Annotated in this window: 60 protein-coding genes and 1 tRNA gene (2 of these 61 cut by a window edge); 35 read left to right on the top strand and 26 right to left on the bottom strand. The window is 61.5% G+C overall.

Going from position 1 to position 54,539, the window contains the following annotated elements:
- The 4 genes in view from ACX80B_RS12430 to ACX80B_RS12415 are tightly spaced (at most 5 nt apart) and all read right to left on the bottom strand, a layout consistent with a single transcriptional unit that may run on beyond the window.
- A protein-coding gene (locus ACX80B_RS12430) for a dipeptide ABC transporter ATP-binding protein (RefSeq protein ID WP_459296542.1) crosses the window boundary here: on the bottom strand, positions 1-786 show its start. It extends 969 nt beyond the left edge of the window; only the first 786 of its 1,755 coding nucleotides appear in the window; it begins with the start codon at positions 784-786; its stop codon lies off the left edge, out of view.
- Entirely contained in the window at positions 786-1,631 is an 846-nt protein-coding gene (locus tag ACX80B_RS12425) for an ABC transporter permease (RefSeq protein WP_459296747.1), read from the bottom strand. The genes ACX80B_RS12430 and ACX80B_RS12425 overlap by 1 nt, the downstream gene beginning before the upstream one ends.
- Positions 1,632-1,636: 5 nt before the next feature.
- Entirely contained in the window at positions 1,637-2,602 is a 966-nt protein-coding gene (locus ACX80B_RS12420; RefSeq protein WP_459296540.1) for an ABC transporter permease, read from the bottom strand.
- Positions 2,599-4,263 (bottom strand): ABC transporter substrate-binding protein, encoded by a 1,665-nt coding sequence (locus tag ACX80B_RS12415; protein WP_459296538.1) that lies wholly within the window; start codon positions 4,261-4,263, stop codon positions 2,599-2,601. Before ACX80B_RS12415 ends, ACX80B_RS12420 begins: the two co-directional genes overlap by 4 nt.
- Before the next feature lie 193 nt (positions 4,264-4,456).
- On the opposite strand from ACX80B_RS12415, the gene ACX80B_RS12410 reads away from it, so the two are divergent.
- The 4 genes from ACX80B_RS12410 to ACX80B_RS12395 all read left to right on the top strand — a co-directional run bounded on the left by ACX80B_RS12410 (position 4,457) and on the right by ACX80B_RS12395 (position 7,162).
- Complete coding sequence (locus tag ACX80B_RS12410; RefSeq protein ID WP_459296536.1) at positions 4,457-5,779, top strand: phosphotransferase family protein; 1,323 nt, start codon at positions 4,457-4,459, stop codon at positions 5,777-5,779.
- Between the two features lie 38 nt (positions 5,780-5,817).
- A complete protein-coding gene (locus ACX80B_RS12405) occupies positions 5,818-6,315 on the top strand; it encodes a hypothetical protein (protein ID WP_459296534.1) in 498 nt (165 codons plus the stop codon).
- A gap of 218 nt (positions 6,316-6,533) precedes the next feature.
- Entirely contained in the window at positions 6,534-6,950 is a 417-nt protein-coding gene (locus ACX80B_RS12400; RefSeq protein WP_459296533.1) for a hypothetical protein, read from the top strand.
- Positions 6,950-7,162 carry a helix-turn-helix transcriptional regulator gene (locus tag ACX80B_RS12395; protein WP_459296531.1) on the top strand — a complete coding sequence of 71 codons (213 nt, stop codon included), beginning with the start codon at positions 6,950-6,952 and terminating at the stop codon, positions 7,160-7,162. The genes ACX80B_RS12400 and ACX80B_RS12395 overlap by 1 nt, the downstream gene beginning before the upstream one ends.
- Here ACX80B_RS12395 and ACX80B_RS12390 read toward each other — a convergent pair.
- The 4 genes from ACX80B_RS12390 to ACX80B_RS12375 are packed head-to-tail and all read right to left on the bottom strand — an operon-like array spanning position 7,159 to position 10,843.
- A complete protein-coding gene (locus ACX80B_RS12390) occupies positions 7,159-7,896 on the bottom strand; it encodes a GNAT family N-acetyltransferase (protein ID WP_459296529.1) in 738 nt (245 codons plus the stop codon). The two genes, ACX80B_RS12395 and ACX80B_RS12390, sit on opposite strands and share 4 nt — an antisense overlap.
- Positions 7,897-7,935: 39 nt before the next feature.
- Complete coding sequence (locus ACX80B_RS12385; RefSeq protein WP_459296527.1) at positions 7,936-8,604, bottom strand: response regulator transcription factor; 669 nt, start codon at positions 8,602-8,604, stop codon at positions 7,936-7,938.
- Positions 8,601-10,226 (bottom strand): sensor histidine kinase, encoded by a 1,626-nt coding sequence (locus ACX80B_RS12380; protein WP_459296525.1) that lies wholly within the window; start codon positions 10,224-10,226, stop codon positions 8,601-8,603. Before ACX80B_RS12380 ends, ACX80B_RS12385 begins: the two co-directional genes overlap by 4 nt.
- On the bottom strand, positions 10,226-10,843 hold the full coding sequence (locus ACX80B_RS12375; protein ID WP_459296523.1) for a hypothetical protein: 618 nt from the start codon (positions 10,841-10,843) through the stop codon (positions 10,226-10,228). Before ACX80B_RS12375 ends, ACX80B_RS12380 begins: the two co-directional genes overlap by 1 nt.
- Before the next feature lie 145 nt (positions 10,844-10,988).
- Here ACX80B_RS12375 and ACX80B_RS12370 point away from each other — a divergent pair.
- Positions 10,989-11,064, top strand: a tRNA-Ala gene (locus ACX80B_RS12370).
- A 335-nt stretch (positions 11,065-11,399) separates the two neighbouring features.
- Here the strand turns inward: ACX80B_RS12370 and ACX80B_RS12365 are convergent.
- From ACX80B_RS12365 to ACX80B_RS12350, 4 genes are all read right to left on the bottom strand, one after another.
- Entirely contained in the window at positions 11,400-12,095 is a 696-nt protein-coding gene (locus tag ACX80B_RS12365) for a hypothetical protein (protein WP_459296521.1), read from the bottom strand.
- A gap of 217 nt (positions 12,096-12,312) precedes the next feature.
- Complete coding sequence (locus ACX80B_RS12360) at positions 12,313-12,606, bottom strand: hypothetical protein (protein WP_459296519.1); 294 nt, start codon at positions 12,604-12,606, stop codon at positions 12,313-12,315.
- Positions 12,607-12,677: 71 nt separating this feature from the next.
- A complete protein-coding gene (locus ACX80B_RS12355; RefSeq protein WP_459296517.1) occupies positions 12,678-13,469 on the bottom strand; it encodes a nitroreductase family protein in 792 nt (263 codons plus the stop codon).
- 2 nt (positions 13,470-13,471) lie between these two features.
- Positions 13,472-13,795 (bottom strand): hypothetical protein, encoded by a 324-nt coding sequence (locus tag ACX80B_RS12350; protein WP_459296515.1) that lies wholly within the window; start codon positions 13,793-13,795, stop codon positions 13,472-13,474.
- Positions 13,796-13,871: 76 nt separating this feature from the next.
- On the opposite strand from ACX80B_RS12350, the gene ACX80B_RS12345 reads away from it, so the two are divergent.
- From ACX80B_RS12345 to ACX80B_RS12330, 4 genes are all read left to right on the top strand, one after another.
- The gene (locus ACX80B_RS12345) at positions 13,872-14,999 is read left to right on the top strand and encodes a class I SAM-dependent methyltransferase (protein ID WP_459296513.1); all 1,128 of its coding nucleotides are present in this window, start codon (positions 13,872-13,874) and stop codon (positions 14,997-14,999) included.
- An 83-nt stretch (positions 15,000-15,082) separates the two neighbouring features.
- Positions 15,083-15,880 (top strand): alpha/beta fold hydrolase, encoded by a 798-nt coding sequence (locus ACX80B_RS12340; protein ID WP_459296511.1) that lies wholly within the window; start codon positions 15,083-15,085, stop codon positions 15,878-15,880.
- Positions 15,881-15,986: 106 nt separating this feature from the next.
- Positions 15,987-16,409 (top strand): YciI family protein, encoded by a 423-nt coding sequence (locus tag ACX80B_RS12335; protein ID WP_459296509.1) that lies wholly within the window; start codon positions 15,987-15,989, stop codon positions 16,407-16,409.
- A 24-nt stretch (positions 16,410-16,433) separates the two neighbouring features.
- A complete protein-coding gene (locus ACX80B_RS12330; protein WP_459296507.1) occupies positions 16,434-17,669 on the top strand; it encodes an RNA polymerase sigma factor in 1,236 nt (411 codons plus the stop codon).
- Between the two features lie 2 nt (positions 17,670-17,671).
- Here ACX80B_RS12330 and ACX80B_RS12325 read toward each other — a convergent pair whose 3' ends face one another.
- Entirely contained in the window at positions 17,672-18,550 is an 879-nt protein-coding gene (locus ACX80B_RS12325; protein WP_459296505.1) for an alanyl-tRNA editing protein, read from the bottom strand.
- 188 nt (positions 18,551-18,738) lie between these two features.
- On the opposite strand from ACX80B_RS12325, the gene ACX80B_RS12320 reads away from it, so the two are divergent.
- Positions 18,739-19,191, top strand: coding sequence for a DUF1801 domain-containing protein (locus tag ACX80B_RS12320; protein WP_459296503.1), 453 nt, complete (start codon positions 18,739-18,741; stop codon positions 19,189-19,191).
- Between the two features lie 5 nt (positions 19,192-19,196).
- Here the strand turns inward: ACX80B_RS12320 and ACX80B_RS12315 are convergent, their stop codons facing one another.
- Entirely contained in the window at positions 19,197-19,673 is a 477-nt protein-coding gene (locus ACX80B_RS12315) for an Lrp/AsnC family transcriptional regulator (protein WP_459296501.1), read from the bottom strand.
- Between the two features lie 128 nt (positions 19,674-19,801).
- Here ACX80B_RS12315 and ACX80B_RS12310 point away from each other — a divergent pair, with 128 nt between their 5' ends.
- Together ACX80B_RS12310 and ACX80B_RS12305 are read left to right on the top strand one after the other, a co-directional pair.
- Positions 19,802-21,049: an MFS transporter gene (locus ACX80B_RS12310; RefSeq protein ID WP_459296499.1), complete on the top strand. Its 1,248-nt coding sequence runs from the start codon at positions 19,802-19,804 to the stop codon at positions 21,047-21,049.
- A 43-nt stretch (positions 21,050-21,092) separates the two neighbouring features.
- A complete protein-coding gene (locus ACX80B_RS12305) occupies positions 21,093-22,010 on the top strand; it encodes an N-acetylglucosamine kinase (protein WP_459296497.1) in 918 nt (305 codons plus the stop codon).
- Here ACX80B_RS12305 and ACX80B_RS12300 read toward each other — a convergent pair.
- Positions 21,991-22,713, bottom strand: a complete 723-nt coding sequence (locus ACX80B_RS12300; RefSeq protein ID WP_459296495.1) for a class I SAM-dependent methyltransferase — start codon at positions 22,711-22,713, stop codon at positions 21,991-21,993. The two genes, ACX80B_RS12305 and ACX80B_RS12300, sit on opposite strands and share 20 nt — an antisense overlap.
- Before the next feature lie 244 nt (positions 22,714-22,957).
- Here ACX80B_RS12300 and rsgA point away from each other — a divergent pair, with 244 nt between their 5' ends.
- The 6 genes from rsgA (at position 22,958) to ACX80B_RS12270 (ending at position 29,103) form a co-directional block, all read left to right on the top strand.
- A complete protein-coding gene (gene rsgA / locus ACX80B_RS12295; RefSeq protein ID WP_459296493.1) occupies positions 22,958-24,013 on the top strand; it encodes a ribosome small subunit-dependent GTPase A in 1,056 nt (351 codons plus the stop codon).
- Positions 24,014-24,228: 215 nt separating this feature from the next.
- Entirely contained in the window at positions 24,229-25,332 is a 1,104-nt protein-coding gene (locus tag ACX80B_RS12290) for an ABC transporter ATP-binding protein (protein WP_459296745.1), read from the top strand.
- Entirely contained in the window at positions 25,332-26,063 is a 732-nt protein-coding gene (locus ACX80B_RS12285; protein ID WP_459296491.1) for an ABC transporter permease, read from the top strand. Before ACX80B_RS12290 ends, ACX80B_RS12285 begins: the two co-directional genes overlap by 1 nt.
- Positions 26,060-26,839: an ABC transporter permease gene (locus tag ACX80B_RS12280; protein ID WP_459296489.1), complete on the top strand. Its 780-nt coding sequence runs from the start codon at positions 26,060-26,062 to the stop codon at positions 26,837-26,839. Before ACX80B_RS12285 ends, ACX80B_RS12280 begins: the two co-directional genes overlap by 4 nt.
- Positions 26,836-27,792, top strand: a complete 957-nt coding sequence (locus ACX80B_RS12275) for an ABC transporter substrate-binding protein (protein ID WP_459296487.1) — start codon at positions 26,836-26,838, stop codon at positions 27,790-27,792. Before ACX80B_RS12280 ends, ACX80B_RS12275 begins: the two co-directional genes overlap by 4 nt.
- Positions 27,793-27,888: 96 nt before the next feature.
- Positions 27,889-29,103 (top strand): pyridoxal phosphate-dependent aminotransferase, encoded by a 1,215-nt coding sequence (locus ACX80B_RS12270; RefSeq protein WP_459296485.1) that lies wholly within the window; start codon positions 27,889-27,891, stop codon positions 29,101-29,103.
- Positions 29,104-29,124: 21 nt separating this feature from the next.
- Here ACX80B_RS12270 and ACX80B_RS12265 read toward each other — a convergent pair whose 3' ends face one another.
- Complete coding sequence (locus ACX80B_RS12265; protein WP_459296483.1) at positions 29,125-29,373, bottom strand: exodeoxyribonuclease VII small subunit; 249 nt, start codon at positions 29,371-29,373, stop codon at positions 29,125-29,127.
- Positions 29,370-30,671 carry an exodeoxyribonuclease VII large subunit gene (gene xseA, locus ACX80B_RS12260; RefSeq protein WP_459296481.1) on the bottom strand — a complete coding sequence of 434 codons (1,302 nt, stop codon included), beginning with the start codon at positions 30,669-30,671 and terminating at the stop codon, positions 29,370-29,372. The genes ACX80B_RS12265 and xseA overlap by 4 nt, the downstream gene beginning before the upstream one ends.
- A gap of 96 nt (positions 30,672-30,767) precedes the next feature.
- Here xseA and ACX80B_RS12255 point away from each other — a divergent pair, with 96 nt between their 5' ends.
- Both ACX80B_RS12255 and ACX80B_RS12250 read left to right on the top strand, forming a co-directional pair.
- Positions 30,768-31,607 carry a hypothetical protein gene (locus ACX80B_RS12255; RefSeq protein WP_459296479.1) on the top strand — a complete coding sequence of 280 codons (840 nt, stop codon included), beginning with the start codon at positions 30,768-30,770 and terminating at the stop codon, positions 31,605-31,607.
- Positions 31,608-31,641: 34 nt separating this feature from the next.
- Positions 31,642-32,727: a 4-hydroxy-3-methylbut-2-enyl diphosphate reductase gene (locus tag ACX80B_RS12250; protein ID WP_459296477.1), complete on the top strand. Its 1,086-nt coding sequence runs from the start codon at positions 31,642-31,644 to the stop codon at positions 32,725-32,727.
- Between the two features lie 56 nt (positions 32,728-32,783).
- On the opposite strand, the gene ACX80B_RS12245 is transcribed toward ACX80B_RS12250, so the two are convergent.
- A complete protein-coding gene (locus ACX80B_RS12245) occupies positions 32,784-34,037 on the bottom strand; it encodes a DNA recombination protein RmuC (protein WP_459296475.1) in 1,254 nt (417 codons plus the stop codon).
- A gap of 87 nt (positions 34,038-34,124) precedes the next feature.
- On the opposite strand from ACX80B_RS12245, the gene ychF reads away from it, so the two are divergent.
- The 3 genes from ychF (at position 34,125) to ACX80B_RS12230 (ending at position 35,963) form a co-directional block, all read left to right on the top strand.
- Positions 34,125-35,210, top strand: a complete 1,086-nt coding sequence (gene ychF, locus ACX80B_RS12240; protein WP_459296473.1) for a redox-regulated ATPase YchF — start codon at positions 34,125-34,127, stop codon at positions 35,208-35,210.
- Between the two features lie 246 nt (positions 35,211-35,456).
- Entirely contained in the window at positions 35,457-35,708 is a 252-nt protein-coding gene (locus ACX80B_RS12235) for a type II toxin-antitoxin system Phd/YefM family antitoxin (RefSeq protein ID WP_459296471.1), read from the top strand.
- Positions 35,709-35,963 (top strand): Txe/YoeB family addiction module toxin, encoded by a 255-nt coding sequence (locus tag ACX80B_RS12230; protein WP_459296469.1) that lies wholly within the window; start codon positions 35,709-35,711, stop codon positions 35,961-35,963. It abuts the gene before it with no gap.
- Between the two features lie 244 nt (positions 35,964-36,207).
- On the opposite strand, the gene ACX80B_RS12225 is transcribed toward ACX80B_RS12230, so the two are convergent.
- From ACX80B_RS12225 to ACX80B_RS12210, 4 genes are all read right to left on the bottom strand, one after another.
- On the bottom strand, positions 36,208-36,975 hold the full coding sequence (locus tag ACX80B_RS12225) for an SCO1664 family protein (RefSeq protein WP_459296467.1): 768 nt from the start codon (positions 36,973-36,975) through the stop codon (positions 36,208-36,210).
- Positions 36,975-37,529 carry a DUF3090 domain-containing protein gene (locus ACX80B_RS12220; protein ID WP_459296465.1) on the bottom strand — a complete coding sequence of 185 codons (555 nt, stop codon included), beginning with the start codon at positions 37,527-37,529 and terminating at the stop codon, positions 36,975-36,977. The genes ACX80B_RS12225 and ACX80B_RS12220 overlap by 1 nt, the downstream gene beginning before the upstream one ends.
- 9 nt (positions 37,530-37,538) lie before the next feature.
- Entirely contained in the window at positions 37,539-38,246 is a 708-nt protein-coding gene (locus ACX80B_RS12215) for an MSMEG_4193 family putative phosphomutase (RefSeq protein ID WP_459296463.1), read from the bottom strand.
- A 148-nt stretch (positions 38,247-38,394) separates the two neighbouring features.
- The gene (locus tag ACX80B_RS12210; RefSeq protein ID WP_459296461.1) at positions 38,395-38,988 is read right to left on the bottom strand and encodes a VOC family protein; all 594 of its coding nucleotides are present in this window, start codon (positions 38,986-38,988) and stop codon (positions 38,395-38,397) included.
- A 158-nt stretch (positions 38,989-39,146) separates the two neighbouring features.
- Here ACX80B_RS12210 and vapB point away from each other — a divergent pair, with 158 nt between their 5' ends.
- A complete protein-coding gene (gene vapB, locus ACX80B_RS12205) occupies positions 39,147-39,371 on the top strand; it encodes a type II toxin-antitoxin system VapB family antitoxin (RefSeq protein ID WP_459296459.1) in 225 nt (74 codons plus the stop codon).
- A complete protein-coding gene (locus ACX80B_RS12200) occupies positions 39,362-39,781 on the top strand; it encodes a PIN domain-containing protein (protein WP_459296457.1) in 420 nt (139 codons plus the stop codon). Before vapB ends, ACX80B_RS12200 begins: the two co-directional genes overlap by 10 nt.
- A gap of 153 nt (positions 39,782-39,934) precedes the next feature.
- Here ACX80B_RS12200 and ACX80B_RS12195 read toward each other — a convergent pair whose 3' ends face one another.
- A complete protein-coding gene (locus ACX80B_RS12195) occupies positions 39,935-40,180 on the bottom strand; it encodes a hypothetical protein (RefSeq protein ID WP_459296455.1) in 246 nt (81 codons plus the stop codon).
- 518 nt (positions 40,181-40,698) lie between these two features.
- Entirely contained in the window at positions 40,699-42,138 is a 1,440-nt protein-coding gene (locus tag ACX80B_RS12190; protein WP_459296453.1) for a hypothetical protein, read from the bottom strand.
- Between the two features lie 70 nt (positions 42,139-42,208).
- On the opposite strand from ACX80B_RS12190, the gene ACX80B_RS12185 reads away from it, so the two are divergent.
- The 5 genes from ACX80B_RS12185 to ACX80B_RS12165 all read left to right on the top strand — a co-directional run bounded on the left by ACX80B_RS12185 (position 42,209) and on the right by ACX80B_RS12165 (position 45,966).
- Positions 42,209-43,426, top strand: coding sequence for a hypothetical protein (locus ACX80B_RS12185; RefSeq protein ID WP_459296451.1), 1,218 nt, complete (start codon positions 42,209-42,211; stop codon positions 43,424-43,426).
- A gap of 171 nt (positions 43,427-43,597) precedes the next feature.
- Positions 43,598-44,215 carry a hypothetical protein gene (locus ACX80B_RS12180; RefSeq protein WP_459296449.1) on the top strand — a complete coding sequence of 206 codons (618 nt, stop codon included), beginning with the start codon at positions 43,598-43,600 and terminating at the stop codon, positions 44,213-44,215.
- A 70-nt stretch (positions 44,216-44,285) separates the two neighbouring features.
- Positions 44,286-45,086 (top strand): alpha/beta fold hydrolase, encoded by an 801-nt coding sequence (locus ACX80B_RS12175; RefSeq protein ID WP_459296447.1) that lies wholly within the window; start codon positions 44,286-44,288, stop codon positions 45,084-45,086.
- A gap of 2 nt (positions 45,087-45,088) precedes the next feature.
- Complete coding sequence (locus ACX80B_RS12170) at positions 45,089-45,544, top strand: YchJ family protein (RefSeq protein WP_459296445.1); 456 nt, start codon at positions 45,089-45,091, stop codon at positions 45,542-45,544.
- 53 nt (positions 45,545-45,597) lie between these two features.
- The gene (locus tag ACX80B_RS12165; RefSeq protein ID WP_459296443.1) at positions 45,598-45,966 is read left to right on the top strand and encodes an iron chaperone; all 369 of its coding nucleotides are present in this window, start codon (positions 45,598-45,600) and stop codon (positions 45,964-45,966) included.
- Between the two features lie 9 nt (positions 45,967-45,975).
- Here the strand turns inward: ACX80B_RS12165 and ACX80B_RS12160 are convergent, their stop codons facing one another.
- Positions 45,976-46,560, bottom strand: a complete 585-nt coding sequence (locus tag ACX80B_RS12160) for an HhH-GPD-type base excision DNA repair protein (RefSeq protein WP_459296441.1) — start codon at positions 46,558-46,560, stop codon at positions 45,976-45,978.
- A gap of 56 nt (positions 46,561-46,616) precedes the next feature.
- Between ACX80B_RS12160 and ACX80B_RS12155 the strand changes: the two genes are divergently transcribed.
- From ACX80B_RS12155 to ACX80B_RS12140, 4 genes are all read left to right on the top strand, one after another.
- Positions 46,617-47,216, top strand: a complete 600-nt coding sequence (locus tag ACX80B_RS12155) for a mismatch-specific DNA-glycosylase (RefSeq protein ID WP_459296439.1) — start codon at positions 46,617-46,619, stop codon at positions 47,214-47,216.
- A gap of 198 nt (positions 47,217-47,414) precedes the next feature.
- On the top strand, positions 47,415-49,199 hold the full coding sequence (locus tag ACX80B_RS12150; RefSeq protein WP_459296437.1) for an ABC transporter family substrate-binding protein: 1,785 nt from the start codon (positions 47,415-47,417) through the stop codon (positions 49,197-49,199).
- Between the two features lie 227 nt (positions 49,200-49,426).
- A complete protein-coding gene (locus ACX80B_RS12145) occupies positions 49,427-50,968 on the top strand; it encodes an ABC transporter permease (RefSeq protein WP_459296435.1) in 1,542 nt (513 codons plus the stop codon).
- Complete coding sequence (locus tag ACX80B_RS12140) at positions 50,965-52,011, top strand: ABC transporter permease (RefSeq protein ID WP_459296433.1); 1,047 nt, start codon at positions 50,965-50,967, stop codon at positions 52,009-52,011. The genes ACX80B_RS12145 and ACX80B_RS12140 overlap by 4 nt, the downstream gene beginning before the upstream one ends.
- 10 nt (positions 52,012-52,021) lie before the next feature.
- Here ACX80B_RS12140 and ACX80B_RS12135 read toward each other — a convergent pair whose 3' ends face one another.
- The gene (locus ACX80B_RS12135; RefSeq protein WP_459296431.1) at positions 52,022-52,651 is read right to left on the bottom strand and encodes a PH domain-containing protein; all 630 of its coding nucleotides are present in this window, start codon (positions 52,649-52,651) and stop codon (positions 52,022-52,024) included.
- Between the two features lie 77 nt (positions 52,652-52,728).
- On the opposite strand from ACX80B_RS12135, the gene ACX80B_RS12130 reads away from it, so the two are divergent.
- On the top strand, positions 52,729-54,539 hold the 5' portion of the coding sequence (locus ACX80B_RS12130; RefSeq protein WP_459296429.1) for an ABC transporter ATP-binding protein. 16 nt of this gene lie beyond the right edge of the window; only the first 1,811 of its 1,827 coding nucleotides appear in the window; it begins with the start codon at positions 52,729-52,731; its stop codon lies off the right edge, out of view.

Below are 54,539 nucleotides of genomic sequence, written 5' to 3'. Positions count from 1 at the left end.
CGGGTCGCCGAGTACGGAGGCTGTTGGTCCCTGCTCGACGATGCGCCCGCCGTTCATGACCGCCACATGCTGGGCAACCCGGCTGACGACGGCGAGATCGTGACTGATCAGCAGGAGACCGGTACCGGCGTCCCGGAGCGATTCCAGCAGCTCGAGAACCTGCGCCTGGATGGTGGCGTCCAACGCTGTTGTGGGCTCGTCGGCGATGAGCAGGGGCGGGTTGAGCGCAATCGCCGAGGCGATCAACGCGCGTTGCCGCAATCCACCGGAAAGTTCGCCGGAACGCTGGCCAGCGCGGAGCGCAGGATCGTCCATGCCGACGTCGTGCAGCAGTTCGAGGACGCGTGCCTGTCGGTCGTTCCGGCTCAAGTTGGTCCGCAACCGTAAAGCGTCGTCAATTTCGCGGCCGACGGTGCGCAACGGGTCGAGGGAGACCAGCGCATCCTGCAGGACGAAGCCGATATCCTTGCCGCGGACGGTGCGCCACTGACGCGGGTTCAGGTCCTTCAGGTTCCGGTCACCCAGTGCCATGGCGCCGGCGCTGACGTGAGCAGAGCCGCCCGCCAAGCCCATCAGGGCCCGCGCGGTGACGCTCTTGCCGGAGCCGGATTCGCCGACCAGGGCCAGGCATTCCCCGGCGGCGATGGAGAAGGAGACGTCGCTGACCACCGGACCGGCACCGAATCCCACCGTCAGGTCTTCGACCTGCAAGAGGACATCATCGCCGGTGCGCGGATTGACCCCCGGCTGCCCGTCGTCGTCGTTGTTCCGCCAAAAACCGCCCATTAGCGCACCGTCCTGCGCTGCAGCCCGCGGCCGAGAACGGTGCTGGCGGCGGCGGTGAAAACGATGAACAGGCCCGGGAAGAACGTCATCCACCACGCGGTGGTCAGATACGTCCGCCCGGCGGCGAGCATCGCGCCCCACTCAGCGGCAGGCGGCGGCTCACCCAGTCCCAAAAAGCTCAGCGAAGCGGCCCACACCACTGCCTGCCCCAGTCCCAGAGTGGCGATCACGAACACCGGCGACAATGCATTGGGTAGCAAATGGCGGCGAACTACCTGCCAGCGGGTCCGGCCGAGGACGACGGCGGCTTCGACCATGCCGGAGCCGCGGACCTGGATGATTTGGCCGCGGATAATCCGCGCGTAACCGGGCGCCGTCGAGAGGCCGACCGCGACCGTGGAGGTGACGACGCCGGGTCCGGCGATGGCGATGAAGACCAGCGCGAGCAGCAGACCGGGCAGGGCAAACAGGACTTCCAGCAGCCGCCCGACACCGAAGTCCAGTACGCGCCCGCCGAGTCCCGCCAGCGAGCCCAACGCCAGGGCCAGTCCGACGCCGATCGCCGTCGCCGCCGCCCCAATCAGCAGCGAGGGCCGGGCCCCGAAGATCACCCTGGAGTAGATGTCGCGGCCGGATTCGTCAGTGCCGAACCAGTGCTCCAGTGATGGTCCCTGGAACGCGTCCGGAGGATTGATCGCGAGCGGATTGTACGGAGCCAGCAAGGCGGGAAACGCCACGGCAGCCAGCAGGAAAAGTACGACGGCGCCGGCCAGCATCTCCGGGACCGTCACCTTCAGGCGTGTGTGGGCAGCGGGGCCGGGGACCCGGCGTCGAAAATTGGCCATGATGGTCACGACGCACGCACCCTGGGGTCTGCAATCCGTTCGGCAAGGTCGCTGAGGGTCATCACCAGCACGTACGCCAGGGCCGAAACGAGGGCAACGCCGGTCACCAGCGGGATGTCGCGCAGGGTGACCGCATTGAGCAGCGTCCGGCCAAGTCCGGGGCGGGCGAAGATGGTTTCAACGACGACGGCGCCACTGATCAGCGAGCCGAAGGCCCAGCCGGAGAGGGCGATACCGGGGATGGCGGCATGGCGCAGTGAATGCCGGAAGAGCACCCCGCCTTCGGTCTCGCTCCGGGCCCGGGCCGAGAGCGCGAACGGCGAGGTAGTCGCCGTGAGCATGGACTCGCGCATCACCTGTCCGAGGAAACCAGCCAGTGGCAGCGCCAGCGTCACCACCGGAAGGATGAGCCCTTCGGCGGAACCTGTGTTCACCGGCGGAAGCCAGCCCAGGTTGATGCTGAAGAGCAGGATCAACACACTGGCGAGCCAGAAGTGCGGCACGGCGGCGCCGACAATCTCCAGACCTGAAGACACCAGGGACGCGCTGCGGCCGGACAGCGTGGACCAAGTGGCAAGGCCGAGGGCGATAATCCATGCCAGCACCAGTGAGAGCAAGGCCAGGGTCAGCGTTGCGGGCAGCTGTTCGCCAAGCAGGGAAGAGACCGGCATCCGGAGCGAGTAGGAGTTCCCGAGGTCGCCCTGGACCAGGCGGCCCAGCTGGGCAAAATACTGCACTACCAACGGCTGGTCGAGTCCGTACTCCGCCCGGACCTGCGCCAGTGCCTCGGCCGAAGCCTGTGATCCCGGTCCGCCAAGAATCGCCTCAGCGGGGTCTCCCGGAATCATCCTGATACCGAAGAAGATCAGCGTAATGACGGCCCACAGCACAAATACGGCGCCCAGCGTTTTGGCAAGCAGCCAGCGGGCAGCTTCTAACAGCCGCCCGCCAATGCCGGCCGGACGCGTCACCGATTGAGCCACACATCATAGAACGTCGGGGTGGACACGGTTGGCAGTGCACGGAGGCCCTCGACGCTGGAGCGGTAGAGGAAATGGTTCTGCTGGTCGTAGAGCGGCAGGATGTAGTAGCCCTCCAGGATCAGCTTCTGCGCTTCCTCATACAGGGCGGCGCGCCGTTCCGGCTCCGTTTCCCTGCTGGCCTCGGTCAGCAGCTTGTCGAGTTTGGCACTGTCGACCTGCGCCAGGTTGGCGAAGTACCCGCTGGGAGCTGGTTCAATTCCATCCGAGTGGTAGAGAATCCGCAGCACGTCCGGTCCGACCTTGGTGTACGGAGCGCTGACCAGGTCATAGTTGTTCTGCGCCAGTGCGCCGTACCAGCTGGACAAATCCAGCAGGTTGAGGTTGATCTCGAAGCCGACGTCCTTGGCCGTGGCCTGGATCTGCTCGAACAGGGACACCTCGGCGGGAATCGACTGATTGGTGCTGACCGGGAATTCAAGGCTCAGGCGCTTGCCGTCCTTGACCCGGTAGCCCTGGGCGTCGCGCTGGTCCCAGCCGGCCTTGTCCAGGAGCCGGTTGGCTTCCTCCGGATCGTAGGTGAACAGCTCCGGATCCTCGTAGCCGAGCTCTTCGACGCTGGACAGCGGGGAGTAAGAACGTTCGGCCGTATCGAAGAACAGGCTGGAAATGCCGGCGTCCACGTTGGCGGAGTGGATGAACGCCTCACGGACCAGCGGATCGTTGAACGGTGGCTTGCTGGAATTGAGCTCGATCCGGTTCGAAGCACCGGGACGCGGAGCGTCGAGGTGCTCAATGGAATCGATCTTTCCGGCGGCGGAAATGGTATCGGGCTGGGCATTGTCGATGACGTCGACCTCACCCGCCTGCAACGCGGCGTAGCGCGACGCGGAGTCAGGAATGAACCGCCAGGTGATTGATTCCAGGTAGGCAGGACTCTTGTGGCCGGCGTCGGCCGGCGGGGAGTTGTAATCCTCATTGCGAACCAGGGTGATCGAGTTCTGTTTGACCCACTCGTCCACGATGAATGGACCGGTGCCAACCGGCGATTCACAGTTCTCTGCCTTTGACCGTTCGAGGGCGGTGGGGGACTGGATCGCGAGCCATGGCTGCGAGAGCGACTCCATCAACGCACTGTCCGGTTCACTCAGGTTGAGCCGGATGGTGTGCTCGTCGACGATTTCGGTGCCGGTGACCTTCTCCAGGGCCAGGAATCCGGTGGAGGACGCCGTCTCCGGATCCTTCAGATGTTCAATGTTGGCGCGGACGGCCTCCGCGTTCAACGGCGTGCCGTCGGTGAACTTCACGTCGTCGCGCACAGTGATTGTCCAGCTCAGCCCGTTTTCGGCTTCTTCCCAGCCGGTGGCGAGCCAGGGGATGATCTCGCCGTCGTCGTTCAGCGATACCAGCGGTTCGAGGTACTGCGTGGAGACAAGCGCCTGCGGGTAGTTTCCGCCGACATGAGGATCGAGGCAGGTAGGTTCGGCGTCGCCCGTTGCGTACACGAGATTGCCGCCGGAGACCGGTGTCTGGCTGGTCTGGTTCGATTCGGGCTCTGCCGTGCTGCAGCCGGTCAGCAGCAGTGCAGCCACGGAAATGGCGCCCACCGCCGTCGAAAACCGCGCGCGGGCAGGCCTGGGTGGAGTGGACATAGCTCATCATCCTGAAAATACTGGGGGAACAGCGGGCCACGGTCATCGGGGCTGCTGCGGGCCGAACGGCTCTTCCTTACCTCCAAACTCTAGAAGTGTTCGACCGCTGGTCCAAGTTGTATGACTTATTCAGATGAGAAAGCTCTCATGTGTCGCTCATACGGCCATCATGCTGCCCTGTTCAAATGGTGCTATGGAAAACTCGCGCCTGAAGGCATTTCCGGGGGAAGAAGCAGACATCGCCCTGCTCGAGAGCGCCGCGATGCACACGCCACTGCAGCTCGCGCTGGAAACAGCTGGCTTGCGGCTGACTGAGTGGAAACTTGTCCAGACCCATCACCGGCCGCACGCCGGCGTCACCGCCATCTACGAAACAGTGCACATCAATGCGGCGGGGGAGTCGGGAACAGATTTTGTCTGCGCGACGACGGCTAAGGTCCCAGCGACGACGACGAAGCCGGTGGTCCGGCTGAGCGCTCCGGCAACAGTTGATCGGACCGAGAGCGGGGAGCAACCTGAATTAACCCTGTGGCGCCACCCGCTCGACCCGCTGCTGCCCGGACTGGCCTGGGCCTGCGATTCCGCCGCCGTGGCCGAGGCGGTTTTCGGAAAGCCCGGAGCAGATATCCAATTGCGCACCATCAGCTATCGTCCACTGCGACGGGCGGTCATCGCCGCCACGTTCGAGGGCGAGGAAGCCTTCCTGAAGGTCGTCCGGTCCGGGCGTGCCGACGTGATGTACCGGCGGCACAGGATGCTCACCGAAGCTGGAATTCCGGCCCCGGAACCTTACGCACCGCCACAGCACGACGTCTTGGCTCTCCGCAAGGTCACCGGCACACCGCTGGCGCAGGATCTGCTGGACAACGGCGCAATGGCCATGGCCCCGGAGACGCTGATTGACCTGCTCCGGCGTATCCCCGCCGAAGCCATGGAGCTGCCCGCCCGTCCATCGTGGGCCAGCCGGGCGGGCGACTACGCGATGGCAGCGGCCGCGGCCCTGCCTGCCGAACGCAGCCGGATTATGGATGTCGCCGCGCGGATCATGGGCCTGCTGCCCTCGACCGATCCGGGGCCCGTGGTGCCCAGCCACGGGGATTTCTATGAGGCGAACCTGCTGGTCGACGGCGGCAAGATCACCGGAGTACTCGATGTCGACGCCGTCGGGCCCGGGTTGCTTGTGGATGACCTTGCCTGCTTCATCGGCCATCTGGCGGTGCTGCCAGCCGTGGATGCCCGCTATGTTCGCGTGCCGTCTGCCATGCAGAGATTCCTGGCAGGCTTCGATACCGCCGTGGATCCCGCGGGACTGCGGATCCGGGCTGCCGGCGTCGCTTTGTCCCTGATCGCCGGGGCGAAGCGCAGCGGTACCGACGACTGGTATGACGATGCACTCGGACGACTGGAGGCAACGGAAAAATTGGCCGATGCCGCCGTCGGAATTGCCCGCTATGTCGATTCTGAGAACTCTCTCATCCCCGGCTCAAAGACCTCTCACATTGAACCGGCAGTCTAGACATATCAGCAACCCGCTGTTACTCGAAAGGAAAGATCATGAATAAGCGAAACGTCTGGATTGTCACCGGATCACTCGGCGTCGTCGCACTTGGCGCATCCGCAGCGGCGGCTGACTACGGCCAGATGCAGACCAACCTGGGACCGGCGATCATCCAGACGGGAACTCAGGCAGCGGAACGAGGCTCGGACGACAGCACTAAGGTTGTATCGGCCGAGAACTTCAATTCCGATGACTGGATGGTGAAGGCGTCCTCCGGGAACACTGCCAACACACCGAATACGGCGAATACACCGAACACTGCTCCCTCCCCGGTCAGTGCGCAATCGGCGAACACGCCCAATACGCCGAACACCCCCAACACGGCGAACACGCCCAACACTCCGAACACTCCCAACACCCCGAACACCCCGAACACGCCAAATACGCCGGCCTCAGCTCCGACCGCCGTCTCAGCCGTATCTCCGTTGACCCCGCCTTCGGCGCCGTCACCGGTGTCGGCCCAAAGTGCACAGTCAGCTCCCAGCGCTGACTAGGCGACTAACCCCCAAAGTCGCCGCCAAAAGGGCGGGCGGGCCGTTTCCCCAGCGGCCCGTCCGCCTTCTTTATGCGCCGCTCAGATTCGGCATTTTGCTGTCAAATCCTTCTGTCTGAGTGCCGGGGCGTTCCTTGTCAAAATGTAAAATGCGCTTTACATGGCACTCTCGGCGAATGTAAAGTTCATCATACATTTTGGTTTCCAAGGAGAGGTGTCATGGCGAAGAGGAAACAGTACGTCCCTGTAGGTGCAAGCGCGTTGGCTGGTGGAGCCATCATTGGCGTGAGCGCCGGCCTTTTCGAACCGGTCAACGATTTTGCCTGGCTCGCAGGGTTGGCGTTCGGAACTCTAGGTTTCCTTGCGGCGGGACTTGTCGCCTGGGTGGTACTCGTCGCCGGCAAGGATCCAAAAATCGTTCGGACCGAGAACGCGAACTCCATTGAACAATCATGGATCAGGCGCGCGGCATCTTCGGCCTTTTTTGACCTCATCGTTCTTCTGTCATTGGTCGTGCTTTTCTTCTCAATCACCCGTTTCGAAGCGCCGTTGCAGTTTGTGCTTGCTCCTGTCGTCTTTATGGCCTTGGCCGACATGGGAATACGGCGGGCGATTCTCGCCAAACGGGAGAGCTGATGCGCAATTTGGTGAAAGAGCGACGCAGGGAGGCAGGCTTGTCCCAGGAACAGCTTGCCTCGCGGCTAGGCGTGAGCCGCCAGACCATCATTTCCATCGAACGCGAGCGGTTTGATCCAAGCCTGGACCTGGCATTCCGCCTGGCCGGTATTTTCGATGCTCAGATTGAGGAGCTTTTCCTACCACCCAGCCAGGAGCTTTCCGGGACTTAAGCGGTGAAACCAGGTGAAATGACTTCCCACTTGCCGAACAAGGTCAGGTCCGCCGCCACGGCCACGGACCGGGAGGCGTGATTGTCCAACTGGCAGCGGTACTGAGGTTCGTATCCATGCTCATAGGCGTGCCTGCTGATAGAACGCACGACTCTGCGGGCATGGCCCTTTTTCCTGAATTGCGGCAGCGTCAGTATGCCGATATCCGCTATCTCAGAATCCCTCCACGGATACATGCTGGCAGCGCTGACCAGTCGATTGTTTTCGAAGGAACCGAAGACTGCCCAATGGCCGAGCTCCACATAGGCATCATCCAGATCCTGTTCGGACGCGGCTGCTTGAAACTCCTCGAATGCTGTCCGGTCCTGCTCCGTCAGTTGACGCAATGCATTCACGGGACTCTCTTGCAACAGGTCAGGTCGTGCAGCTTGAGAAAAATAAAAAAGACAATCCGCATCGTGCAGAACGACTCCCGCGTTCTTCAAAGATTGCCGGAAGCTCGGCTCGGACAATTCCTGCCGCTGATGAAGGCCGAGATGATTGGCCACTTCAGGAGTCAGAGCGGCCATCACTTTGCCGTCCAGGGTGTCTAAGACCATGAGCCGGCGGTCATCGCTGAGGTCGGGATTGGTGACGACGACGAACGACTCGTCTTCATATACGACCTCGCCATTCGCAAATGGCGCACGCCAGAAATCACGTATTGAATGGGCAAAGGATGACAACTTGTTCACTCCAGGATCGTGGGTCGGCCGTCGGGTCACCGGATGCGGCTATTCGCCGTCGACCAGCCGGTATCCCATGCCGCGTACGGTGACGAAATGGGCGGCACCGAGTTTGTTGCGGAGGTAGCGGACGTAGACGTCGACGACGTTGGATCCCGGATCGAAGTCGTAACCCCAGACGCGGGACAGTAGCTGCTCACGGCTCAGCACCTGGCCTGGGTTGCGCAGGAATGCCTCGGCCAAGGCGAATTCACGGGCTGAGAGGTCAATTTCCCGACCGTCGACGGCGGCCCGCCGCGTGCGGAGGTCAAGCTTGAGCTTGCCGTGGGTCAGCGTGGTGGTTTCACCGCTGTTGCTGTCGACCCGAAGCCGGAGCCGGATCCGGGCGAGAAGCTCTTCGAACCGGAACGGCTTGGCCATGTAGTCATCGGCGCCGCCCTCCAGCCCTGCGACGGTGTCGTCGACAGAGCTGCGCGCCGTCAGGATGATGACCGGACTGTTGTTCCGGTTTTCCCTCAGCCGCCGCAGCACGGTAAACCCGTCCTGATCCGGCAATCCGAGGTCGAGCACGATCAGTTCGAAGTCACCTGTTTGGGCCAGGTCGTATCCCTCACGGCCGGTGCTGGCCACCGTTGGCACATATCCAGCTGAGCGCAATCCCTTGGCGACGAAGGAGCTAATCCGGTCTTCGTCTTCAATAAGGAGGATCTGGCTCATCGGGCTCTCTCTCGATCTGAAACGGCGGAATCTGGTTGGCGGTCGGGCTTAATCGGAACAGACACCCGTTCTGTTGCCTGCGTGGAACGTTCCAGTTTGGCCGGCTGTCCTTTGGCAGCGCTGCCCGGCGCTTGGACGGGAATCTGTTGGGTAATCGGTCCCGCGAACAGCCCGGACCTGGAGCCCTCCGCCGCGTGGCGGAAGACCGGCAGGTCCAGAGTGAAAATGGAACCGACACCCGACGCGGATTCCAGCCCGACGCTACCACCGTGCGCCCGCGCAATGGCGCTGACGATGGTCAGGCCCAGTCCGGATCCTTCGCTGCGGCTCGTCCGGCTGCCACGGTTGAAGCGCTCGAAGATCCGGGATTGGTCCGCAGGGGCGACACCGATTCCTTCGTCGCGGACCCACAGTTTCAATCGGTCGTCAACAACCTGAGAACCCAGGGCGATCGTGGAACCAGGTTCCGAGAATTTCACCGCATTCGCGGCCAGCTGCAGCCAGGCCTGGGTGATTCTGCGAGGGTCCACCGAACAGGTCCGGGAGGTGCGGGCGTCAATAATCCAGCGACGCTTGCCAAGTGGCCGTGCCTTGTCGAGGACGTCGTCGGTGAGTTTGCCGACGTCGAGCTCCTGCTCCCGTACAAAGTCCGGCCGGTCGACATTGGCCAGGGTCACCAGATCGTCGACCAGCAGGTGCATCCGGTCGAGTTCGTCGAGCGCGATGGTCTGTGCCGAGCCGACATCCTCCGGATCGTTCACATCCAGCAACTCCATATGGCCACGGACAATGGTGATTGGCGTACGCAACTCATGGCCGACGTCGTCAAGCAGCTGCCGTTGTGAGCCGAAGGCGTTCTGCAGCCGGTCCAGCATGGCATTGACCGTACGCGTCAGCTCCGACAGATCGTCATTTCCAGTCACAGGGATGCGCTGGGAGAGGTCGGATTCGCCAATATGTTGGGCGGTTTCGCGGACCAGGCGGATGGGTCGAAGCAGCCGCCCGGCAACCAGCCAGCTGACGACGGAGATCAGCAACAGGGAGCCCAGGCCCACGAGAGAGTACGTAAAGAACGTCTCATTGATCCGGCTGAGTTCGGCACTGCGGTCGAAGGCAAGGACGAACAGTCCAGGTGTGGGGTCGGAGGAGAGCTGGACCGGAACGACCACCATTCGATAGTCGGTGGTGGATGTTTCCACGGTTTGGATCCGGATGGTGTCCTGGGGGTCGTACGCCTCGATCCAGTTGACGAGTTCGGTGTCGTCTTCAAGCCGCACGGGAACGGGGGCGGGGGCGACAAACCGGAGTTCACCGGCGCTGAACCCGAGCATGCCTTCATTCCGGGCCGGAACCGTCCGCTGCATGGCGACCGAAACCAGTCCGTCGGCGGTGGTGAATCTTTCCAGCGTGGACGGGTCAATGCCGTCCTCCGCCAGCGCGCGGAACTCGGTCACCGAGCGGCCGAGGGAGTCGTTGATGATCTCATCAACTTGATTGCGCTGCAGCAAATACGCGGTACCACCCGCAACAATCAGTCCGACCGTTACCAGTGACATGACGGCGGCGAGCACACGGGCTCGGACTGTCAGGGGCCTGCGCCAACGCTGCCTAATCGCTTCCATTAGCCGTCATCACCTTCTTCGCGGTCCTCATCCTCGTCGCGATCGCCGCCGCTGTCATCCCTTTCCTGCCTATCAGCGCGGTCGTCGACTCGATCCTCTTTAGCGTCTGCCAGGTCGTCCCTGCGGTCCTCCCTTGCGTCCCTGGCATCCTCGGCGGAATCACGGTCTTGGGCCCTGTCATTGCTGTCGTCGCCGGTGCCGCTCTCGTTTGAGTCGTCCTCGCTTGAGTCGTCCGGGCCGTCATCACTGAGACCCTCGTCGCGGTCCCCGCCATGATCATCGCCGTCGTCGTCATCATCATCGTCCAGCGACTCCGGCTCTGCGGGCTGGACGGGAACGGGCGTCTGTGCCGTCGGTTTTGGCTTAGGCTCCGGTTTCGGATCGGGAGTCGGGCTCGACGTCGGGGAGGGAGGGGACTGGCCGGAATCTTTATCTTCGGCGGTGGGCTTCGGTGTGGCGCTCGCCTGCGGCGATGGAGATGTCGAGACGGTGATGGATTCACCGAGATCGACGGGCCCGGGCCCTTGAAACGTTCCTGCAACCAGCAGGGCAGCGACGAGCGCGCCGGCCGTTGAGACGCCGGCGAAGGCTGCCTTGCCCCAGCGCGAGTGCTCCATACAACTATTATGCTGCCCGATAATGAGACGTTTGTGAGAAAACTACAACGATCTGTGCAGTCCTGGCTACCGGAGGCCCAAAGGGGCCTGTGACCGGCGCCATATGGCATCGACCCCGCCTGCCGATGTAGCCTAGAGATTCCAAGGGGCTATGGCGCAGTTGGTAGCGCGTCTCGTTCGCAATGAGAAGGTCCGGGGTTCGAATCCCCGTAGCTCCACCATGATTCGTTCATGCAGTTTAGCCCGGAGGGTCTGGACCAGTGGCGCTCCCGGGTCCCGTTACCGGGTTGCGAGCCCGAGATGGCCCCGCGTGATAGTGGCACGCCCACTATGGTGAGCAGGATACCACCGGACCTGCACTTTGAACGCTAGTGTCCGACGCCGGAGTACCCGCAGTCCCTCCGCCCCGTCAGTTATCCAAGTGATAGCGACTGTGGGCAAAAGCAATCCGATGAGGGTGGCAGCGATGAGGAACGGCTCGGCTGGAAGATCCACATCGTAAGCAATTCGAGCGACGAAGTAGTCACCGTGCGGTTTATCCGCAACGCGGACATCGCTACGAGCCCGTTTGAGCCTGGAGGGTTGGCAAAACCACAGGATTCCGGTGGAAGGTGCTAGACGCGATCCATCCGCCACTAACTGCAATGAGCAGAGCCCCGATGGATTGCGTCGGCAGGCTGGCACCGGTGGTCGCCATTCCCAGGACTACGCCCAGGACGTAGAAAACCAGCGTCGCCGCTATCCATGATGCCCCGGCCCACCGGGGCAGGCTGCCGGAGCGCCAAATAGCCACACCCAGGAACAGGTTGCCGACAAGTGCGAGCAGGAGCCCCAGCATGAAGGTCAACGTCATGGCGTCGGAGAATTCCACCTGCATGACGCCTGATATTCCTGAAAGGTACGCCCTGCCGAGCGCGGGTGTAGCGAAGGTCGAGATCACGGCCGGAACCAGCAACAGTGCATGGCCGGCAGCCGCGACCACCATCGCCGCGAGTGCCAGTCGGCCGCTCTTGCCGCCGGCCAGGTAGGCGCCTAAGGAAATAGTCGCGAAGATTGCCAGGATAGTTCCGCCCGTACTTCCGATCAGGTGACTGATGAGGTACGAGGATGAACTGACGAATTCTGCCCAGCCTTGGGGGTCAGTCGTCTGATCAGGCTGGGGCTTGAATGAAGACCATGCGGTCAGCAGGCCATATACGGGCAGGGCAATCAGACCGGCCCGGATCCAGTTTGTTGTGGTTTGGGAGTTCATCTTGAAGCACTTTTCCTTCGGACTGGCTTAATTCCGTGTAGTGGAAAAATGCTCCATTACCATCTGAGTTTGCGCCTTGCTGACCGGCAGGCTCTAGAGTCCAAAGTCATCTATTACTTCCTGGCAAGGGTGGATGAGAAACGGACTTCGGTCACGCTAAACCATGCCCCGGTTGGATGAACCGCCAACGAGAAGGAAGGAACCCCTTAGAGGTCGCCTAAGCAGCCCGGTGGCTCCAGTTGCCGTGGTCGATCTCCAGAAGGTTGCCGTTGGCGTCGCAGCAGATGTTCACGGGCTCGCCGTAGTGCTCGCAGTCCTGATCTTCGCAGAGATCCGAAAGGTCTCCCGAATAGATATCGGCGTAGCGCTGTTCCCATTCGTCGACCTTTTCCATGGCCCAGGCGCTGCCCTGGTCAGCCAGGATTTTCAGCTCCTCGATGGAATACCTGCCGCCCTGCTGAATCCGCTGGTCGGCAGCCGTGCTTGCTGTGGCGGTGTTCGTTCGCATCATGAGGCCAACGTACTGCGCCCTACCGACAAAATTCGTAAAACCCGGCAGCGTGTCGAATATTTGCGCCTGTGTCAGTCGTCCCATCCGCTTTGCGGCGTGGCGCAGGTGCCCCGGAAGACGTACTGCGAGGGGCGTTTCCGTTGCCGGCTGGACCAGTCGATAGCCGGCCGGCGCTGCTCCGCCGGGAGGTAGCCAAGCCGGTAGACCGCCATCAGCTCCAGCTCATCCGGCACCTCCAGCAGTTCAACAATCTTTGCCCAGTTTTCCGGCACTTCCATCGGGAAGGACACGAACTGGATGCCCATCTTCAGTTCCACCGTGGTCAACCACAGATTCTCCATCGCCGCACCCATGCTGAACACCGAGTAAAACCCGGACAGCTGGTTCGGCCGGTATTCGCCCCGGTCCAGGAGCACGCCCAGCAGCAGCGGTGATCCTTCAACGAGCTTCCGGTTATCGGCTCCCAGCTTCTGCGGAACGCGCAGCTTGTTCATTAGGGTCTGACCCGACGGCGTGAACACCCGCTTGGTGAAAGGCCTGAGCAGCGAAGGCAGCTGGTCGAAAAGCATGCCGTCCCGCCGCTCGTCCATTTCCTCCTCGCTGAAGCGGAAGTAGCGCTTGTACCGTTCGAAGAACGTACCCTCCGCCATCACCTGGGTCATGCTTTCGCCGCTGATTTCGGCGATCTTGTCAATGGTGCCGCGGTCCTCGATCACCACGAACCGCCACGGCTGGCTGTTCAACTGGGATGGCGCCATCCCTGCGGCAGTCAGGAGCAGCCGCTGATGCTCCTCGGAAACCGGATCCGGCAGGAACGGTCCATTGGTTGTCTTGCGGCCACGGATGACGTCGAGGAACTCCATTTTTACCTCCAGGAGACGATGAGACTGACAATATAGAACGGCGCCGCACTGAGGGCGAGGTACACGTGGTTGTTCGAGTGGGAACTGATATAGGGAATGGCGGCAAGTGGAAGCAGCCCCGGCAGCAAGTACCAGCCGGCCGTTCCCGGTATCCAGAAAACGGTGGAAACAGCCAGCGCGGTGAGGATGAACGTACAGATATAGAACGCGTGATGGAGCCAGTGGACGCGGCTGGAATCAAACAGCCGGAATTTGACGACGGCGCCCAGGCCGCAGCTCGCGGCATAACTCGCCGAGGCCACCGCCACCCAGAAAAACGACGTCATCACGAGCCTGCCCCCGGTAGATACTGGCTGTAGTCTTTCACAGGCAGGAACGGGCGAGCGGGAAGGAGACGGATAGATGGCAGAGTTTTCCTTCGACGAACTCAGCCGGTTTCCGGATGTCCAGGCGGACAATCTCTTCGCTTCCGACGCCGCAGACCGGCTTCTCCTGGCGGAAGCAGCCGCTGACCTGGAGGTGGCTGGCGATAACGACGTCGTGATCATCGGTGACCGCTACGGTGCACTGACGCTTGGGGCGGCCACGATGCTCAATCCCGGGGAAATCCGCGTCCATCAGGACAGCATCACAGGCGAACTGGCGCTGGACAGCAACGCCCAGCGGCTTGGTCCGGATGTCGATTACAGGCACTCCGGATTAGGGGAGGAGTTGCTGATGGGCGCGCGGATCGTGCTGCTCCAGCTGCCCCGCAGTCTCGAAGCGCTCGCCGAAATTGCCGACGCCGTGGCACGCTACGCTGCGGACGACGTCGTTCTCTATGCCGGCGGGCAGGTCAAGCACATGAGTCTGGCGATGAACGATGTGCTGAAGCGGCATTTCGGTTCGGTGCGGGCAGGTCTGGGCAAACGGAAGGCGCGTGTGCTGACGGCCAGAGAGGTCCAGCGGCCCGAGGGCCCCTCTGATTACCCAGCGCGGCAATTCCACCCGGAGCTTGGCCTCTGGATCTATGCCCATGGTGCGGCGTTCGCGGGTACCAAGGTCGACCTCGGAACCCGGTTTTTATTGGAATTCCTGCCGCAAATCGGTATGGAGTCCGGCATCGCCGTCGATTTGGGCTGCGGCACCGGTCTGATTGCGGCGGAACTGGCCAGGCTCAAACCCGGGCTGGAAGTGATCGCGACGGACCAATCTGCGGCAGCCGTGGATTCGGCGGCGGCGACGGCCGAGGCCAACGGATTGTCGGCGCAGATTCGCGCCGTCCGGGATGATGCGATGTCCTCATTCGACGATGCGTCGGCGGACCTGGTCGTCTGCAATCCGCCATTCCATATTGGGGCGTCGGTCCATGCCGGAGCAGCTTTGAAACTGTTCGATGCCGCAGCCCGGGTGCTGCGCCCCGGCGGCGAATTGTGGACGGTGTATAACTCGCACCTGCGCTATCGGCCGGGGCTGGAGAAGACGGTCGGACCCACGGAACAACTGGGGCGCAATCCCAAATTCACCGTGACCCGCAGCGTCCGCCGCTGAGCCGATGAGTTTCGTCTGGCCGATCCGTCTTTACTGTGTTGGATATTTCACGCACTTCGAATCACGGCCTGAGGAGAAACAAGATGACGGAATTCACCACTACAGCCCGCGGCGACCGGGTCGCCTATGACCTTTATGGTTCCGGCCCGGCGATTATCTTCGTGGCGGGCGCCGGCCCGTTCCGCGCCACCGACCAGTCGACCACCGAAACCGCCAAACGGGCGGCAGAGCACGGCGTGACGACGCTGGTCTTTGACCGGCTGGGCCGCGGTGAAAGCGCCGCTGAAGGGCCGCTGACTCTTGAACGCGAACTCGACGCCATCGCTGCCCTGCTCGACGTCGTCGGCGGTTCCGCCGTGCTCTGCGGGCACTCTTCCGGATGTTCCATCTCGCTTAAGGCAGCCGCTGAGGGCTTGCCGGTCGAAGGCCTTGCGCTGTGGGAAGCTCCGCTGGCAGGCAGTGCTGCCGAAACCCAGGCGTGGTCCGACGAAATAGAGCGGCTCATCGACGCCGGCGATTTCGAAGGCGCGAAGGAGCACTACATGAAGGACATGCCGCCGGAATGGTTGGCTGGAGCGAAAGCATCGCCGGAATGGCCGCAAATTGCCGCAGGGGTCGTCAGTACGCGCGCCGACGCACAATCCATGGCGTGGGCGGTGGCCGGACTTGAGGAGCGGAGCCTCGGTGGTATCCGTGTGCCGGCGCTGGCCATGTATGGAACCGAGACTTTCCCGGAAATGACGACGGCGGCCGAACGCATCGTCCAAGTACTGCCCAACGCGGCGAAGAAGGAAATGCCGGGAGCACAGCACACTTGGGAACCGGCGCCTATGGCGGCCGAACTCGCCGCGTTCGCAAAAGTCGCTGTAGCGGCTCTGTAATGTCCTGGCCGATAATTTTCTCTATGGAGATGTCGATCCGGGACTGTTTCGTTCGACGCTTTAGTAGAGGGACGCATCCGGCGCCTTCCTGAACAAGGAGAACATCATGAAATACATGCTGATTATGCGGGCAACAGCGGCGGCAGCGGAGGCCTACAAGGACGTGGACTTCGAACAGATCATCAACGCGATGGGCCAGTACAACGAGTCGATGATTAAGGCAGGGGTGCTGCTGGCGGGTGAAGGATTGTCCGACGCCGATGAGGGCTTCGTCGTCGATTTTGACGCCGAGCAGCCGATCGTCACGGACGGCCCGTACGGGGAAACCCATGAGCTGTTCAACGGTTTCTGGATTATCCAGGTCTCGAGCAAGGAGGAGGCCGCCGAATGGGCGAGCCGCGCGCCCCTCGGCCCGGGCAGCAAGCTGGAGGTCCGCCGCGTGACTGACGAGAGTGACTTCGAAGATTTCGCTGACAATGAGTACGTGAAGAAGGAAAGCGAGTGGCGCGAACAGCTCGGCACCAAGTGACCGGCTGATCGTCAGGAATGGCTGATGACCAACATCCAAGCCACGCTGGACGCCATTTGGCGGATTGAGGGCGCCCGCATCGTCGCCACCCTTGCCAAGATGACTGGCGACGTCGGCCTGGCGGAGGATCTCGCCCAGGAGGCCTTGGTGGATGCGCTGAGCCAATGGCCGGAGTCAGGTGTTCCGCGGAATGCGGGCGCCTGGCTCACGGCTGTGGCCAAGCGCAAGGCCATTGACGGGTGGCGGCGGCGTGAACGCCTGGATGAGCGGTACCGCGCCATCGCCTACGACCTTGAGGAAGCAGCCGAGGATGAATGGCAGCCGATTCCCGACGACGTCCTGCGATTGATCTTTGCGGCCTGCCATCCGGTGCTCTCACGTGAGGCGCAGGTTGCGCTGACACTGCGTGTCGTCGGCGGGCTCACCACAGAGGAGATCGCCCGCATGCTGCTCGTGCCGGTAGCGACAGTCCAGCAGCGCATCGTCCGGGCGAAGAAGACCCTCTCGGCGGCGCGGGTTCCGTTCGAGGTCCCCGACCCCAATGAGTGGAGCGCCAGGCTGGGAGCAGTCCTCGGCGTCGTCTATTTGATATTCACCGAAGGGTACGCCGCCACAGCCGGCGACCGCTGGATCCGTACTGAGCTCGCCAACGAGGCGCTCCGGCTGGGGCGGGTGGTGGCGGGAATGCTGCCGCGCGAACCTGAAGCGCATGGTCTCGTGGCACTGATGGAGTTTCAAGCTTCACGGTTCGCCGCCCGGGTCGCCAGCAACGGCAGTCCGATACTGCTGGCCGACCAGGACCGCTCGCGATGGGACCGCAACCAGATTGGCCGCGGCCAAGCAGCGCTCAACCGCGCCGATGCTGTGGGACGAGGCCGCGGCAGCTACTCGCTCCAGGCGGCCATTGCCCAATGCCACGCACTCGCTCCAACCTTCGACGACACCGACTGGGACCGCATCGTGCTGCTCTATGAGGCGCTGGGTCGTATCGCTCCCAGCCCCGTCGTCGAGCTCAACCGGGCTGTCGCGGTGTCCATGGCCACAGGTCCGGAAAGCGCGCTGCGTATCGTCGACCAACTTGAGTCTCAGGGCGTCCTGCGCGGCTCACACCTGCTGCCGAGTGTCCGCGGCGAATTGCTCGCCCGGCTCGGACGGATCGTTGAAGCCCGTTCCGAGCTGCTTACTGCTGCCGGGCTCACGGCCAATGAGCGCGAGAGAGCCGTCCTGCGGGCCAAGGCGGACTCGATCAGGGGCAAGTAGCATCAAGGAGCGGGCGTCGCCGTCGTCGCCATGCGCAGCACAGCGGTGCCGTCAACATCTTCGGTGGATAACGAGACTTGCAGCGACGAGACCTCGGCCAGCGATTTCAGATGCGTGCCGCCACACGGAATACTCACCGTCTGTTCGGGAAGTTCACAGACCCAGAAGCGCCGGTCGGTGAGGGTCTCGCCGTCGCGGTCAATCCGGACCGCGGCGCGGGTGCCGACCCATTCGACCAGGGCCGCATTGACGGCGTCCTCGATGGCCGGCAGGTCCTGCTGCAATCCGTCGACGATGAAGCCCTTGCGCCGAAGTGACTTGCCGAGCCGGTAGGTGTCGACGGAACCGTTTTCGGCGACCTTCGACGCGTCAATAGCGAGCCCGTCGAAGTCCGGTGTGCCCAGCCCATCTTCGCGGACTTCCTTTTTCCAACGGCCGGCCATCGCCTTGTTCAGCGCCAGCGAAGCCACGTGGCAGGCGGTGTGCCCGGTCGAGAGCGCCATCCGGTAGCCCTCGTCAACCACAACGTCCACCTCGTTGCCCTCAGCCAGTGCCGCGCCGTCGTCGACAATGTGGGCGACGGCGAAAGTCCATCCCTCGGTGCCCTTTTTTACCGGGATTTCGGGGCCGGTGAACAGCTCGGTTCCGTCAGTCGCTGCGACAACACAGTCGATAACCGCCAGTTCCGTATCGTTGTGGCGGATGGTGGCCCGGTCCGGTCCCTGGTCCGGCCAGCCGGCGTCGACCGGGTGACACGGTGTGGCATTGAGCAGGACAGCGGTGGTGCCGTCACCTCGGTCGGCAAGATGACGCACGATGGCGGTTCCCCTGGTTTCGCCGTCGGGATAGGTGACGATTGTCGGTTCAGAGGGAAGTGTCACGAAGGTCCTTCAGATTGGGGGCGGGGAGCCAGCCTAGCGTTGCAGAGTCTCCAGATTATCGCCTTCTCCGGTACCCGCGATGAGCCTGCTTCCCCGGTCCAGTCGAACCAGTAAGGTTGGATCCATCAAAGCCGCGCCGGCATCCGGAACCAGGGAAACCAGCGGCCGGCACAGGATGGGGAGTAATAGTGCACATCGAAGCAGATTCCGTCGAGGACTATGCAGCCAAGCTGCCGGAGGACCGGCAACCGGCCTTCCAGGAGCTGCTCACAACGATCCGGCAGAACATCGACCCGGATTTTGAAGAGGTGATTGAATACGGGATGCCCAACTGGGTCATCCCGCATTCGATCCATCCTGAGGGGTACCATTGCGACCCGAAAAAGCCGGTGCCATTCCTCGCTTTGGGTAACCAGAAAAACTACATCGCGCTCTACCACATGGGTCTCTATGCCGATCCGGCGGCCTTGCAGTGGTTTCAGAACGCGTACAAGGAGACCGGGTACAAGCTGGACATGGGTAAGAGCTGCATCCGGTTCAAGAAGATGGATCAGATTCCCTATGCGCTGATCGCCGAGCTCGTGCGGCGGATCTCCCTGCGCGATTTCCTCGACATCTACACCTCCGCAAAGCAGCGCTAAGGAGCTTAGCCAGCGGGCTCCGCCATTCCGGTGAGCAGAGGCTGTGCGCGGTACGGGATGTGCTCGTGCAGCACGAGTTCGGTCTCCGTCCGCAACACCCCCTTGATCCGGAGGATAAACCGTAACGCGCTCTGCAGATGATGCGTATCAGTGGCAGCAACCCGGCACCAGATATCTCCCCGGCCAGCGATTTCATACACCTCCAGCACTTGCGCCTGGGTCCGCAAGGCCGCAATAACTCCATCGAGCTCGCGGTGGTTGACTTCGATCGTCACGAAAGCAACGACGTCGTACTCCAGCGATTCCAAATCGATTTCCCTGCCACCATTGCGCAGGATTCCCGAGCGGAGGAGCCGCTTGATCCTGGTTTGGGCGGTATTGCGGGCAATGCCGAGTGTTTCGCTGAGTTCGCCGATCTGCGCCCTTGGATCCTTGATCAATTCCAGCAGTAATCTGCGGTCCATCATGTCGAGTTTGCTCATCGCGATCACTCCATTGCAGTCGCCAAATCGTGTTTTGCGTAATTTGATCAATCCTGGGCCAACTCTACGTCCAATCGATCATCGATGTCTCACTATAGAGAGGATATTGAGACACGGATGGGGTGAAGATGACGGTACTGAGCGAGCTGCGGATGCGGCCGGTTATGACACAGCAATGGGGCTGGGACGCCTCGGTCCGGATGCGCCTGGCGCTCTCCGGCGTCGTGCTGTCGATGCTGTTGATCGGGGCGAACCTTGCCACGCCGCTCTATCCGCTGCTGCAGGCACAGATGGGCCTCAGTTCCCTGGATGTCACGATCGCCTTCTCCAGCTACGTGTTGAGTCTGGTGACCGGGCTGATGCTTGTTGGCCACTGGTCCGACCATATTGGCCGGCGCGCCGCGCTCACCGTCGCCATCGTCATCGCACTGGCCGGCGGGATGGTGTTCGCCAACGCCACCGACCTCTTCCAACTGGCGGCTGGCCGGGCGCTGCAGGGGGCCGCCGTTGCACTGGCCACCGGCGCCAGCGCGGCGTCACTGCGCGAACTGTTGCCGCGGCATCCCGAGTGGTCTTCCCGGTTCACCCTGCTGGTGTCAGCCGGAGGCGTGGCGGCGGGGCCGGCGATCGGCGGAGTCCTGTCGACCCTGCCATCTCCTGTCCAAACGCCGTTCGTGATTCATTCGGTCGCGATGATTGTTTTGCTGGTTCCGCTGTTGCTTCTAAAGGCCCGACCGGCGATCAATCCGGCCGAGTCCGGGCGTGCGATGGCGACCCTGAAGCCCCGGAAGCCGTCCATTTCCCGTGAAGCGCGCAGCCAGTTCTGGATGGCGTCGCTCGTCGGGTTCACCAGCTTCGCCGTTTTCGGTTTCTTTCTGTCCCTGGCTCCGACCTATTTCGCCCAGATCGCCGGCACGTCCTCCCGTCCGGTGATCGGTTTGCTGGCCGCGCTGGTGCTGGGCAGCTCCGCCATCAGCCAGTTGTTGGCCCTGCGCGGACGTTTCCTCGTTCCGGTCGGACTGGCCGGGATGGGGGTGGCAGTTCTCCTGGTTGCCGCTGCCGGAGTGCTGGACAGCGTCCCGCTGCTGATCGGTGCCAGCCTTGCCGCTGGAGTGTGTCAAGGCGCAGCGTTCCGGGTCGTGTTCAACGAGGTGGCGAACAGCATCGAATCCGGGCGGCACGCGCAGATCATCAGTACGGTTTATGTCATCACTTATCTGGGCAGCGCCGTGCCGGTCATCGGACTCGGCGCTGCCGCCGGAGCATGGGGACTTCCGACGGCGGTGAACGGGTTCGCTGCGACCATCGCCTTGATGTGCCTCGTGCTGGCGGGCACAGCGGCGCGAAAGGCCGTCCGGCCCGCCGCGCGCGGCTAAGAACCTTCTCCTGCGGCCGGCGCGGCATCGGTAGGCTGGTTCCATGGTTGCCGACGGAAACGACAGGACAGAACGCGACGTCATCGGTCTCGACATCGGCGGCTCCAAGACCCACGGCATCCGGATCAGCGCTGGAAAGGTCGTTGCCGAGGCGACCGCGGCCAGCGCCAACGTCCAGAACGTCAGTGCCGTACAGGCAGGCGAAGCCCTGGCACGGATCTTCGCCGACCTCGGCACTGACGGCGTCGGGCACATTATTGCCGGCGCAGGTGGGGTGGACACGGACGACGACGCCCGCCACCTGGCCAGCCTCATCCAACCTTTTGTGCCAGGCGCCCGGATCGACGCCATTCACGACACCCGGCTCATTCTGGCTGCCGGCGGTGCAACTACCGGCATAGCGTTGATTGCGGGGACCGGTTCCGTCGCGTGGGGTACAGACGGCACGGGACGCACAGCGAGATCCGGCGGGTGGGGCTATGTGCTCGGCGACGAGGGCAGCGGTTACTGGATTGGCCGCGAAGCCGTCCGGCACGCCCTGCGGCAGTTCAACCGGGGACAGCAGCCGGACAGCCTGACACATGCACTGTTGGAGGCGGCGGACGTCGCCGCCCCCGAAGGGCTGATCGCCCACTTCCACAATTCTCCGGACAGACACTATCTGGCGGCCCAGTCCAGACTTGTTTTCGACGCCGCCAGCGCCGGTCATCAGGCAAGCAATGAAATAGTCGACGACGCCGCCGCTCACCTCGGCGCGCTGGTCGCCGATGTCGCGGACCAGTTGGAATTAAACGGACCGGTGGTGGGCGGCGGGGGACTGGCCGTGCATCAAGCGCTCCTGCAGGCGAGGCTGGCACATCATCTGGGCCGGCACGGGTTGGAAGAAGTACGCTTTCTCGACCGCGATCCCGTCTACGGCGTGTTGAGGTTGCTCGAGCAGGCTAGGCAGCCACGACGATGATTTCAGGACTCGATGCCGGTTCGAATGGTGCTCCGTCCCAGTTCCCATACCACTGGACGTTGTCGTAGCCGGCTTCTGTGAGCAGCCCGGAAAGGCGTGAGGGCGCTATGAACCTCAGCGTGCATTGTTCGGCTATTTCGGCTCCGTCCGAGTCAAAGCGGGTGCTGGTTCCGAACGTGACCAGCTCGCTGTCCACGTCCAGTAATTTCCAGGTGACTTCAATCCGGCCGGCGGAGGTCTGCTGAACGTCCGGGTCGCCGTCGGCGCTGTGCCAATTCGTCCACGCCTTCCTGGCCGGATTCCGGGATTCGAACATGAACCGCCCGCCCGGGACGAGCCTCTTTCGCACCACGGTCAGGGTTTCGAGGATCTGTTCGTCCGACAGTAGATTCTGGAAGGCGTGTCCGCTCATGATTGCGGAATCAAAGGCTTCGTCCGGCAGGCTTGTCGCGTCGCCGTCGATCCAGCGAACCAGGTCCGCGCCCGGCCTTGAGCGCGCGAAGTGGAGCATTTCCGCTGACGGGTCCACTCCCACAACGTTATGACCGGCGCGGGCGAGACGGACGGCAAAGGATCCGGTTCCACAACCGACATCCGCTACCCGGTGTGGTCTTTCGCCAATGAAGCCTGCGTAGAAATCCGTGTCCCACGTACCTGCATTGAACTCGTCATAGAGCGCCACCATGCGTGGTTGGTCGATCACTTCAGCCGCCACAAGTACCTCCGGATTCCAAGTGTCCGCAGAACACCAAAGCCCTTGGCATTCCCCAATCGGTAGCGTACTCTAAAACCTACGTGATTCCGCACAGCTGAGGAGGTGGGTAGTGATGACTGTCTTTCACCTGACTTCATCCCATTCCGGCACATCTGCCACCCAATCTGCCTCAGCGCGCTTTCCGGCCTGAAAACCAATCTTCGCGCGTGAGGCCTCACCATGAGGTTTAACAGTGCAAACACCTTTGGCTCCCTACGGCTATACCGACCGCATCGAGCAGCTTTTCCAATCGAATTTTGAACAACCACGCCCCGCCCGGGTCGTCCGGGTGGATAAAAACCGCATCCTGTTGGCAACCGCCGAAGGACCGCTGCACGTAGCGTTTCCCAGCCTCGACGAACAGTGCGCCACCGGAGACTGGGTCCAGCTCGGCACCAACAGCGAAAACGAGCGGGTCATCGCCGCCGTTCTGGAACGTTCCTCCCTGCTGGCCAGGAAAAAGGCACACGATCCGCTCTCAGGCGCACAGGTACTGGCGGCCAATATCGACGTCGTCGGCGTCGTGGTGCCCATCGACCGGCCGATTTCGCACAACCGGCTCGAACGGACGCTGGTCGCGGCCTGGGACTCCGGCGGCACGCCGCTGGTGATCCTCACAAAGGCGGATCTTTCCAATGGGAACGACGACGTCGTGGGCCAGGTGATCGACCAGGCCGCCGGCGTCGACGTGGTAACCACGTCGGCAGAGTCTGGCGACGGCCTGGAGGAACTGTTGCTGCGTGTGATTCCGGGCCAGACCCTGGTGCTGCTGGGGCCCTCCGGCGCCGGCAAATCGACCCTGATCAACGCTCTCGCCGGCCGGCACCTGCAGGACACCGGGGATGTCCGCGCCGTCGATGGCCGCGGCAAGCACACCACTACCGCCCGGGAGCTGATCCCGCTGTCCAACGGCGCCGTCCTGATGGACACACCCGGCGTGCGTGGCTTTGCCTTGTGGGAATCGGATACGGGGATGGAAGCCGTCTTCGGGGACATTGAGGAGCTCTTCGCCGAGTGCAGGTTCCAGGACTGCAGGCACGGGCCCGAACCGGAATGCGCTGTCCAGGCCGCGCTCGCAGCAGGAACGTTGGAGCCCCGGAGGTGGAAAAGCTACCTGAAACTCCAGCGTGAACTGGCGAGGCTGGACCGCCAGCATGACGAAGTCGCGAAGCGGCAGTACGGGCGGGAATGGTCCAAGATCGTCAAGGCTCAGGCGAAGGCCAGACGGCACCCCTCCCCGCGTGGTTAAGTTGCGATCCGGCGACGCGGCGTCATTTTTCGTGGACGGAGCCGCACTACTTCAATAGAGTACTCATGAGGGTTTCCACCAAGCCATCCGGTTCTGGGGAACGAATATGGTCTGACGGCTGTGTACCGCAGGAAAGGTGAGGCTCGATGACAGAAACGCATGACGCCGAGGTCGATGGCGCCGTGCGTCCTTCAGGGCGCCAAAACCGGAAGCCGATGATCGAATTCGACTCGGTGACCAAACAGTTCCACGCGGACCAGCCCGCCGTCGATAATCTGAGCATGGACATCGACCGCGGTGCCATCACGGTCTTCGTCGGCCCATCCGGCTGCGGAAAGACGACGTCGCTGCGGATGATCAACCGCATGGTTGAGCCGACGTCGGGAACCATCCGGGTGGACGGGCAGGACAGCTCCACCAGTCCGGCCGCGCAGCTGCGCCGTTCGATGGGATATGTCATGCAGTCGGCCGGGCTGATGCCGCACCGGACCGTCGTGGACAACATCGCCACGGTGCCGCGGCTGAATGGCAAGAGCCGGAAGGAAGCGCGCCAGCGGGGCATCGAGCTCCTCGAGGTCGTGGGACTGCCTGCATCGATGGCCAAGCGCTATCCCTCCCAGCTTTCGGGTGGGCAGCAGCAACGTGTCGGAGTGGCACGGGCGCTGGCCGCCGACCCGCCCGTACTGCTGATGGATGAGCCGTTCAGCGCCGTCGATCCGGTGGTCCGTGCCGAGCTGCAGGCCGAACTGCTAAGGCTGCAGAAGGATCTGGCCAAGACCATCGTTTTTGTCACGCATGACATCGACGAGGCGACCATCCTTGGGGACAAGGTGGCCGTTTTCGCCGTCGGTGGCCGGCTGGCGCAGTACGCCACCGCGGAGGAGATCCTCCGCGCCCCGGTCGACGATTTCGTCGCCGGCTTCGTGGGCCGTGACCGAGGATTCCGGCACCTGGGGTTCAGCAACGGCGGACAGGTCCGCGTCCATCCCATCACCACCCGCGCGGTGAACCAGCTGCCCGAGGGCAACGCCGGCCGCGAATGGACCCTGGTCAGCGACGACGGCGGCCGCCCGGTTGGCTGGATGGCCGCCGGTTCGCCGCCGCTGCAGGACGCTTCCGAGCTGATCCCAGGCGGTTCGCTCTACCGGGTCGGCGATTCGCTCCGCAGCGCACTGGACGCGGCCTTATCCTCTCCATCGGGTCTTGGAGTGGCTGTCGACGACGGCGGCCGGGTTGCCGGCGTCGTCAAGCCTGCCGAAGTGCTGGCCAATATTGAGCAGGCCCGGATCTCCCGGAATTCGCGGAACGGCACGGCCTGATGGATTGGGTATTCACCAACTATGAGGAGATCCTGCACTACACGGGGTTGCACCTCTACCAGTCGATACTTCCACTGGTGTTCGGGCTGATTATCGCCATTCCCGTGGGACAGCTGGCCATGCAGAACAGGGCGCTTGGCGGGTTCATCCTCTCCGGCAGCTCCATCATGTATACCGTTCCTTCCCTGGCGTTGTTCGTGATGCTGCCGGTGATCCTGGGGACGGGGATTATCGATCTGATCAATGTGATTGTCGCGCTGACGCTGTATGCCGTCGCGCTGCTTGCCCGGTCCATGGTGGACGCCCTGAATTCGGTCGACGACGGCGTCCGGCAGTCGGCCACGGCGATGGGCTACAAACCCCTGCGCCGGTTCTTCGCGGTCGACCTTCCGCTGTCCGTTCCGGTGCTGTTCGCCGGACTGCGGGTCGTCTCGGTCAGCAATATCTCCCTGGTCAGTGTCGGCGCCGTGATCGGCATCCCCAACCTCGGGTACTACTTCATCAACGGCATGCAGCGGCGCTTCATCACCGAAATCATGACCGGCATCGTCATCACGCTGATCCTCGCGGTGCTGATGGACCTGCTGCTGGTGCTGATCGAAAAAATGCTGACTCCGTGGATCCGGGCTGCGAAAGGCGCACCGCCCGCGTCCGACGCTGAATATGCCCAGTCACTCGCCACAGCAGATGGAACGACGGCGGCCGGCGGGACAGGGACGGTGCAGCAGTGATCGCCGCTCCGCTGCAGACCGGATCCGGTGAAGCAGCCGAAAGCAGCAACATCTTCGTGCAGACCTTCTACTTCTTTGCCGATCCGGCCAGCTGGACCGGCGACCAGGGGATCCTCTGGCGCACCGTGGAGCATCTGCAGTACACCGGCATCACACTGCTGGCCGCCGCGCTGGTCGCCGTCCCGATCGGACTCTATGTCGGGCATACCGGCCGGGGGAGAGTCGCCGTCGTCGCCGTGGCCGGTGCCTTGCGCGCATTGCCCACCCTAGGACTACTGGTCCTGTTCGCCGTACTGATGGGAATCGGGCTCGTGCCGCCACTGCTGGCACTGGTGATCCTAGCCATCCCGCCGTTGCTGGCCGGAACTTACGCAGGCATTGCCTCGGTCAACCCGGACACCGTCGATGCTGCCCGCAGCATGGGGATGAAGGAGTCGCAGGTGCTTTTCCGCGTGGAAGTGCCCAACGGGCTGACCGTCGTGGTCGGCGGATTCCGCACCGCCGTATTGCAGATCATCGCCACAGTCGCGGTAGTCGCGTACCTGAACCTTGGCGGATTGGGCCGCTACCTGATCGATGGCGTTGCGGTCAGGGACTATGTCCAAATGTTCGCCGGCGCACTCTTGATTGCGGCGTTGGCTATTGTGGTGGATGGCGTTCTGGCTGCTGTCCAGCGTTCGATCATTCCGCGCGGATTGAAACCCGTTAGTCCGGCGGATATAGGGAAGTCAGGCAGCGGCGCAACCGCGGCCGGTACACAAGGAGGAAATTCATGAGGAATACCCAGAGACGTTTTGGACGTGCTGGAACGGGGCTTGTGGCCGGGATGTCCCTGGCGCTGATGCTGAGCGCCTGCGGCGCCGGTGAAGATCCGCTGTCCAACTCTGAGCCGTCCGGTTCTGCCGGTTCCGGTTCGGGTGAGCCGCTGGTCGTTGGTTCGGCGGCATTCCCCGAAAGCGAGATCATTGCCGAAATCTATGCCGGCGCACTCAACGCTGCCGGCATCGAGGCGGAGACCCAGCCTGCCATCGGGTCACGTGAGATTTATGTTGGTGCCGTCCAGGACGGTTCTGTCGACCTGGTGCCGGACTACAGCGGCAACCTGCTGCTGTTCTTCAACCCGGAGGCAGAAGCGGAATCCGCCGAGGAGATCATGCAGGCCTTGCCCGAGGCGACGCCGGAAGGCCTGGCCGTGCTGGAGCCTTCGGAAGCTGAAAACAAGGACGCCATGGTGATCACGCAGGCGACTTCCGAAAAGTACGACCTGACGAGCCTGGCCGATATTGGCGATGTCTGCGACGAACTCGTCCTGGGTGCTCCGCCCGAGTTCGCCGACCGGGCCTACGGGCTGAAGGGTCTCAAAGAGACGTATGGCTGCGAGTTCAAGTCGTTTGAACCACTGAACGACGGCGGCGGGGCCGTGACCGTGCAGGCGCTGATCGAGAACGATATCCAGGTTGCAGACATCTTCACCACCACGCCGGCCATCGAAGACAACGGTTTGGTTGTGCTGGAGGACCCGGAGAATAACTTCATCGCCCAGCAGGTGCTGCCCCTGATCAGCGAAGAACGTGTGGGGGAGGAAGCACACGACGTTCTCAATTCAGTTTCGGCGGAGTTGACGACTGAAGACCTGATCAACCTCAACCGTCAGGTCAGCGGGGACCAGAAGCGCAGCCCCGAAGCCGCGGCGCAAGGCTGGCTGGAGGAAAACGGCTTTACGGAATAGCAGTTCCACCACTGTTGGATTGGGATCAGAGAGGCCACGCCGGTTGACACGCCTGCGTGGCCTCTCTCGTAAGCCGCCTTATGGCATGCTTTTGATATGGCAGAGTTCAAGCAGTCCGACAAGCTCCAGAATGTGCTCTACGATATCCGCGGACCGCTCCTGCAGCACGCGCAGCGGATGGAAGCCGAAGGTCACCGCATACTGAAACTCAACATCGGCAACCCCGCCCCGTTCGGGTTTGAAGCGCCGGACGCGATACTGATGGACATCATCCGGAACCTGCCCTACGCGCAGGGCTACAGCGACTCCCGTGGCATCTACTCAGCGCGGACCGCCGTCGTACAGTACTACCAGGGCCGCGGGCTGGAAGGCCTGGATGTCGATGACGTGTACCTCGGCAACGGCGTCAGTGAACTGATCACCATGTCGCTGCAAGCGCTGCTCAACAACGGCGATGAGGTGCTGATCCCCAGTCCCGACTATCCGCTCTGGACGGCATCGGTGAGCCTGGCCGGAGGGAATCCGGTCCATTACCTGTGTGACGAGGAATCACACTGGTGGCCGGACGTGGAGGATCTGGCGTCCAAGATCACCAGCCGGACCAAGGGCATTGTGCTGATCAACCCGAATAACCCCACTGGTGCGGTTTACCCCAAGCAGATCGTGGAGCAAATCGCCGAATTGGCGCGGAAGAACGGACTCATTCTGTTCTCGGATGAAATCTACGAAAAGATCCTCTACGACGGCCATGAACACGTCAATACCGCCACCGTGGCCGATGATGTCCTCTGCCTGACCTTCAGCGGACTGTCCAAGGCGTACCGGGTGGCAGGTTTCCGCAGCGGCTGGCTGGCCATCACCGGCCCCAAGAAGTCCGCCGCCAACTACATCGAGGGCATTAACCTGTTGGCCAGCATGCGCCTGTGTGCAAACGTTCCGGCGCAGCATGCCATCCAGACGGCGCTGGGCGGACACCAGTCGATTAACGACCTGATCCTTCCCGGCGGACGGCTGCTCGAGCAACGCAATATGGCTTACAAGCTGCTCAATGACATTCCCGGGGTGAGCTGCGAGCTGGCCGCGGGGGCGCTGTACCTGTTCCCCAAGCTCGATCCTGAGATGTATCCGATCGAGAGCGATGAGAAATTCGCCCTCGACCTGCTGACGGAACAACGGATCCTGATATCCCACGGAACGGCCTTCAACTGGAAGGACCCGGACCATTTCCGGCTGGTCACGCTGCCGAATGTGCCGGATATTGAAGATGCCGTGGGCCGGATCGCCGAATTCCTGGACGGATACAAGCCGTAGCGGGAGGGCTGACTCCTGGTTTTAGCTTTCTTCGACTGCTTCTTCCTTCTCTCCCTTTTCCTGCCGTGCGGCTTCCAACCGTTTGCGGGCGCCTTCCAACCACTGCTCGCACCGTTGCGCGAGGGCCTCGCCGCGTTCCCACAGGGCAAGGGATTCCTCGAGCGTTGCCCCGCCGGTCTCCAGTTTGCTGACGACTGCGACGAGTTCTTCGCGCGCCTGCTCGTATGACAGCTCGGCGACGTCGGCCGTCTCGGGAACCGGATTGCTCATTCTGCGGACTCGTTTCTACTTTGGGATGAACTGGACTGACGTGCCTCGGCATGCAGCTCGCCCTCAGCGACCCTGATCCGCAGACCGCTACCATCGGGGGCGTCCACGGCGCGCCGGAGCACCGAGCCGTCGTCGAGCTGGACCACAGCATAGCCCCGGTCCAAGGTCTTCTGAGGCGAGAGTGAACGCACCTGTGCGCGCAGGTGCTGCAGCCGGTCGTGGCCGCGGCGCACTTCTGATGAGATGGCACCGAAGGTCCTGGCCTGCAATCGCTCGAGTTCCTCGTGTCGGACAGTAATCATGCCCTCCGGGTTGGCCAGTACGGGCCGCGTTCGGGTGGCGGCAAGCCGGTCCGACTCGCGCGAGACGAGCTGGGTGATGATGTGTTCCATCCGTCCACGGCATTGGTGGATGCGGTGCATTTCCTCGGCGACGTCCGGAACGATGCGCTTGGCGGCATCTGTCGGAGTTGAGGCGCGCACATCGGCGACCTCATCAAGAAGCGGCCGGTCGGCCTCATGCCCGATGGCGCTGACGACCGGCGTTCCGGCCGCCGATACCGCACGGATAAGGTCCTCGCTGCTGAAGGGCAGCAGGTCCTCCATTGAACCACCGCCCCGCGCGATGACGATGACGTCGATGTCATCCCTGCCGTCAAGCTCCTTCAGCGCCCGGCACACTTGCGAGATGGCGTTGACTCCCTGGACTGCCACCTCCCGTATCTCGAACTCCACCGCCGGCCACCGCAGGGCGGCATTGCGCAGAACGTCCTTTTTGGCGTCCGAATCCCGTCCGGTAATTAAGCCAATCCGGTGCGGCAACACCGGCAGCGCACGTTTCCGGGCCTCCGCAAAGAGTCCCTCCGCCGAAAGTGCCTTGCGCAGCATTTCGATGCGCGCCAGTAAGTCTCCCAGTCCGACGGGGCGGATATCCCGGGTCTGCATCGACAAGCGGCCGGTTTTCATCCAGAAGTCCGGTTTGACTTGGGCTACCACGCGTGAGCCGCTTTCAAGCGGCATGGCCATGCGGTCGAGGGTGGAACCGAATATGGTCAGCGACAGCGAGATCTCTGCATCCGTGTCGCGGAGCGTGACATAGCAAACGTTTCCGCGGCGGTTGAGCTGGACTATCTGGCCCTCCACCCAGACCGCCGGTGCACGTTCGATATGGACCTTGAGCTTTTCCGACAGCAGGCGCAACGGCCAGGGACGGTCCGCCGACGTCTCCATCGCGGTCCCGGGCAGGGTGCTGGGGCCCGCTCCTGAGGGGCCGCTGGGCACCATCCCGATCTCCGTCATGGTTAAAGACTTATCACTTCGTGCCCACAGTTTCCGCTCAGTAGACTGGTGCACCGGCATAATGTGCATAACTCAACCCTGAAGGCGGTCCAATCCGTGCGTACTCTCTTCTCGGCATTCGCCGGCATTGCCGCCGTCGTTCTCATCTGCGTGGCGGTGCCGGCGCTGTGGCTGGACCAGCACGTCGTACAGGAGGAGGGATTCATCGAACTGGCCGCTCCGCTCGGTTCTGATCCACAGTTCCAGTCCCAATTGGTGGATGCAACGGCTGAGACTGTGATTGCCGACGCCGACTTTGCCCCTGGCTTGGCAGAGTTGGTCCGGCCGCTCGTTGAGGGTGCCGCGGAGTCGTTGACTGATCATCCGGAGTATCAAGAGGCGTGGAATGAAACGCTGCGGCTCAGTCATGAATTGACCTTCACAACTGAGGCCCAGCCGCCCGAAGCCCAGGGCGGCGGCGCCATCACACTCGATATAGCGCCCTTGGTGACTCTAGTGACAGAGGATGCGGCCCAGGCAATCGGTACGGACATTCCGGTTCCGCCGCAGGTGCTGGTTGGATTTGGCCAGTCGGACCAGGGGCGGGCAATTCAGTTTATTGAGAACTACGCCGGTCTCGCCGTTCCTTTTGCCGCAGCTTCCGGCGTCGCTTTTGTACTTGCCATGGCAATCGCACGACGGCGGTCCACCACCTTGCTCCTGATAGGTTTCGGCGTTGCGCTGTCGGCCGGATTATGGAAACTGGGAATGGAGTTCGCGGTGCGGCAGGTGAGCGCTTCGCCGGATGAAAATGCCTTGGCAGACCTGTTTAAGGATTTCTTTGTCTCGACCGCCGAATCGAGCTTTAACGCCTGGATCATCGCCGGGGTTGGAGCGGGCATCATCATGATGTTGGTGGGTCTGATCGCACGCATCTTCGCCGGGAGCCGAACTTGAAGTTTCGATTAGGCGGACCCTTTATCATGGAAAGATGACTAGCACGGCGGTCTCTGTACCTATGCCCATGATCCCGCGCAAGCGGCGCACCCCCGAGGAGGTGGCCGCTGCCGCACCCGTGGACGGCCCCCGGAAGGTCCTGCTGGCAGCGCCGCGCGGTTATTGCGCCGGCGTCGATCGTGCCGTGATCGCGGTGGAAAAGGCGTTGGAACACTACGGCCCGCCGGTCTACGTACGGAAGCAGATCGTCCATAACCTGCATGTGGTCTCCACCCTCGAGGAACAGGGAGTCATCTTTGTCGAGGAAACCGACGAGGTGCCTGAGGGAGCCACGGTGGTGTTTTCCGCCCACGGCGTCTCGCCGGCTGTCACCCAGTCCGCTGCCGACCGCGGCCTGCAAACGATTGACGCTACCTGCCCACTGGTGACGAAGGTCCACCGTGAGGCAGTCCGCTTCGCCAAGAACGAATTCGATATCCTTCTGATCGGCCACGATGGGCATGAAGAAGTAGAGGGAACGTTCGGTGAAGCCCCCGAGCACATTCAGATCGTGAACGGTCCTGAAGATGTGGACAAGGTGGAGGTCCGCGACCCCGAGAAGGTCATTTGGCTCTCCCAGACCACGCTCAGTGTGGACGAAACCATGGAGACGGTGCGCCTGCTGCGTGATCGTTTTCCGACCCTGCAGGATCCGCCCAGCGACGACATTTGCTATGCCACATCGAACCGGCAGGTGGCCATCAAGAAGATTGCCCCGGAAGCAGACCTGGTCCTGGTGGTTGGTTCGGCCAACTCGTCCAACTCTGTCCGCCTTGTGGAGGTCGCCCTCGAATACGGTGCCAAGGCCTCCCACCGGGTGGACTTCGCCAACGAGATCGACGAAACGTGGTTCGAAGGCATCCAGACGGTGGGAGTGACATCCGGGGCATCGGTACCGGAGGTCCTGGTCCGCGAGGTTCTGGACTTGTTATCCGACTATGGCTATGGCGACGTCGAAGAGGTCGTCACTGCCGAAGAGGACATCATCTTCTCCCTGCCCAAGGAACTCAGGGCAACACTGAAGGCCGCCGGGGACTCGTCACGCGGCCTCGGCGGAAACGGTTCCCGTCCCACCTCATAGGTAACAGGCGACTGAAGGGTCCGCGGTGACTGCGGCACCTTTGGCCCGCCACGTCCTTAGGCGCTTCGCTCTTCATCGTCTGCATCCAGACGACGGCGTTCCTGCCTGTCCTGGTACTCCAGCAACTCCGGAGCTCCGAGCAGCCGCGGCGTTGACTCCAGTGGAGGTGCCTTCTGCGCGTTTTCCGTGAAGGTGGACGGGTCGATCGCGTTGATCCGCCGGGCCGTGGGGAACACCCTCGACTCCAACGTGCCCACAAAGGAGTTATAGCGCTCCACGGATGATTTCAATGATGAACCGAGCTTCGTGACGTGGTCTCCCATGGTCCCGAGCCGGTCGTAGAGCTGGCGGGACAACTCGAACAGTTCCTTGGCGTTGTCGGTCAGCACATCCTGGCGCCAGGTGAACGCCACGGCTTTCAGCATGGCGAGCAGGGACACCGGTGAGGCGAGTGCAACGTTCTTACGGAATGAGTACTCGAGCAGTTCCGGATCCGCATCCAGCGCCGAGGCGAGGAACGACTCCACCGGAATGAAGCAGACCACGAGTTCAGGGCTGTTTGTGCAACCATCCCAGTACTTTTTCTGCGCGAGAGTATCGACATGCGCCCGGACGGCCTTGGCATGCTGTGCCAAGAGGTTCTTCCGCCGGGCCTGGTCCGTCTCGCTGGCTGAAGCGGAAATCTCATGAGCCTTCAGGTAAGAGGACAGCGGGACCTTCGCATCGACCACTATCTCCTTGTCGCCGGGCAGCCGGATGACCATGTCAGGCCGGGTTACCGCATCCGCCGTCACGTTATGCACCTGTTCGGTGAAGTCGACGTAGGGGAGCATGCCGGCGGCTTCGACGACCCGGTGCAGCTGAACTTCACCCCAACGTCCGCGTGCGCTGTTGGAGCGGAGAGCCGACGACAGCGATTGCGTGGTCAGCAACAGTTGTTCGTCGGCGCTCTTGGCGTCCTTCAGCTGCTGAGCCAGCTGGCCAAACTGTTCCACCCGGTCGCGTTCCAGGACACTCACCTGTGACTGCATGTGGTTGAGCTTTTCCGCCACCGGCGCCAGCGCCTTCAGCACGGAACTGTCCTGCTGCCCCTGCGCTGCCAACTGCGCATTCTGCGAGGTCAGGAGCCTGCGTTCAGCCTCCGCCGCCGCCAATTGGGTGCGCGCTTCGCCCAGACGGTGGCTGACATCGTCGAGCTCTGTTTCCAGGCCGCTGACCCTCCTGCGGTAGAGGACCGCCGTCGTACCTGCTCCTGCAAGCGCACCAATAAGCAGCATCAGGACGACCAGTAGAATCTCAAATCCGTTCATGATTCAACTGTCGCATCCGGCTCCGACAGTATTGTGAAGACTGGCCGCTTCGCCGTCGTCCAGCCTGAAACGCTAGTATTGATCACCGTGGCTTTAACTATTGGCATCGTCGGACTGCCCAACGTCGGCAAATCAACTCTTTTCAACGCTCTGACCCGCAGTCAGGTGGTCGCAGCGAACTACCCATTCGCGACGATCGAGCCGAATGTCGGCGTCGTCAGCCTTCCTGACTCGCGCCTGGACAAGCTGGCGGAAATCTTCAACTCCGCCAAACTGCTGCCGGCCACCGTCTCCTTCGTGGACATCGCCGGGATCGTCAAGGGTGCTTCCGAGGGTGAGGGTCTCGGCAACCAGTTCCTGGCGAACATCCGCGAGGCGCAGGCTATTGCCCAGGTGGTCCGGGTCTTTGATGACGACGACGTCGTCCACGTTGATGGCAAGGTCGATCCGGCGTCGGACATGGAGACGATCAACACTGAGCTGATCCTCGCCGACCTCCAGACTGTGGAAAAGGCCATTCCGCGGGTGGAGAAGGAAGTCAAGATCAAGCGCACCGAGCCGGCCAAGCTTGAGGCGCTGGAGAAGGCCAAGTCGGTCCTGGAGCGCGGCGATACGATTTTCGCGTCGGTGGACAGCGACAAGCTGGACATGGAACACCTCCGCGAGCTGAGCCTGCTGACGGCCAAGCCGTTCATTTACGTTTTCAATGTCGACGACGCGATTTTGGGCAGTGCCGAGCGGCAGGCCGAACTGCGGGAACTGGTGGCTCCTGCCGACGCTGTTTTCCTCGATGCGAAGCTGGAGCAGGATCTGGTGGAGCTGGATCCGGAAGAAGCACGCGAGATGCTGGAGATGAACGGCCAGGAGGAATCCGGACTGGATCAGCTGGCCCGCGTCGGCTTCCACACCCTTGGACTCCAGACCTACCTCACCGCCGGTCCGAAGGAAGCGCGCGCCTGGACCATCAATCAGGGCGACACGGCCCCGCAGGCGGCAGGCGTCATCCACACCGACTTCCAGCGGGGCTTCATCAAGGCGGAAGTCGTTTCCTTCGCCGACCTCGTCGATGCCGGTTCGATGGCGGAAGCCAAGTCCCGCGGCCAGGTCCGGATCGAGGGCAAGGACTATGTAATGGCCGACGGCGACGTCGTGGAATTCAGATTCAACGTATAGCGGCTGACGTATCACCACGTCGCTGGTATGGCGACCATGCAGGTCAGATGGGGTCCGTCTCTCAGGAGTCGGGCCCCTCGATTTTTCCCGCGCTGGAAGGGGACGAGAGCGCCCACGAAGTACCCGGACGCGTTGAGGAGGATCATGCCGGCCGCACTGAACTTCCCGGCCAGCCAAGCGCCCCATCCGTTTCTGCGAGTGGTACCATAAAGGGGTACAACTTATTGATATGAAGGGGATGGTCCCATGTCCATCAGTGCCAGCGAGGCCCGCAAAACCTTGTTCCCGCTCATTGAGCGTGTGAACGACGACCGGGAGGCCATCGAGATCGTCTCCCGCAAGGGAAACGCCGTCCTCATGCCCGCGGACGAGTATGCGGCGTGGCAGGAGACTGCCTACCTGTTCCGCTCGCCCGCCAACGCCCGCCGGCTGCTCGATGCCTACGAGCGCGCCACCGCGGGCAGGACCGAAACGCACGAGCTCGACCGGGAGGACTGAGTGCGCCTGGTCTGGGACCCGTCCGCCTGGGAGGACTACAAGCACTGGCAGAAGGCCGACCGGCGGATCCTCAAGCGGATCAACGCGCTCATCGACGCTTGTCTGCGGGAGCCGTTCGCCGGCATCGGGAAGCCCGAGCAGCTCAAGTATGGCGCGCAGGGGGCGTGGTCGCGACGCATTACCGAGGAGCACCGGCTCGTTTACCTCGTCGACGGCGACGACCTGGTGGTCCTCCAGACGCGCTACCACTACTAAGCGGTTGGCTCCTCTGAAACAGCCTGAGCCACGAGTGCTCCGCCGCATCCTCATTGGACAGAGACCATGACAGAAGCTGCTCCTGACTGCGCTTTGCCTGAGACGCGCCGCCGCTACTCGGGCCGGCTGCGGTTCTTGTGGCAGGCAGTACGGCTATCCGCATCGATCGTCTCGTGACCGTAAGGTTGGTATGTGCGGCGACGTGGTGGAATTTAGGTTCAACGTATAACTCCTCGTAAATCCCTTAGAACAGCGGCCAGGGCACCGCCGACATCTCACCGCTCGGAGCCGGAAACCGCCCTGCCAAGCGCAACCGGGCGCAGCGCGCCGCGAGCGATGCGATTTCTTCTGCGCTGAGCAAGTCCGCCAGGTTTCGGCCCAGTCCACCGTGCAGTCCTTGGCTGACACGATCTACGCCGTCGCGTTCCTCGGCGGTCAGAGCGTCTCCCAGCCATCCCCACAGGACCGTGCGCAGCTTGTGGTCACGGTGAAAGGTAAGCCCATGGTCCACGCCGTGCCGATGTCCGTCCTCCATGGCAAGGATGTGGTCGCCTTTGCGGTCGGCGTTGTTGACTAGCACGTCGAACACCGCCATGCGTCTCAGCGCGGGGGAGTCCTCGTGAATGAGGGCGACCATTTGGTCGTTCTCATTCCGACCTTGGAGGACCTGCTTCCAGCCAATCTCCGGTACGTTGTCCGTCGCGATCAGATCCACGGCGTTCTGGGCGGTGTCCGTTTCCTGCCAGAGCTGCACCATCCCCTCACCCAGCGGACCATCGCGCAGCCAGGTGCGAGGCACGACGTTCCAGCCCAAGGTCTCCGAGACCAGGTAGGCGGCCATCTCCCGGTGGGCAAGCGCGCCGTCGGGGAAATCCCACAGGGGACGCTCGCCTGCTATCGGCTTATAAATAACTGCTGCGCCGCCGATGCTCCCCAGGAAGGTGGCGTTCGACGCCGTCGTTATGCGTCCCGTGAGCGTCAGCTCGGCGGTCAATAGGTCCGGCGTCAGCATCAGACTTCGGGAAGGGCGCAGGTGTGCCCATCGGCGTCTATGGGTTGACCGCAGAGCGGGCAGATCGGACGTCCGGCCCCCACGACCTCGCGGGTGCGCTTGGCGAAGGCGCGGGCGGCACCGACCGGCATGCTAACCCGTAGCACTTCGGACGCGTCGGCATCGTCGCCATCGGGGAAGGCCTCGTCTTCCTCAGTGTCGACATCGCCCAGCGGGTATGCCTCGACGACGATCTGCGCCGTCGTCGGGTCCCATCCCAGGCTCATGACGCCGGTGCGGAACTGTTCCTCGACCGCCTCAAGATGGTCATTGTCGACGAGTTCGATCGGAGTGCTCATGGGCACGCTGAAAGGGTTGCCCTCGAGAGTGATGAGCTGATCGAGGATCTCATCGATTTTCTCGGCGAGCTGCGCTGACTGCTGCTTCTCGAGGGCGATGCTGACGATCTGCTTGCCCGTGCGTACCTGCAGGTAGAACGTGCGGGCCCCCGGAAGGCCGATGGTGCCGACGACGACGCGGTCAGGCCAGGCAAACTCATGAACAGTTGTAGGCATGGGACTATTTTAGGCTCTTCCGGTTCGTGGACCCGTGTGCCCTGCGCCACCGCCCACTGGTGCGTCGTCGGAATTGACGCTGTGGGTCAGCCACGACAGATCCCCGGCGTCGGTATTGGTTGCGTGGACGGTCGGCCGATTGGCGCCGTAGCGCACGATCGATACGGAGGCCGGGCCCACATTGATGCGCTGGAACAGGTCAAGGTGCATGCCGAGCGCGTCGGCGAGGATCGACTTGATGATGTCACCATGACTCACCGCAACCCACACGGCCCCTGGCCCGTGGACCGATTCAAAGGACGCATCGTGGCGTCGAATCGCGGCCACCGACCTGGTCTGCATCGCGGCCATGGATTCGCCGTCCGGAAAAGTGACGGCGGATGGTTGCGACTGCACGGCCGACCACAGATCCTCGTTCGCGAGATCACTGAGCTTACGGCCCTGCCACCGGCCGTAATCGCACTCGGTGAGATCGGGATCGACCGGCGCGTAAGGCGCTCCAGTCTGGCGATCGAGGATGAGCTGGGCGGTCTGCTGACAACGCTCAAGAGGGCTCGACACCACCCCGACCACGGGCACGGCCGCGAGCCGGTCTCCGGTCAGCGCCGCCTGGTCCCGCCCGATCTGGTCCAGGCCGATGCCGACGGACCGACCGGCCAGCAGTCCACTGGCATTGGCTGTGGTGCGGCCGTGCCGCACGAGAATAACTGTCGCCATCCACCCAGCCTAACCACCCGGTCGATGGCGGTGTGAACCTTACAGGTCACGCTGGTGAATGGGGTCCGTAGAGGGGGGAGTAGAGGTTGTTCCACGACGTAACGTTGTGGAGTTTAGATTTAGCGTCAGAGCGAGTCCCGGTCTGATCTCAGCCGTCCGACAAGCGCTCGGTCAGCTCGTCGATGAAGTTTCGAGCTTCGCCTTGCGCCGGATCGTCAGCGGATGCGCGCCTGATCGCACCTTGGAGGACCTTGACGGCCTGAGCCACGTCCCCTTTGCTGTCAGCGAGCACGACCGCGTTCTGAACGGCCTCGCCCAACCGGCTGTGCTCGGGAGGCGAGGTTTCCGCGATCCCGCCGCGGAAGAAGCGAAGCCAGTTGCCAGCCGGGTCGACGAGACTGAATCCGCTCAGCCCGTCGGCGTTCTTGCGGGCCCGCGGCCGTGTGATCCGCGGGAAGCCCTTGATTGGCAGTTTTCCGTACGCCTCGCGGAGTCCTGCTGCGAACTCCTCCCAGATCTGGCCCGTGTCGTCGACGATGACGAGGCAGGAGCTGTGGGAGGACTCTGGTGTGTGACCGTCCAGTCCGTAGTACTGCAGGTCGAACCCGTGGCCGTTGAGGCCGAGGGCCGGGTTCGGTCGAAGTTGGCGGTAGGTGGTGCGGAAGCCCAGGGCGGCGAAGAAAGGTTCGATTTCGTCGATGTCGGCGCAAGGCAGCAGGGGGATCGTGCGGGGGTAAGACACCTCAGCACTCTACGCGGGTGCGAGTCGATGATCCAGACTTTGCTCCGTGCCGGAACACGGTGGAGTCCCGCTTTAACGTGTACTCGCGCCCCGCGCCGCTGTGGTTCCGACGTGCAGTATACGTGCTATCGTGATATCACGATGGCGAGGAGGTAGTCATGACCAACGTTCTGATTCGAGGACTCAGCGATGCGGCCGTCGAGCGTATCGATGCCGAGGCGGCGGCGCTGGGCCTGTCCCGCAACGAGTTCCTGCGTCGCAGGCTTGAAGGAGTGTCGTCCGCTCCGGCTGGGGCGAGGGTCACGGCGAATGACTGGAGTCGGTCTGCCGCGGCGTTCGGGGACCTGGCTGACCCTGCCGTGATGGATGCCGCGTGGCGGTGACGAACTGGCTCGTCGACAAGTCGGCCTATGTGCGCATGCAAGCGGGTCAAGCGGCGCATATAGAAGAGTGGAACGCGCGTATCGAGCGCGGCCTCGTTCGACTCTCGACAATAACGAGGCTTGAGTTCGGCTTCTCTGTCCGCTCAGGAGATGCCGGACGTGAGGCATTCGGACTGCCGCCGCTCTTGCTCATGCCGATCGAGTATCTGACTCCCGCTATGGAAGACCGAGCCTGGGAAGTGCAGATGCTGCTCGCCGATCGCGGCCAGCATCGTGCGCCATCCATCCCGGATCTCCTGATTGCGGCAACGGCGGAGAAGGCCGGGCTGACGGTGCTGGCGGTGGACAAGGATTTCGATCTGATCGCCGAGGTTACTGGGCAGCCGGTGGAGATGCTCGCGCTGAAGTGAGCTGATTCCGTGTCCGCCTGTGCGGCGTCGGGGCGAATCTCGCGATGCGCGGCCATGAGTACTTGCTAAGCGGCGCAAGTCACCAAGCATGGAGGAGTGAGCGCCGTCTAGGGCCGACGAAGACTTCAAGAGCCGCTTCGAAAACGCTACGGCTCAGTACAACATCTCGACCAGTCGAGAGGTGCCGCTAGTGAGGTCGAGGTACGGGAGTCGACCGTCGTTGAACATGTTGTCGAGGTCGCGCTGAAGCTCCGAGATAGAACCGCCCGCAGGAGCAACCGCGTTCGCGGTGTAAGAGAACTTGCCCTCTCCTTCCATGTAAAGCTCGCGGATCTCCCACATCTCCTCACCAGACGTGGCATCGCGGACTCGGGATGCCACGTACCGCCACGAGTTCATACTGTTCAAAGTACCTCTCGTACGGTCTCTTCGGCGAGCGGCTGCGGGATCGGATCCGGCTGGCGAGCGCATCTACCGCCAGGCGAAGCTCGCTTCCGGTTGGCCGAGCGTAGGCTGGAGACGTTGCAGAGGGCATGCGCTGAGGGTCAGTTCAGCTGCAGGACGTGAGCATCCGAAGATAGCCCGGGACGCATTGTTCATGAGGGCTTTCGAGAATTGCGCGCTTTTCGCCGACGCAGCGATGCCGGCTACCTCGTGCATCTGCATGTGATCATGGTCCCCGTCGCACTCATCGGTACTCCCAGCTGGACGTTCGGATGCTCTGAGGGGGTGACGAAATCCCCGGGCCATAGAACAGGGCAGGTCGGGCGACGGGTCACGTTTCTTCGGACCGAAACCATTCACGCAGGCTTCGGGAGATGGCCGAATCACTGTCAGTGACCGTCTAAAATGCACCGCCCTCGATGCGAGCACCCCGGCCGCCGGAATAGAGACAAGCTCGCGAAGCTCCGGCGTATTTACATGCTTCGCCATGGAAGGGGTTCCAGCGGTTTGGACTGGCCGGTGCGAAGCTTGTGCTTGATCCGTCGTTTCAGCGCGGCGAGGAGTTCACGGGTGGTATAAGCGGCTGCGGTCTGGTCGGGTCGTTCTTTGGGAGAAAGCTTTCGGACGCGGTGGTAGAGCGTCCGCTTTTTCTCATCGGACAGTTCTTGTTTGACTCTCGCGAGATCTGTGCCGAGCCGTTTGTTCTTAACTCTCTCGGCTTCGAGTAGCCAATTCGTCTTGTCGAGTTTTGCCGTCACCTGGTTGAGCCGTTTTATCTTTGCATTACGTTGGGCGGATCGCTTGGCGGCGCGGCGTTGCGTATTTGCTCCAGCGAGGATCACTCCGGTCAACGCCCGGATGCCGACGTCGACCGGGATCGTATCGCTGTCGACATGATCAGCCGACGGCGGTGCGACGGAAAGCTGATCAAGGTCGCCAACGATGCGAACTCCGCTGTCGCGAATTTCCTCGGCAAAGCGTTTTCCATCCTTCACGGCTGCTTCTGCCGCCCAGGCAGGGAGTCCGACGCGCGGTTCATCGCCTACCGCCGTCCGCTGAAGGAAACCGCGGTTGGCGGCGCCTCGCCACACGAACTCGTTAAAGCTTCCCCAGCCTACGCCGTGATCGACGAGTTCTCGATTGAGCCGTTGAATCACGTTGGCTTCAACAGCGGTGAATGACCGGTTCGTGTCAGTGCCGCGGGCCAACATTCCCGAGGGAAGGCCAAGCAACGACTCGAATGTATCGCTCAGGTCAGTCGGCCGGCTTCGGTCCACGACGACAACCGTGACCTTGTCCTTCCCGAGCAGCCGCGCCCACCGCCTTACAAGTTCGGCCTGATCGTAGGCTCGCCGGAACCGCGCGGGCATGGGCCGGTCGGATGCGGTGTCATAAATGCGACGGAGCCAGTCATTGAGCGGCTCCGTCTGGGCATCGTCCTTGAGGCCCTGCGCCCACAAAGATGGAAGAATTGCCGCCGGCGATCGCAAGGTGACCGCAACGTGGGTCCTACCACTCCCCAGCTCGTCGAGAATCCGCAGGCACGCCGCGTCGTCGGCCTGGCTGACGAACTCGTGGCTGACCAGTATCCGCCGGCTGTTGTCAGCCTCGATTTCTGCCTTGAGGTTATCCCACTCGATCCTGTCCGGAATCCCGCCGCCGTCCATATCCAGGCGGTCGGGACCCAATGGCCCGGTTCGCCGGCCCGTCATGGTGCCCCAGCCCAACAGCGCTCCCAGCTCGGACCGGTGGTTAAGTTTGGTGCCAGGATAGCGCACCCCCTGGTCAAGCAAGGCTTGGCGTTGATCCCTGGCAGCGGCTTGGACCGCCGTCGTCCCCGTCTTCATCGGACCGATATAGAGTAGGCGTGAGCGGGGAGGCAGCAACTCGTCTTTGAGTGTCGAACTCGGCATTCGCTGAGCTTAGCAAGCTCATTATGACTAGAGATAACTTTTCAGAACCATGGGGGAAATGACGTGCACTGTGAGCGATGAGAACGATAAGAGCGTAGAAGCCGTTGCGGTAGAGGAGCTAGGAATCACCGTCGAGGTGGACGATGAAGGTCTTCACGGGGACGAGGCCTCCAATCCAAGCATCACCGCCATGATGGATGCACAAAATAGAGAAGCAGAGCAGTTCGCCGTCGAATTCCTGAAAAAGATCATACGTCTACGTGGCGTGCGCATTGACAGAGCGCAATTCCTCAAGGCGGAACTTCACAAAAGAGGTATCGGGGCCGCAGAGATCGACAGGGCGGTAAGCGAGAACCCTGCGGTGGCAGGGATTTCACCAGTCACGCTTGATGAAATCGCCGAAAGCGCCATTGATTTTGAGACTGGAAAATCCACAGCTCTGTCATTTGCTGCTGGTTTACCTGGCGGCTTTGCAATGATCGGAACAGTGCCTGCAGACATTACTCAGTTCTACGTTCACGCCTTCCGGGTGATGCAGAAAATCGCCTACGTTTATGGCTGGCAGTCGTTCCTCGATGATCTCGAAGACATAGATGACGAAACCTTGGGCAAGCTTGCAGTGTTCCTTGGCGTAATGATGGGTGTCGGCGGCGCGTCGTCCTCGCTTGGACTTTTTGCCCTTCAGGTTGCCCGTCCTGCCGTGCAAAAAAAGATCGCGGGTGTGGCCCTGACTAAAACTGCGTGGTATCCCGTCTTGAAGGAGACACTGCGGATCATCGGAGTGCAGGTAACTAAGCAGAGCTTTGCCAAGACGGTGAGCAAAATAGTTCCGTTGGTAGGGGGAGTGGTTTCGGGAGGCCTCACTTTCGTCACTCTCAGTATTCAGTCGAGAAGGCTGATGACGCATCTGAGAGTACTGCCCCCTCCGAATGTCGATGCGGAGGCCTATCTGGCAGCCGTGGACCTTGCTGATGAAATGGCGCCCAGTAAGACGAAAGCCCTTGCAGATACATTCGAGGATGTTGGCTCGACGATCAAGGGAACTGCATCTCGAGCTGCGGACAAGTTCCGCTCAAGCCATATCCTTGGCGAGGGCGTTCGTGACGCGGCAGAGGGCCGTTCGAAGGCCAAAAACTTAGGTGGTGCGATTGCTGGAACAGCCGGCAGCGTGGGGTCTAACGTATCGGGTTTGTTCAGGTCGAAGAAGAAGCAACAATCAGAAGCGGACAGTTCTCATATCCAAGATGTCGCCGGTGAAAAGCACGCTGGGATTCTTACTGAGCAATAGTCACTATCTCGCCTCCTGAGCGAGATTACCGGTTCTGTTTCACTTCAAACAGGCCGGACCGCCAACATTAAATTAGCTATCGCATAGCCGCTGGCCTGTGATGTGCGCCTAAAATACCGTTGCTCCAGAACAACGGACAAATCCGACGAGAGTAGTGGGGAAACCTCGATAATGCCGTTCTTCTCAAAAAAAGTGCCCCTGTGGCTGATTTTGCCGATAATCATCGGCCTTGTTGCAGTGGCCGCAATTGGGGCGACGCCCGCGGCGTTCAGCATCTTTGCCTCGGGTGCAGCGTCCGAGACCCGCAATACCCAAGTCATTAACTCGATAACCCGCCAGGAGCAGGTCGTACTCGTAAGTTTGGGTATTCAGGGCATACAAGAGGAAGAGCGGTCAGGGCAGCGCTTCCTCGGACTGGAGGTTCCCGGAAGCGGGAGAGCATCATTCATGCAATATAGCTTCCATGCCAAGCTGGGTATCGACGGCAAAGATGTGCGAATCACGCAGACCGGGGAAGGCAAGTATCTCGTTTCCATCCCGGAGTTTATTTTTATTGGGCACGACGACCCACACTTCGAATTAGCCACCGAGAACAACGGCGCCCTGAGCTGGATGACTCCGAAAATCGATCCTGTCGAAATGATAAACGACATTCTCGATGATGATGCGAAAGATCAGTACATCGATGCCAATGACGTGGTTTTGAGAGATCAAGCGAAGGCCTTTTACATGGGCATCATCAGGAGCATTGACCCAACCATCGACGTTAAGTTCGAGTTGCGCGACTGACGTAACGGTGAATTCAGGTCAACGGTGTTGAGATGGCAGTAGTGCGAATCCTCATGTGTAGGCTGGGAGGGTGGCTGCCGCTTTCTCGATCAACACTACTGAAGTGGGGGAGTCTGGCTCTCCGGTGGCTTTCCTGCACGGACTCTTCGGACAAGGGAAGAACTTTACCCAGATCGCTAAAGCGTTGCAGCCCGATTTCCGCTCCTTGCTGGTCGATCTTCCCAACCACGGGAAATCTGACTGGACCGACAGCTTCGACTATATTGAACTGGCAGATCTGATCGCCGGGAAGTTGCGTAGCGGAATTGCCGCGCAGGAACCAGTGCATCTTGTCGGGCACTCCATGGGCGGCAAAGTCGCCATGGTGGTGGCCCTGCGGCACCCGGAGTTGGTCGAGCGCCTGGTCGTCGTGGACATCTCGCCGGTATCAGGTGGATCGATGGGAGAGTTCGAACACCTGCTGAACAGTCTGGCATCGCTCCGGCTCGAGAACCTGTCGCGTCGCAAAGATGCGGACGAAGCACTTGCCGAAGCCATCCCACAGCGAACGGTACGTGGGTTTCTGCTGCAGAACCTCCGGAGCAGCGACGACGGCTTCCGCTGGCAGGCCAACCTCGAACTGCTCCGGGATGAGCTTCCCGCCATCGGAGGTTTTCCCACGCTCAACGCCGACCCGTTCGAACATCCGGTGCTCTGGGTGGCCGGGCAAAAGTCCCCATATATCAAGCCCGAGCATGCGCCGGTCATGCGTGAATTGTTTCCCCGGACTGCACAGATCACCATCAAGGATGCCAGTCACTGGGTTCATTCAGAACAGCCGGAGGTATTCGTGTCCGTGCTGCGAAACTTCCTCAAAGCGGGGGACAGCTGACGGTGCACGAAGGCGATTCCTACTTCAGAGCCGTGGCCGGCGGTGCCTTTGCCGCTGCCGGGGGAGTGCCGCGGCGGCCGTCGTCGTCTGACCCGTGTCCATGCGGCAGGGGCAGGTTCGGTGCTTGTTGCGGACCGATCCTCGAAGGTTCACCTGCTGATACCGCCGAGAATCTGATGCGCTCGCGGTACGTCGCTTTCGCCGTCGGTGATGACGATCATCTCTTCCGTACCTGGCATCCGCGCACCCGCCCGGCCGAGGCAGGCGGAGATGGAAAGATGCGCTGGACGGGGCTGCAGATCATCGATGTTGTCGCTGGAGGGGGCGACGACCTCGAGGGTGTGGTTGAGTTCGTCGCCCGGTATGAGATGCAGGACGGAGAAGTGGGGCAACTGCAAGAGCGGTCGCGCTTTACCCGCCGCGCCGGCCGTTGGGTGTATCTCGACGCCGAAGGCTGAGGCCCGCTGGTTCGGCCATGGCTCTTTTCCGCCGCCGGTGGCAAACTGGCCGCATGGTGGACAAACCCTCGACGGTCGACGAGTATCTCGATGCGTTCCCCGGTACCGCACAGGCACTGCTGCGGCAGTTGCGTGAGATTAGCCGCGCCGGCGCTCGCAATGCGGTCGAAGGACTTAAATGGGGGAGCCCGGCCTATTCCCTGGAGTCGATCCTCTTCGTTTTCAGCGGCCATAAGCGCCATGCGAATTTCGTGTTCACCCCAAGCACCCGCGAAGCTTTCGCCAATGAACTAACGGCCTTCAAGACGGGCAAGGGCTCGGTCCAGTTGCTATACACAGAGCCCGTGCCCTCCGAACTCCTCGGCAGGATGATCCAGTACAGGCTCAAGGAGTTCGAAGTCGACGGGGTCAAGTGGATGTAGCCACGGCGATTAGCCGCTGGTGTCCGCTTTCGCCTTTGCCTTCTGTTCCTTCTTGTAAGTACGCACCTTCAACAAGCTCTCATCATCGGTGACATCGGCAATCGACATGTGCACGTCGTCGTTCCCGTACGTTCCGGCTGCTTCCCGCCAACCGGCTGCATCAAGATCAAGTTGTTTACCGAGCAGGGCCAGGAAGATCTTCGCCTTCTGGTCGCCGAAGCCAGGCAGCGCCTTGAGCCTGGTAAGTATTTGCTTGCCGTCCGGGTCGCCCTCGGTCCACAGCTTTGTCGTATCGCCCTCGTAGTCAGCGGCAATGCTCCCGGCGAGGTTTTGGACACGCTTGGCCATCGACGAGGGAAAACGGTGCACGGCAGGTTTCTCCGCGAAGACTGCGATCAGTTCATCGGGGTCCATTGCCGCGATCTGTCCCGGATCGACGTCCCCGAGCCGTTCCTTGATCTTGACCGGTCCGGAGAATGCAACCTCCATCGGAATCTGCTGATCCAGCAGCATTCCGACGAGCAGGGCGAAGGGGTTTTCAGCAAGCAGACGGTCGGCGGCTTCATCACCGGCGAGATGGAGTGTATATGGCATGCGTCTTATCGTCTCAGAACTGCACGGATGGGTCGATATCTGGATACGATCACAGCATGGGCTTCAGCCGCACTGAACTTGAGTCGTTCCGTGACAAGACCGTTCCGGATCTCTTGCCTGCTGGCTTGCGGCTGCTGTTCATCGGTATTAATCCCGGGCTTTGGACGGCGGCAACGGGAGCGCATTTCGCCCGTCCGGGCAACCGGTTCTACCCCGCTTTGTACCGCGCGGGCATAACCGACTTCCAAATAAATCCCTCTGCCGGTTACACCCGGGCAGACATCGCCCAGTTGGTGGATCACGGGATTGGCATCAGTAATATCTGCCCCCGCGCGACAGCCCGGGCCGATGAATTGACCAAAGACGAACTCCGCAGTGGTGCCGCAAGGCTTTCTGCGCTCGTCGAGAACCGCCGGCCTGCCGTGGTGGCGGTATTGGGAATCACCGCTTTCCGGGTGGCCTTCGAACAGCCGAAGGCTTCCTTGGGGCGGCAGGAGAGTCCTTGGGAGGGCGTGGAACTTCATGTGGCGCCTAACCCGAGCGGGCTTAACGCCCATTCAGGGCTCGACGATCTGGCTCGGTCCTATCGCTCCATAGCCGCGGCAGCATCCGTAGTGGCAGCGGCGTCCTGGGCAGTTTCGAGCGAAACCAGATAACGGGCACGGTGCCTGATAGGCATATTAGGTTGCATCTCGATAACAACCACGCGGGGAGTCACCATTACAAACGTGTGGACGATGATTTTGGTTTAGGCTCATTGAATGTGAGACAGGCCACTTGCCGTTCGGGTAGGGGCTGTCGGTTCATCGCGGAATAGCGTTGAGCTACATCCACACCAATAAATAGGAGGCGGAATGCGTTTCGGACGTACTTCCAAAGTAGTGGGGGCAGCGGCTATCGCGGCACTCGCACTGAGCGCCTGCGCCAGCACCGAGGGTGGCGGCGAAGGTGACGGCACTGGTGGCTCGACCCAGGCATCAGGGGGCGGCGCAATAACTGTCGCCGAGGTAAATGGCTTTTCATCGTTTAATGCCAACAGCGCTACCGGCAACGTCGATATCAACGGCAAAATTTGGTACATGACGCATGGTAGCTTCAACTACATCACGAATGACTTGAAAGTGGTGCCGAGAGAAGGATTCGGCAGCTACGAGAAGCTTTCCGATGATCCATTGACCGTCAAATACACCATTAATGACGACGTCAAGTGGTCCGACGGAAATCCCATCGACGCCGGAGACCTGCTGCTAGCCTGGGCTGTCCAGTCCGGACATTTCGATGACGCCACCACCAACGATGCTGGTGATGTTACTTCGGGCAACACTTACTTCGCCTATGCCGGGACCACCACCGGACTAGGCCTGACGGATGTGCCGGAAATTGGTGACGATGGCCGTTCCATCACGATGACGTACTCAAAGCCGTACGCTGACTGGGAGATTGCTTACGACGTCGGACTTCCTGCCCACGTTGTAGCCGAAGGCGCTGGCCTCGCTGACGAGCAGGCGCTGGCGGATCTCATTATGAGCGCCCCTGAAGGCGATCCGGAAAATCCGCAGGAGCGGCCAGAGCTGAAAAAGGTTGCCGAGTACTGGAACACAGCCTTCGACACCACATCCCTGCCTTCCAACCCGGGACTCTATCTCTCCAGCGGTCCCTTTGTTACTGACAGCATGGTGGCCGATCAGTCGATGACGCTGGTTCGCAACGAGGAATACACTTGGGGCCCTGAGCCGAAGGTGGACGAAATCGTTGTCCGTTACATTCCGGAGGCACCGGCCCAGGTCCAGGCGCTGCAGAACGGTGAGGTCGACATCATCGCGCCGCAGCCGTCCGCAGATACTCTCCAGTCGCTGGAAGCAATGAACGGTATCCAGATGCTAACTGGTAACCAGCTCTCCTTCGACCACATTGACCTGAACTACTCAGGCGTTTTCAAGGATGTCGATGTCCGCAAGGCATTCATGAACACGATCCCGCGTGACGCGATCGTCGATGCAACAGTGAAGCAGATCAACCCTGACGCTGCTCCGCGTGACTCGCACATCTTTGATATGGGAACCGATGGCTACGAAGCTGCTGTCCCTGTCAACGGCTCTGAGGACTGGCAGCAGGTCGACATTGAGAAAGCCAAGGAACTGCTCGACGGTAAAACTCCGACGGTCCGGATCATGTACAACGCTGATAACCCGAACCGGGTTGACGCCTACACCCTGATCGCTGAAAGTGCCGAACAGGCCGGCTTCAAGGTGGTCGACGGCGGTCTGCCGAACGCAGAGTGGGGCGCAGCCCTTGGTAACGGAACCTATGACGCCACCATCTTCGGCTGGATTAGTGAAGGGGTAGGGGTCAGCGGTGTGCCGCAGCTCTATGGCTGTGACTCAGCGTCCAACTTCAGCGGCTTCTGCAATGAGGAAGCACAGAAGGCAATGGATGAGCTCATCGTAACGATCGATCCGGAGCGCCAGCAGGAGCTGCAGATCATCGTTGACACGAAGCTCTTCGAAACCGGCTATGGTCTTCCGCTCTTCCAGGGTCCTGGAATACAGGCGGCTGACGAGCGGATCGGAGGATTCGAATACATGTCGAACCAGACCGGTGTCTTCTGGAACTTCTGGGAATGGTCCATCAAGGAGTAATCCGAAGTGAGACAAATCCTGTGACGTTCTAGTCCTGGTCAGCTGGAGGCGCTGGGACCGCGATACGTGGTCCCAGCGCTTTCTAGTGTCCGGAAACTAATTCTATTTCTTTGCATAAATTCAGTGATTGGGAGATCCCAAATTTCCACTGAACGTTAGGTGCATTACACTTTTTGCGACAACGCCGGGTGATATCCCGGAACCTTAACATTGAGGTTTTTAACACTATGGTGACCTACATTGTCCGGCGGTTAGTAACCGCCGTACTCATCCTGTTGGCAGCATCGTTCATCGTGTATCTTCTGACAGCGGCGTCAGGCGATCCTTTGGCGCAGTTCCGACAGAGCAATCTTCCTAACAAGGAACAACTCATACAGCAGCGCATCCAGCTGCTGGATCTTAATGTCCCGGCCCCGCTTCGCTACTTTGAATGGCTCGGTGGAGCGGCCGGATGCCTCGTGCCGTTCGCCGCCACCTGTGACCTGGGTCAGAGCGTCGAGGGCATCGCCGTCACAACCCTGTTGGCGCGGGCTATGGGCCAGACCATCCTTCTGGTAACCGCGGCCACGGTACTCGCTGTCCTCATCGGAATTGCACTTGGCATTATCACCGCCCTTCGGCAGTACAGCGGACTTGACTACGGTGTCACTTTCATGGCATTCCTGTTTTTCTCGTTGCCGATTTTCTGGGTTGCCGTGTTGTTGAAAGAATATGGAGCCATCGGCTTTAATAACTTCCTAAATGAACCAAATATCACCGTTTCGTCCGTCATTATTATCGGTCTGGTCGGCGCTTTCACTTGTTATCTCATAGCGAATGGAAGTGTGAAACGTAAGTTCGTTGGAGCCGCGATGGGATTTGCTATCTCTGCCGGCCTCGTCTGGTTTTTGGACGCGACAGGTTGGTTCCTGACTCCTGGGTTCGGCGCCGTTGGGGTGGCCATTCTAGGCGTCGCCGCCGCCTATGGCGTCACGATGCTGACCTCGGGATTGAGGAACCGGAAAGCGCTGTACTCAGCTTTGATCACAGTCGGACTTGGACTGGTGGCGTATTTCGCCATTCAGCCGCTGCTCGACCTGGCAACGCCATTGATGATATTCCTGCTGGCCATCGCCGCCGTGCTCGTAGGCGCCATCGTCGGGTTCCTCATGGGAGGGTACGACCGCAGGCAGAGTATGAATGCCGCCGGCCTGACGGCCTTCCTGATGGGCTTTGTCATTCTCCTCGACCGGTTCATGCAGGCTTGGCCGGAGTACTTCAATAACAGCCGCATCAGAGGGCGTCCTATTGCCACCATCGGCTCCTCCACGCCGAACCTGGAAGGCAACTTCTGGATCGCGGGCTTGGACACCTATACCCACCTGCTGTTGCCAACAATTGCTCTCATGCTGATTTCGTTGGCGAGCTACAGTCGATATTCCAGGGCTTCCATGCTGGAAATCATGAATCAGGACTACATCCGCACAGCCAGGGCGAAGGGTCTGACCGAACGCACCGTAGTGATGCGCCACGCATTCCGAAATGCATTGATTCCATTGGCGACACTGGTTGCCTTTGATATTGGTGCACTCATCGGTGGAGCAATTATCACCGAGTCCGTCTTCGCCTTCAGCGGTATGGGACAGCTGTTTATCCAGGCATTGAACGCCAGCGACCCCAACCCCGTGATGGGTGTCTTCCTGATCACCGGAATTCTGGCGCTGGTCTTCAACTTAGTGGCTGACCTCGTCTATTCCGTGTTGGATCCACGAGTAAGGGTGAAAGCATGAGTACGTCAACAGAGAATACAAATCCAGGAACGACAGATCCCGGAGCTCAGGGCCTAAGCCAGGGCCAGCTGGTCCGCAAGCGCTTCTTCGGACATACTGCCGCAGTCATCAGCATGGTCGTTTTTGCGGGCATCGTGATACTGGCCTTCACCTCCATCGGCTATGCAGGCATTCCAGGCTGGTACCAGTACAACTATATTCAGACGCCGCCTCTGCAGGGCCGGGGTGAGCCGACGTGGGAGTTTCCCTTCGCCTTCGGCGATCATCCCTTTGGCCAGGACCGCATTGGCCGGGATTATTTTGCCATGACCATGCGCGGTGCGCAGCTGTCATTGATCATTATGTTCATCATCGGATTCCTCGGTGGGATCTTGGGAGTGATCATCGGCGGAGTCTCCGGGTACTTCCGTGGCTGGGTCGAGGCCGTCCTGATGCGACTGACCGACACGATTATCGTCATTCCGCTGGTCATTCTTGCAGCGGTACTGGGCAGTATCGGCGCCCAGATAACCAGTGGGGGCGGCATTGTCGACACCCTCTTCGGCGGCAGCGCAGGAGTAGTCCTGTTGGGCGTGTTTGTCGGACTGGTCATCTGGACTGGGCTCGCGCGACTTGTCCGTGGAGAATTCCTCAGCTTACGCGAACGCGAATTTGTGGATGCTGCCCGGATTGCCGGAGCATCAGATACCCGAATCATCTTCAAGCACATCCTGCCTAATGCAGTAGGCGTCATTATCGTCAACACAACGCTGGTGATGGCTTCAGCGATCTTGTTGGAGACCGCGTTGTCTTACCTTGGGTTGGGCGTGCAGTCACCGGATGTTTCACTCGGGAAGTTGATCAGTGATAACCAGCAGGCGTTCACAACCCGGCCATGGCTCTTCTGGTGGCCCGGGCTCTTCATCGTCGGGATTTGTTTGACCATCAACTTCATCGGTGATGGACTCCGGGATGCCTTCGATCCCCGCCAGAAGAAATTCAACGCCAAGAAGGCCAAGGACACGACCGATACATCGGCCGCGCACCGTGGCGGAGGAGCCTAAGGTGCGGCTCTCAAACCGAGGCGAACGCCAGGAAGCAGCTGGCGATGAGCAGGGACGCGCAACCGATATGGATCCAATGGATCGACTTGATCACCGGAATCGTTTCCGTAGCGTCGACGTCGAGCCGCCCCGTTTCAGCGAGCATCGCCCACCGGCTGCGGACATAAAAAGCGGCGGTGCCCGAATCGGTATTCCGCAAGTCTCCTGGCCGTATCGACTCTGCGGCGCCATAGGTGGTTGCCGGCAGCCCCTGGACATGTTCAGGTTTTCCTCTGTGCGTTCCCCAGACGCCCGGTGCTGGGGCCGCCCAGGCGGTGTAGCGTCCGCGGGTTGTTATGAGGGTCAAGGCAAACTTGGTGTCCACGTTGATCAAGGCGCTCCACGGCACGGTGATACTGCGCATCAGGTTATGGACGGTGACGGCGTCGTCGTCAATCTGTACCGAGGGGTACCAGAAGACCCACCAGCCGAAGTATGCCAAGGCGAGCAAGGGCCAGGCAGTCAGGAGTCCGTCCACGCCATTGACCACGACGGCGGCTACAAGGCCAATGGCCAGCAGTGTCCAAGTGATGCCGGCGAACCACTTAGCGGTGCGCGGTTTGAACACGATAGTGTCACTTGCACTTTTCGAAGACTCCATACACAGATAGTTTCAGGATTCCGGACCAGTTCACCAATCAAAGAGGTCCGCATGTCCGGTCGGAAGGAAAATAAGTCATGACCGATGGCATCATCGAAATTTCGGATTCAGAAGAACCAGGCCGGGACGAGGACAGGACGCCGGTACTGGAGGTAACGAACCTGAGTGTCGACTATGGCGTTGACAAAGAGTGGGTGCCTGCGGCCATTGACCTGAATTACAACGTCAGGGCCGGTGAGGTACTGGCGATTGTCGGCGAATCCGGTTCGGGCAAGAGCGCCAGTTCCATGGCACTGTTGGGCCTTCTGCCGGACAACAGCCGGACAACGGGCAGCGTTAAGCTGAACGGCAGGGAGATCCTGGGGCTCAGCGGCAATAAGCTCCGGCAGATCCGAGGCAGCGACGTTGCCGTGATTTTCCAGGAGCCGATGACGGCGATGAACCCCGTCTACACGGTCGGCTTCCAGATTGTGGAAACACTTCGGCTGCACAACGCCATTTCACCGGACCAAGCAAAAGAACGCGCGTTGAAGATGTTGGAGCTGGTGGAACTGCCGGATCCCGAAAAGGCCTTCAAATCCTATCCGCACCAGCTCTCCGGCGGTCAGCGTCAACGTGCCATGATCGCTCAGTCATTGTCATGTGATCCGAAACTGCTGATCGCGGACGAGCCGACTACGGCGCTGGATGTCACTGTTCAGGCGGAAATCCTGGACTTGATGCGAAACCTGCGGAACAAGCTCGACAGTGCCATCGTGCTGATTACGCACGACATGGGAGTTGTGGCCGACCTTTCGGACAAGATTGCCGTCATGCGCAAGGGCAGGATTGTAGAGTCCGGGCCGGCCGAGAAGATCTTCCATAATCCCCAGCACGAATACACGCAGCAGCTTCTGGCCGCGGTTCCGCACCTGGGCCAAACGGCCGAAGGCGGGGAAATCGACGTTACGGCTGCACTGGCCGCGGCGACCCATGCGGAGCTGAAAGGCGTCGACCACGAGGAGCTGGAGCGCCGCGAACGCGAGAACCAGAAGCAGCTGGAGGAATGGCAGGCCCATACCACCCAGGGGCAGGGTGATCCGGTGCTGGAACTGAAAGATGTTGCCATCGAGTATCCGAAGCAGGGCCGGGTTCCCGCCTTCCGTGCTGTGGAGGGTGCCAACCTGTCTATCTACCCGGGCGAGGTACTCGGCCTGGTCGGCGAATCCGGGTCGGGCAAGACGACTATCGGCCGCGCCGCCGTCGGGCTCCTGCCGGTCGCAGAAGGTTCGCTCAGGGTGACGGGACAGGAAATTTCCCACGCGAAACGGAAGCAGCTGTTTGCGCTGCGCCGGAACGTCGGCATGGTTTTCCAGGATCCCTCATCGTCCCTGAACCCGCGGCTCCCATTGGGGGAGAGCATCGGCGAACCGATGTTCCTCGCCAAGGTGGCCAAAGGTGCTGAGCTGCAAAAGAAAATCGAGACGCTGCTGGACCAGGTGGAGCTTCCGCGGTCCTACCGGAACCGGTATCCGCATGAGCTCTCGGGCGGCCAGAAGCAGCGTGTTGGTATCGCGAGGGCGCTGTCACTGGAGCCGAAGCTGCTGGTGGCGGATGAGCCGACGTCGGCCTTGGATGTTTCGGTGCAGGCGACTGTTCTCGACTTGTTGAAGGGTCTGCAGCAGGAACTCGGCTTCGCCTGCCTGTTCGTTACCCACGACCTTGCCGTCGTCGACCTGATGTCTGACCGCATCTGCGTCATGCGCCGCGGCCGCATCGTCGAACAAGGAACACGCGACCAGATCCTGCGCAACCCGCAGGATCCCTATACGCAGCGTCTGTTGGCGGCGGTCCCGTTGCCGAATCCGGAGAAACAGCGCGAGCGGCGCGAACTGCGTACTCAGCTGCT

This window comes from Arthrobacter monumenti (genome assembly GCF_054511255.1).
The sequence above is the reverse complement of the archived record's forward strand: the minus strand, read 5'-3'. Positions and strand labels throughout refer to the sequence as shown.

What these genes read in the sequence shown, in the direction of transcription:
- ACX80B_RS12265 (WP_459296483.1), bottom strand. Translation starts at nt 29,373, where the DNA reads ATGAGCAATCCGGTTCCCGAGACGGCCGACGTCGCCGAGCTGTCATAC.
- ACX80B_RS12305 (WP_459296497.1), top strand. Translation starts at nt 21,093, where the DNA reads ATGGTTGCCGACGGAAACGACAGGACAGAACGCGACGTCATCGGTCTC.
- ACX80B_RS12180 (WP_459296449.1), top strand. Translation starts at nt 43,598, where the DNA reads ATGCCGTTCTTCTCAAAAAAAGTGCCCCTGTGGCTGATTTTGCCGATA.
- ACX80B_RS12155 (WP_459296439.1), top strand. Translation starts at nt 46,617, where the DNA reads ATGGGCTTCAGCCGCACTGAACTTGAGTCGTTCCGTGACAAGACCGTT.
- ACX80B_RS12245 (WP_459296475.1), bottom strand. Translation starts at nt 34,037, where the DNA reads ATGAACGGATTTGAGATTCTACTGGTCGTCCTGATGCTGCTTATTGGT.
- ACX80B_RS12285 (WP_459296491.1), top strand. Translation starts at nt 25,332, where the DNA reads ATGGATTGGGTATTCACCAACTATGAGGAGATCCTGCACTACACGGGG.
- ACX80B_RS12405 (WP_459296534.1), top strand. Translation starts at nt 5,818, where the DNA reads ATGAATAAGCGAAACGTCTGGATTGTCACCGGATCACTCGGCGTCGTC.
- ACX80B_RS12270 (WP_459296485.1), top strand. Translation starts at nt 27,889, where the DNA reads ATGGCAGAGTTCAAGCAGTCCGACAAGCTCCAGAATGTGCTCTACGAT.
- ACX80B_RS12310 (WP_459296499.1), top strand. Translation starts at nt 19,802, where the DNA reads ATGACGGTACTGAGCGAGCTGCGGATGCGGCCGGTTATGACACAGCAA.
- ACX80B_RS12330 (WP_459296507.1), top strand. Translation starts at nt 16,434, where the DNA reads ATGACCAACATCCAAGCCACGCTGGACGCCATTTGGCGGATTGAGGGC.
- ACX80B_RS12340 (WP_459296511.1), top strand. Translation starts at nt 15,083, where the DNA reads ATGACGGAATTCACCACTACAGCCCGCGGCGACCGGGTCGCCTATGAC.
- ACX80B_RS12160 (WP_459296441.1), bottom strand. Translation starts at nt 46,560, where the DNA reads ATGCCATATACACTCCATCTCGCCGGTGATGAAGCCGCCGACCGTCTG.
- ACX80B_RS12410 (WP_459296536.1), top strand. Translation starts at nt 4,457, where the DNA reads ATGGAAAACTCGCGCCTGAAGGCATTTCCGGGGGAAGAAGCAGACATC.
- vapB (WP_459296459.1), top strand. Translation starts at nt 39,147, where the DNA reads ATGACCAACGTTCTGATTCGAGGACTCAGCGATGCGGCCGTCGAGCGT.
- ACX80B_RS12215 (WP_459296463.1), bottom strand. Translation starts at nt 38,246, where the DNA reads ATGGCGACAGTTATTCTCGTGCGGCACGGCCGCACCACAGCCAATGCC.
- ACX80B_RS12250 (WP_459296477.1), top strand. Translation starts at nt 31,642, where the DNA reads ATGACTAGCACGGCGGTCTCTGTACCTATGCCCATGATCCCGCGCAAG.
- ACX80B_RS12375 (WP_459296523.1), bottom strand. Translation starts at nt 10,843, where the DNA reads ATGGAGCACTCGCGCTGGGGCAAGGCAGCCTTCGCCGGCGTCTCAACG.
- ACX80B_RS12345 (WP_459296513.1), top strand. Translation starts at nt 13,872, where the DNA reads ATGGCAGAGTTTTCCTTCGACGAACTCAGCCGGTTTCCGGATGTCCAG.
- ACX80B_RS12400 (WP_459296533.1), top strand. Translation starts at nt 6,534, where the DNA reads ATGGCGAAGAGGAAACAGTACGTCCCTGTAGGTGCAAGCGCGTTGGCT.
- ACX80B_RS12150 (WP_459296437.1), top strand. Translation starts at nt 47,415, where the DNA reads ATGCGTTTCGGACGTACTTCCAAAGTAGTGGGGGCAGCGGCTATCGCG.
- ACX80B_RS12355 (WP_459296517.1), bottom strand. Translation starts at nt 13,469, where the DNA reads ATGGAGTTCCTCGACGTCATCCGTGGCCGCAAGACAACCAATGGACCG.
- ACX80B_RS12220 (WP_459296465.1), bottom strand. Translation starts at nt 37,529, where the DNA reads ATGCCTACAACTGTTCATGAGTTTGCCTGGCCTGACCGCGTCGTCGTC.
- ACX80B_RS12165 (WP_459296443.1), top strand. Translation starts at nt 45,598, where the DNA reads ATGGTGGACAAACCCTCGACGGTCGACGAGTATCTCGATGCGTTCCCC.
- ACX80B_RS12225 (WP_459296467.1), bottom strand. Translation starts at nt 36,975, where the DNA reads ATGCTGACGCCGGACCTATTGACCGCCGAGCTGACGCTCACGGGACGC.
- ACX80B_RS12365 (WP_459296521.1), bottom strand. Translation starts at nt 12,095, where the DNA reads ATGAACTCCCAAACCACAACAAACTGGATCCGGGCCGGTCTGATTGCC.
- ACX80B_RS12415 (WP_459296538.1), bottom strand. Translation starts at nt 4,263, where the DNA reads ATGTCCACTCCACCCAGGCCTGCCCGCGCGCGGTTTTCGACGGCGGTG.
- ACX80B_RS12140 (WP_459296433.1), top strand. Translation starts at nt 50,965, where the DNA reads ATGAGTACGTCAACAGAGAATACAAATCCAGGAACGACAGATCCCGGA.
- ACX80B_RS12315 (WP_459296501.1), bottom strand. Translation starts at nt 19,673, where the DNA reads ATGAGCAAACTCGACATGATGGACCGCAGATTACTGCTGGAATTGATC.
- ACX80B_RS12350 (WP_459296515.1), bottom strand. Translation starts at nt 13,795, where the DNA reads ATGACGTCGTTTTTCTGGGTGGCGGTGGCCTCGGCGAGTTATGCCGCG.
- ACX80B_RS12135 (WP_459296431.1), bottom strand. Translation starts at nt 52,651, where the DNA reads ATGGAGTCTTCGAAAAGTGCAAGTGACACTATCGTGTTCAAACCGCGC.
- ACX80B_RS12190 (WP_459296453.1), bottom strand. Translation starts at nt 42,138, where the DNA reads ATGCCGAGTTCGACACTCAAAGACGAGTTGCTGCCTCCCCGCTCACGC.
- ACX80B_RS12290 (WP_459296745.1), top strand. Translation starts at nt 24,229, where the DNA reads ATGATCGAATTCGACTCGGTGACCAAACAGTTCCACGCGGACCAGCCC.
- ACX80B_RS12145 (WP_459296435.1), top strand. Translation starts at nt 49,427, where the DNA reads ATGGTGACCTACATTGTCCGGCGGTTAGTAACCGCCGTACTCATCCTG.
- ACX80B_RS12275 (WP_459296487.1), top strand. Translation starts at nt 26,836, where the DNA reads ATGAGGAATACCCAGAGACGTTTTGGACGTGCTGGAACGGGGCTTGTG.
- ACX80B_RS12380 (WP_459296525.1), bottom strand. Translation starts at nt 10,226, where the DNA reads ATGGAAGCGATTAGGCAGCGTTGGCGCAGGCCCCTGACAGTCCGAGCC.
- ACX80B_RS12335 (WP_459296509.1), top strand. Translation starts at nt 15,987, where the DNA reads ATGAAATACATGCTGATTATGCGGGCAACAGCGGCGGCAGCGGAGGCC.
- ACX80B_RS12360 (WP_459296519.1), bottom strand. Translation starts at nt 12,606, where the DNA reads ATGATGCGAACGAACACCGCCACAGCAAGCACGGCTGCCGACCAGCGG.
- xseA (WP_459296481.1), bottom strand. Translation starts at nt 30,671, where the DNA reads ATGACGGAGATCGGGATGGTGCCCAGCGGCCCCTCAGGAGCGGGCCCC.
- ACX80B_RS12425 (WP_459296747.1), bottom strand. Translation starts at nt 1,631, where the DNA reads ATGGCCAATTTTCGACGCCGGGTCCCCGGCCCCGCTGCCCACACACGC.
- ACX80B_RS12195 (WP_459296455.1), bottom strand. Translation starts at nt 40,180, where the DNA reads ATGAACTCGTGGCGGTACGTGGCATCCCGAGTCCGCGATGCCACGTCT.
- ACX80B_RS12385 (WP_459296527.1), bottom strand. Translation starts at nt 8,604, where the DNA reads ATGAGCCAGATCCTCCTTATTGAAGACGAAGACCGGATTAGCTCCTTC.
- ACX80B_RS12235 (WP_459296471.1), top strand. Translation starts at nt 35,457, where the DNA reads ATGTCCATCAGTGCCAGCGAGGCCCGCAAAACCTTGTTCCCGCTCATT.
- ACX80B_RS12395 (WP_459296531.1), top strand. Translation starts at nt 6,950, where the DNA reads ATGCGCAATTTGGTGAAAGAGCGACGCAGGGAGGCAGGCTTGTCCCAG.